Genomic DNA, 57,671 nt, shown 5'->3' with positions numbered 1-57,671 from the left:
AGCCACAACAGCGTATTACTGCCCTTCATCACCCACTCCGCATTTTTCTTATTGGGAATTTTGTCCAGCGCCGCACGCCGCTGGACAAGGAGCGAAAGGATGAAGCGCCGCGAAGGAAATCTCTGCCGGGCGGTTCTGAAGGATTTGCGTGAAAGCTAAACGTTGGCGTTGGGAAATTGCCTACAAAACGGTTGAAGGTCTGTTTTATTAGTGACGCAACAACTTGCGCAACGGCACCCCATCCTTCAACACCGGCGACTTGATGACGATGTAGCTGAAGTACTTCGAAATCCCGATGTTTTTGTCGAGCAGGCTTTCCACCACTTCCTGGTAGTGCTGGATGCTGCGGGTCATGAAGCGCACCAGGTAGTCGTAGCCGCCGCTAATGAGGTGGCATTCGAGGACTTCGTCCACCAGCCGGATGTTGGATTCGAACTTGGCGAAGTCTTCGCGCTTGTGGTCGCTGAGGGTGATTTCGGTGAAGACGGTGACCGAGTCAGTGATCTTGGCCAGGTTCAGATGCGCTTTGTAGCTGGAGATATAACCCGCCGATTCCAGCCGCTTGACCCGTTGCAGGCACGGGCTGGCGGACAGGCCGACGGCATCGGCGAGGCTGACATTGGTCATCCGGCCGTCCTTTTGCAGTTCGACCAGGATGCTGATGTCGATCCGATCCAGTTTCACGAGCCCTTCCATCACGTACCTCTTGACTGCCGTTGTAAGACAATCTTCTAGCAAAATCAGCGCCGTAAAGACAGCTGATGCTGCGCCACCAGGTCGGCCATGCTGTTGATGCAGTACTCCGCCGCGCAGGGGGAAGGCTGACGTGCCCGGTGGCGGCCGATCAGGCAGCGGTCCAACGCGGCGTAAGGGTCGACCGATGGCCGGGTCACGTGCAGGACCGGTTGCACCTGATCACCCTGATCCGTGAGCCATTGCGGACCTTCGGCTAGGGAAATGAAATCTTCCGGTGCAATTCCCAGCCGCTCACAGAGCACGCCGCGATCCTCGGCATCGCGGTCGCCGCGCACCAGCAATCGATAGAATTTGCGCAGGTACAGCATCGCCCCGGGCGCGTCTTCGAACAGCGACCAGTTGCCCGCCGAACGGGCGAAGCTCATGCCCTCCTCCCAACTGGCGTGCAGGCCCCACTTTTCCGCCAGTTGGCGATGGGCGAAACACAGCATGCCGCTGAAGCCCAGCTCGGCGAAGCGCGGATACAGGCTGGCGACGACCGCGTTGAATTCGGCCAGCACTTCGTCCCTGGCCGGTTGCCCGCCGCGGCTGTCAAGCAGCGGTTGCAGCGCTGCCCAGACGCCGGAATCGCGATCCACCAGCACTTCATCGCAATCGATCAGCAACGCTCTGTATTCAGTCAGCCCCAATTCTGTCAGCCCCATGTGGATCGAACCTCCTGGATGCATCTGGCCCGTTGCGGGCAAAGCGTCACTTCACATTCGAGTTCAAGACCCGTGCCAAGGCGGCGTCGAGGATCTGCACGGCTTCGTCGACCTGGGCTTCTGTCGTCACCAACGGCGCGAGGAAGCGCAGCACGTTGCGGTAAACGCCGCATTTGATGACCAGCAAGCCACCGGCGCGGGCTTCGTCGATCACCCGTGAGTTGAGGTCGGCATCCGGGGTGCGCGCCGCGTCATCCTTGATCAGTTCGATCGCCAGCATGAAACCGGTGCCGCGCACGTCGCCGATGCGCGGGTAACGCGCCTGCAGACCGATCAGGCCCCGGCGCAGGCGTTCGCCCAGGAGTTGGCTGCGCGCCAGCAGGTGTTCTTCCTCAAACGCATCGATCACCGCCAGCCCCGCCGCGCACGCCAGGGCGTTGCCGCCGTAGGTACCGCCGAGGCCGCCGGGCAGCGGCGCGTCCATGATGTGCGCCTTGCCGACCACGCCGGACAACGGCAAGCCACCGGCGAGGCTTTTGGCGACGGTGACCAGATCAGGCTGGATGCCAGAGTGCTGGTAGCCGAACCAGGTGCCGGTACGGCCAAAGCCGGTCTGGATTTCGTCGAGGATCAGCACAATGCCGTGCTTGTCGGCTAATGCCCGCAGCGCCTGAAGAAACTCCGGCGGCGCGGTGAGGAAACCGCCGTCGCCCTGCACCGGTTCAATAAGGATTGCGGCGACGCGGTCCGGTGCAACCTGGGTGGCGAGCAATTCGTTCAGCGCGGTGATTGCGTCAACACTGCTAACGCCGCGATACGCGTTCGGGTACGGCGTATGGAACACCTCCGGCGCAAACGGCCCGAAGTTCTGTTTGTAGGGTTGGCTCATGCCGGTGAGCGTGGTGCCGAGCAAGGTGCGTCCATGGAAGCCGCCACGGAAGGCGATGACTGCCGAACGGTTGGTGTGGGCACGGGCGATCTTCACGGCGTTCTCCACCGCTTCAGCGCCGGAGGTGAAGAACGCGGCCTTGTAGGCTTCCTTTCCGCCGATCATTTCACAGAGGCGCTGCGCCAGGTCGAGGTAAGGCGTGTAGGCCGCCACCTGAAAGCAGGCGTGGGAGACTTTCTGCAGTTGCGCCTGCACGGCGGCGACCACTTTCGGGTGGTTATGGCCGATGTTGAGCACGCCGATGCCGCCGACGAAATCCAGGTAGCGCTTGCCGTCCACGTCCCACAATTCGGTGCCCTGGGCGCGGTCGATCACCAGCGGGTGCGCAGTGACCAGACCACGGGGCACGAATTGCTCGCGCTGACGGAGCAAATGAGGGGTTTCGTCGACTTTGCTGTTCATGGCATTTCCCATCGTGAGTCGGGCAACCCGGAGGCGGTTGCGATGCTGATCAGGTTACGGCGTGCGGGCAACGCACTTAGCCGAACTTGGCCCGTGAGAAATTCGGATCGACTGTTTTGGCCCCGCCTTTCAACAGATCCTGCGTCGGGCTTGGAGGATGATGTGGGCTAGCTCCCTACCCCTTCCCTTCAGCCTCCCTTTAGCAGGAGAAGCCCATGGCCTTGCTCTACAAAGCCGACCCCGCGCGCGCGCCACACTGGCAGAGACTCTTCGCCGAACATGCACCGGACATCGAATGGCGCGCCTGGCCGGACATCGGCAATCCCGAAGAGGTCGAGTACCTGGCGGCCTGGCAGGCGCCGGATGACCTGACGCAGTTGCTGCCGAATCTGAAGGTGCTGTTCGCGCTGTCGGCCGGAGTGGATCAGCTGGATCTGTCGCGTTTGCCGGCGGATCTGCCGGTGGTGCGCCTGCTGGATCCGGGCATCACGCGGGGGATGTGTGAATACGCGACGTGGGCGGTGTTGAGTCTGCATCGGGATATGCTGCGGTATCGCGAGCAGCAGGCGGCACGCTGTTGGCAGGCCCATCTGTTGCAACCGGCGGAGAGACGGCGCGTGGGGGTGATGGGGTTGGGCACGCAGGCGCAGCAGATTCTGGCGACGCTGGCGCCGTTCGGGTTTGCCTTGTCGGGCTGGGCGCGCAGTGTTCATGAGGTTGAGGGGGTGGACTGTTTTGCGGGTCAGGCGCAGTTGTCGGCGTTTCTGGGGCAGTGCGATATTTTGCTGTGCGTACTGCCGTTGACGGAGCAGACGGAGGGGATTCTGGACCGGAACCTGTTTGCGTTGCTGCCACGGGGCGCAGGGCTGATCAATATGGGGCGCGGCGGGCATCTTGTTGAGGAGGATTTGCTGGAGGCGCTGGAGAGTGGGCAGTTGGGGGGCGCTGTGCTGGATGTCTTGCAGGTGGAGCCGGCAGCGGCTGATCATCCATTTTGGGAGCATCCGCAGGTGGTGTTAACGCCGCATGTGGCGGCGATGACGCAGCCGGCGAGTGCGTTTGGGGTGTTGCTGGAGAACATTCGGCGGTTTGAGCGGGGGGAGCGGATGGTGGGGCAGATAGATCGAAATCGGGGCTATTGAGTCCCGTTTTTAGATCACAAGCCAGGTCAAGATCACAAGCGTCTGCCTAGGGGCAGACCGTTTCGCCTTCGGCGAGTTACTTGGAAAAGCACCCCAAGTAACCAAGGGTGCCTGCTCTCGGTTTGGCCCGACTTCGTCGGGTTCCCTCACTTCGACGACGCTCCGTGGGCCCGCGCCGAACGGACATCCATGTCCGCAACGGCGCTCTCGCCGCATCCATGCGGCTCGACCCACTCCGCGTCGTCTACGTTCGGCCTGCACCAAAGTCGCGATTGGTGTCGTCTGGGCTATTTGCGTATGAAGATCAAAAGCAGATCAAAAGCAGATCAAGGGCTTCCCGGCTGAAGCCGGTCTTACGAGGATCGCCGCCGGTCCCACTGACACAGCGGATGCTTTCACGCTTATAGGGGACTGATTTATTTACAACGCTTCACCGTAAATTAATCTGTCCCCGGTCCGTTAGTGTGGCACCTGACGTCTTCCCGGCTAAAGCCGGTCCCACTGACACAGCGCATGCTTTTAGTGGGACCGGCTTTAGCCGGAAAGACGCCATTCCAGTCGCCAACAATTATGTGATGTTCAACACGACACCTTCTCTGGGAAAGCTAGCACCACTCACAGCGGAAACTGTCCGCCCCGCAACATCCCCTAACCCCCGTGCCGTTGACCACCCGTCGACCCGACCGCATCCTCCGCCGCCTCAAATTGGCAGGCATCAACAAGGTCATGTTCAAGGACGACAAAAAAGATCCCTTTGGGGACAACTCGATTTTCAAAGGGCTTTCCAACGGAGGTGCGTCGTGGGCCGCATGGAACTCGCCTCCCGAACCCGTGCGGGTGCCCACTCCGATGCCAGAGCGCTGGCCGGCCCCGAAGGAGCGCACCGACAAGGTCTTCGCCAAATCCTGTACCGGGGAATGGTGCAGCACTGACGCCGGCACTGAGGTAGAACCCGCCTCCAACTTCGGCGCGATCATGATGGCGGGCGCCATGCTCCTGCCCTCCGCCTCCGACGCTATTGCCGCCGCACTCGGCGCAGACATGGGATTGGGCCGCATGGCCGGCGGCGGCATCATGCAGCGCAGCCACACGTGGCTGCTTCGAGGAGCCGGCGGCCCGGCGAGTCTGTTCATCGTAGGCATGCTCCCGGCGAAGATGGGCGACGGCACGCTCTACACCGATGACGAATTGCGCAACCTGGCCCAAGCGACAACGCGGGTGCGTTTCCAGTTGCGCCGTGATGCAGAAGGCGAGTTACAGATCTACGGCATCCATTCCAAAGCATCCGGCGACGACTCGGTCCGCACCGTGCAAGCCCGCTGGAACGCCGACAAAAGCGCGATGGAAGCCCATCTCGACGGCATCACCATCCTCATGACGCCCCGCCGGGGCCGACACGGGACGCTGGAACCTCTGGTCTACCCTGAAAACAGCGACGCACGCCTAGGCACCATCCTCGTCCACCCGATCCCGGACGACACCGACAGTCAGCTCGAAGGACTCCCAGGCGACGACATCACCGCTGAAGACTGCATCCTCGTCTTCCCCGCTGACTCGGGGCTGAGGTCGATGTATGTGGTGTATGCAAGGCCGTTTAATGGGGATCATGGGTATCATCCGCCTCCGCTGGACCTCCCAGGCTTTCCAGACGCCAAGAAAGCAGACAGTAAAACAATGGTCCAGGGTGGTGGAGCGAAGCGACGACGCTGGAAAGATCCCAAAGGCCGAATATTTGAGTGGGATAGTCAGCACGGGACTGTCGAAATGTATGACAAACAAGGCAAGCACTTGGGGGAGTTTGATCCTCAGACCAGCGAGCGAACCAAGCCGGCCAAGCCCGGCCGTAAAATTGAAAAGTGAGAGTTCTATGTTCCTCTATATATTTGGATTTTTGCTCGACAGCACCGAAGACGACTCGCTGAAATTTGAAATGAAGATAGATCCGTCGTTGAATGACGAAATCGTAGCGCGGCTCGGCCATGCAAGCCTAAACGCGATGGCGGAAGGTGACTGGCCGCTGACAAGCGAGCAGGTCACAATGCTGTCTTCAATCACGGGACGCCAACTTCCGACCGATCTGAAGCTCCTGATAGGCGTCGTAGCGTGAGCACAGCACGGGGCCAACCACCCTCTGGATAACTTAATGATTGGTAAAGTCACCTCATATGGCATTCATGCTGATACAGGGCTTTTACCCTGAGCCGGACCCGGACAACTCGCTTCAGTACGAGAAGGTGGTACCACAAGCACTCGAAACAAACGTGCTTGCCGCGATGGGCTGGACGACAAAATCAGACGTACCCCCGGGCGTAACAGAGCTTAGCCAGGAGCAAGCAGTGATGGTGCTCAAAGCGTTAGATGAGCGAAAAAAGGCGCAATTGATTTACTGCATTGCGCTTTACAGAAATGAACCTGCCAGTTAGGCACTCAATGCGGGATTAATTTACGGTGCAGCGTTGTAAATAAATCAGTCCCCCTTAAGCCAGTCCCCCTTAAGCCCACGCCAGGTCAAGATCTAAGGCGTCTGCCTAGGGGCAGACTGTTTCGCCTTCGACGAGTTACTTGGAAAAGCACCCCAAGTAACCAAGGGTGCCTGCTCTCGGTTTGGCCCGACTTCGTCGGGTTCCCTCACTTCGACGACGCTCCGTGGGCCCGCGCCGAACGGACATCCATGTCCTGACGGCGCTCTCGCCGCATCCATGCGGCTCGGCCCACTGCGCGTCGTCTACGTTCGGCCTGCACCAAAGTCGCGATTGGTGCCGTCTGGGCTATTTGCGTATGAAGATCAAAAGCAGATCAAGGGCTTCCCGGCTAAAGCCGGTCTTACGAGGATCGCCGCCGGTCCCACTGACACCGCGCATGCTTTTAGTAGGACCGGCTTTAGCCGGGAAGCTTTTGATCTGATCGTTCCCCACGCTCCGCGTGGTAAAGCCGTCCGGGACGCTCTGCGTCCCTGTGGGACCGGCTTTAGCCGGGAAGAGGCCCGCGCAATCGATATTAATTTCTCAGTGTGGCATCCGACGCCTTCCCGGCTAAAGTTGGTCCCACAAACGTCAACAGCCAGTCCTGCAGAAACCCCGGCCCTAAACCAATCTCCCGGCAATCGCCGCCCCTACGTCTTGCGTCGACCCCTTGCCGCCCAGGTCCGGGGTGATCGGGCCTTGCGCAATCACGTCTTCAATCGCCTGCAAGATACCGTCATGGGCCGCGCGGTAGCGGTCGTCGCCGTTGCCGAGGAAGTCGAGCATCAGCGCGCCGGACCAGATCATCGCGATGGGGTTGGCGATGTTTTGCCCGTAGATGTCCGGCGCGGAGCCATGCACCGGTTCGAACAACGAGGGGAAGCGCCGTTCCGGGTCAAGGTTGGCCGAGGGGGCGATGCCGATGGTGCCGGCGCACGCCGGGCCGAGGTCGGACAGGATGTCGCCGAACAGGTTCGATGCCACGACGACGTCAAACCGGTCCGGCTGCAGCACGAACCTCGCACACAGGATGTCGATGTGCTGCTTGTCCCAACTCACTTCGGGGTAGTTCGCTGCCATCAGTGCCGTGCGTTCGTCCCAGTACGGCATGCTGATGGAGATGCCGTTGGATTTGGTCGCGGCCGTCAGCTTTTTACGCGGGCGGGTCTGGGCGAGTTCGAAGGCGAATTTGAGGATGCGGTCGACGCCACGGCGGGTGAATACCGATTCCTGCAGCACGAACTCGTGTTCGGTGCCTTCGAACATCTTGCCGCCCACCGAGGAATATTCGCCCTCGGTGTTTTCCCGGATCACCACGAAGTCGATGTCCCCCGGTTTGCGGCCGGCCAGCGGACAGGGCACACCGGGGAACAGGCGCACCGGGCGGATGTTCACGTATTGGTCGAAGTCACGGCGAAACTTGAGCAGCGAACCCCACAGGGAAATGTGGTCCGGCACCTTGTCGGGCCAGCCGACGGCGCCGAAGTAGATCGCGTCATAGCCCTTGAGCTGCTCGAACCAGTCGTCGGGCATCATCTTCCCGTGGGCGAGGTAGTAGTCGCAGTGGGCCCAGTCGAGCACGTCGATGCTCAGGTTCAGTTCCCATTTCCTGGCCGCCTGTTCCAGGACCCGCAGCCCTTCCGGCAGGACTTCCTTGCCGATGCCGTCGCCCGCCATCGCGGCGATTCTGAATGCCTTGCTCATGGTGCGCCCCTCGGGATGAATCAGTTCAAGCCGCCGATGTGGAAGGCTTTGACTTCAAGGTACTCGTCCAGGCCGTACTTGCTGCCCTCGCGGCCGAGGCCCGATTGTTTGATGCCGCCGAAGGGCGCGACTTCCATCGAGATGATCCCGGTGTTGAGCCCGACCATGCCGAATTCCAGCGCCTCGCCGAAGCGCCACGAGCGTTTCAGGTCCTGGGTGAAATAGTAGGCGCCCAAACCGAACGGGGTGGCATTGGCCAGGGCCAGCGCTTCGGCTTCATCAGTAAAGCGCATCAACGGCGCCACCGGGCCGAAGGTTTCCTCATTGGCCAGCAGCATGTCGGCGTGGGCGTCAGCCAGAACCGTGGGTTGCACGAACTGGCTGTCGCCCGTGGGAATCCCGCCGCAGAGCAGTCTGGCGCCCTGACTCAAGGCATCGTCGATGTGCCGGGCCACCTTGGCGACCGCCGCCGGGTTGATCAGCGGGCCGATGGTCACCCCCTCTTCCAGGCCGTTGCCGACCTTAAGTTTGCCCACCTCTTCCACCAACCGCGCGGCGAAACGGTCGTAGATGCCCGCCTGCACCAGGATGCGGTTGGCGCACACACAGGTTTGCCCGGCGTTGCGAAACTTGCTGATCATCACACCGGCCACGGCCTGTTCCAGGTCGGCGTCGTCGAATACCACAAATGGCGCGTTGCCGCCCAGTTCCAGGCTCAGGCGCTTGATGTGCTCGGCGCTCTGGCGCATCAGCAGGCGCCCGACGGCGGTGGAGCCGGTGAAGGAAATCTTGCGCACCGCCGGGTTACCGGTAAGTTCTTCGCCGATGCCGGCGGGCAATCCGGTGATGACATTGAACACGCCGGACGGAATACCGACGCGCTCGGCCAGCACCGCCAGGGCGAGGGCCGACAGCGGCGTGAGGTCCGAGGGTTTGACGATGATCGGGCAACCAGCCGCCAGGGCCGGCGCGCATTTGCGGGTGATCATCGCGTTGGGGAAATTCCATGGGGTAATCGCGGCGCAGACGCCCACGGGTTGCTTGAGGGTCAGCAGGCGGCGGTCGCCAGTGGGGGCCGGCATGGTTTCGCCGTAGACCCGGCGCGCTTCCTCGGCGAACCATTTGACGAAGCCGGCGCCATAGCGGATTTCGCCCTTGGCCTCGTTCAGCGGCTTGCCCTGCTCGCAGGTCATGATCAGCGCGAGGTCATCGAGGTTGTCGATCATCGCCTGAAACCAGCGTTCCAGCAGCGCCGCACGTTCTGCCGCCGGGCGCGCGCGCCATGCGGGCCAGGCACGTTCGGCGGCGTCGATGGCGCGGCGCGTGTCGACCGCGTCCATGGCCGGCACCTGGGCCAGCAGATCGCCGGTGGCGGGGTCGCGGACGTCGAGGGTGGCGCCGCTGTCGGCGGCGATCCACTCACCGTTCACGTAGGCGCGTTCAGCCAGCAGGCCGGGGTCTTGCAAGCGATTCTTGAGCATGGTCGAGTCCTGATCCGAGACAGATTCCAGTCTAGGGATCTGCCTCGAACGAGGATGCCGAAAGCGCCTTCAAACCAGCGTGCCGTGCTGAAATTCACGTCAGGACGGCAGGCTCTGCTACGCCTTCAACGAGCCCAGCAAGCCTTGCAAAAAGCGCTCGCCGGCGTCCATCTGGCTGACCTCGATAAACTCGTCCGGCTTGTGCGCCTGCTCGATGGAACCCGGGCCGCACACCACCACCGGCACATCCAGCCGCTGCTTGAACAGACCGCCCTCAGTGCCGAACGAGACCTTGGTCATGCCGGTGTCCGGCGCAGCGAATTGCTTGAGGAAGCTCACCGCTTCGACGGTCGGGTGGGTGTCGAGGCCGGGGTAGACGTTGATGGTTTCGATCTCGATGGCCGCGATGCTGGAAAGCTTCTGCGCCTCACGCACGATCACTTCGGCGCGCTCGCGCATCTGCTCGATGAACTGCTCGAGGTTGTCGGCGGGCAGGTTGCGCACCTCGAAATCCAGGGTGCACAGGTTCGGCACGATGTTCAGCGCCTTGCCGCCGCTGATCTGCCCGACGTGCACGGTGCTGTAGGGCACGTCGTAGTCGGTGTCTTGGGCGCCGTGTTGTTGCAAATGCTGCTGGCTCTCCCGCAGGGAGGCGATGAAGTCGCAGGCCACATGAATGGCGTTGACCGAGCGCGGCGCCAGGGACGAATGCGCCTCCTGGCCCCGGCAATAGGTCCGGTAGGAGCCCTTGCCCTTGTGGCCCAGCACGAATTGCATGTTGGTCGGCTCGCCGATCACGCAGAGAAACGGCCGCACCGGCGCCAGGTGCAGCACGTCGAGCAAGCGCCGCACGCCGACACAACCGATCTCCTCATCGTGGGACAGGGCCAGTTGCAGCGGGCGGTTGAGTGGGCGGTTGGCTGAGTACTCGGCCGCATCAAGCATGGCGTCGATGGCCAGCGCGATGAAGCCCTTCATGTCGCAGCTGCCACGGCCATAGATGCGCCCGTCCTGCACAGTGGCGGCGAAGGCCGGAAAGGTCCACGCCTGCCCCGCCGCCGGCACCACGTCGGTGTGCCCGGACAGCAACACGCCGGGCTGGTCTTTCGGCCCGGTGCTGGCAAACAGGTTGGCCTTCTTGCCACTCTCGTCCTTGACGATCAGCGACTCGATGCCCTTGCTCAGCAGCAGGTCGCGAACGTAGTCGATCAGGGCCATGTTGGACTCCGACGACACCGTTTCGAAGGCCATCAGCCGTTTCAGAATCTCGAGAACGCGGGGTTTCATGAGGCGTGGCTCCGTTGCGCAGCAGGAAAGGCAAAACGTCTGATGGAGAATGCCTCGATCGGGGTCGTGGTGCGACCGGTGTCGAGCAGTTCGGCCATCACGTCACCGACGCCGGGGCCGAGCTGAAAGCCGTGGCCGCAGAAGCCGAAGGCGTAGAACAAGCCGTCGACGGTGCCGCTGGGGCCCATGATCGGCAGCGAATCCGGCAGGTAGCCTTCGATGCCGCTCCACACGCGGATGATGTTCAGGTTTCCAACGCCCGGCAGCAGGCGGCGCATCTGTTCGGCCTGATTGAGGATGCTGCGCGGCTCGACAGCGGCGCGACGGTTGAGCATGTCCGGTTTGCTGCGAAAGCCGCCGCCGATGACGATGTTGCCACGGGGAATCTGGCGGAAGTAGATCACCTCTTCGGCGATCTTGGTGTACACGCCGATAACCGTCGGCAAGGCGTAGGGCACCGGCTCCGTAACCGCCATCTGCGGGCCGTGGGTGTCCAGCGGCACCGGCTCGCCAAACTGCGCCGAGAGCTTCTGGCCCCAGGCGCCGGCGGTAATCAACAGCTGCGCGGCGTGAAACTGACGACCGTCGGTGGTGGTGACGTGAAAGTCTCCGCCGACCTTCTCGACCTCGGCCACTTCCGTACGCTCTTCGATCTGGGCCCCCAGGCGGCGTGCGGCGCGGGCAAAGGCCGGGGCGGCGAGACGTGGGTTGGCGTGACCGTCGTGGGGGGCGTAGGAGCCGCCTTTGACGTCCGCGCCGAGAAAACCAAAGCGCTGATGCAGCTCGGCGCCTCGATACACTTTCAGGTCCAGTTGCTCGGCTTCCGGCGCGGCGGCGTAGGCCTCCAGCTCGGCGATTTCGTCTTCGCGGTAACACACGCGCATGTGCCCGCTGGGGATGAATTCGAGGTCGTCGTCGATCAGTTCCGGCAGGCGTTTCCACAGCGCCCACGAGCGGTTGGCCAGGGCCAGTTGGCCGAGAAAACGCCCTTGCCGGCGCACGTTGCCAAAGTTGACGCCGCTGGCGTACTGGCCGATCTGGTCGCGTTCCAGCAGGATCACCGACTGCCCGCGCCGACGCAGAAAAAACGCCGTGGCTGAGCCCATCAAGCCGCCACCGACAATCACCACATCTGCTTTTTGCACGCTCATGGCGACACCTCCTCGATGAGCATCGACAACGGTTTGACCGGCGCCTGCCCGCGCTGGCGACCGACTTCCTGCACCTGCACGCCGGCTTCTGCGGCGATCACTTCGGCACCCGCTTGCGAGCAATAACGCCCCTGGCAGCGGCCCATGCCGACCCGGCTGAAAGCCTTGGCGCGGTTGACTTCACAGGCGCCCTTCTCGTTGACCGTGCGGCGCAATTCGCCCGCCGTGATCATCTCGCAGCGGCAGACGATGGCGCTGTCGGGCAAGGCCTTCGCTTGTTCGCCGGGCCAGGGAAACGCTTCGGCCAGGCCCAGACGAAACTGGTCCATCACCGCCAGCGCCTGCTGCTGTTCATCGCGCAGCCCGGCATTGAACGGCTGCTTGAGGTCTTCGAGCACTGCCAGGGCCACTCGGCGCCCGGCGTGCTCGGCGGCATCGGCGCCACGAATCTTCGCACCATCACCGGCGGCATACACGCCGTTCACCGAGGTACGGCCGGCCTCGTCCGTCGCCAGCCACCATTGGCTGGAGGCGTCATCGAAGGCCATGGCGCAACCGGCCAGATCACCGAGCTGGGTTTCCGGGCGCAAGTGATAACCCAGCGCGACGGCGTCGGCCTGCACGGTCACGGCCTTGCCACTACCGGTGGTGAAGCGCACGCCTGCCACGCCATTGGCGCCATCGCCCAGTACCTCTAACGGCTTGACGCCGAAATGCACGGGCACTTTCGCCCGGTACAGCTGCGCCAGAAATTTCATGCCAGTCCACAGCAAACCCGGTCGCGCCAACAGTTTGGGCAGGGCTTTGAGGCGCAGGCTGAAGGGCGAGGTATCAAGAACCGCCGCCACAGTCGCGCCGGCTTTGACGTACTGGCTGGCGACCAGGTACAGCAAGGGCCCGCTGCCCATGAACACCACGCGATGGCCGATGGACACGGCCTGATTCTTTAACGCGATCTGCGCCCCTCCCAGGCTGTAGGTGCCTGCCAGTTGCCAGCCTTCGATGGGCATCAGGCGGTCGGTGGCGCCGGTGCAGAGGATCAGCGCGTCGTAGTCCAGCGTGCTGTGGCGGCCCTGATTGGCGCAGCACAATTGCCCCGGCGTGAGGTTCCAGACCAGGGTGTCGGGCCGGTAATCGATGGCGCCGCGCAGACGATCGAAGGTCTGGTGAAGGTCTTTGGCCTTGTCGGCTTCGCTGCCATACAAGGTGCTGTAATCGCGGGTGAAACCGTCCGGCTGGCGGCGGTAGATCTGCCCGCCGTCGCGGCGGTTTTCGTCCACCAGAATCGGTTTGATGCCGGCCGCCAGCAAGGTTTCGGCGCAGCGCACGCCGGCCGGGCCCGCACCGACGATGACGACGCGATGGGTGCTCAGCTGTGCAGTGGCCATGTCGCCTCCGGTTGTGTGGTGACGATGTCCAGGCCGTCGCGGACTTCGTTGGAGCAGGCGCGCAGGCGTTCACCGCTGCGGGTCCAGACCCAGCAGTCCTGGCACGCGCCCATCAGACAGAAACCGGCGCGGCGGCCGCTGTCGAATTCCGACTGGCGCAGCGCGGTGCCCTGGGTCAGCAACGCCACCATCAGCGTGTCGCCCTGCAACGCTTCGACCGGCGCGCCATCCACGGTCAGGTTGACCGTCGGCCGGCCTTGTTCGGCCAGCCTCAAAAAACGCCCTTTCATGCATACGCTCCAAAGCTTGTGGGGGTAACGCCGCGCTGGGTCGCCAGCAGATCGGCGGCGTCGCGGTGGCAGAGAATTTCGCTGCCGTTGTCCAGGGTGCGGCGGTTCGGCGCGGTGCGGTTGCACAGGCCGTCGACGCGCATCGGGCAGCGATTGAGAAAGGTGCACAGCTCCGGCAGGTTGGCCCGCTCGCCTATCGGCGGCAGCTCGCCATGGGTGGCGCCGCAGGTTTCCAGCCAGCCCTGGCGCAATTCGGGCACCGAATGAATCAACAGATCGGTGTAGGGGTGATACGGCGCTTCGGCAAAGGATTCGCGGCGACCGGCGTGGACTTTGTGGCCGCTGTACATCACCACGATGTCATCGCACAGCGCGCGCACGGTGGAGATGTCGTGGCTGATGAACAGGTAGGACACGCCCAGTTGCTGACGCAGGTCGCGGAGCAGTTCGAGGATCGCCGCGCCGACCACGGTGTCGAGGGCCGAGGTCACTTCATCGCAGAGAATCAAGTCCGGCTTGGCTGCCAGTGCACGGGCCAGATTGACCCGCTGTTTCTGGCCGCCCGACAGTTCGTTGGGGCGACGATCAGCCATGTCTCGCGGCAGGCGCACCAAGTCGAGCAGCTCACCGATGCGCGCCTGCAACGCTGCGCCCTTGAGGCCGAAGTACATCTTCAGCGGACGGCTGAGGATGGTCGCCACGCTGTGCATCGGATTGAGCGCGGTGTCGGCGTTCTGGAAGACCATCTGAATCCGGCGGAACTGCTCCGGCGTACGCTCCGACAAGCTGCCGCCCAAGGGCTGGCCGTCGAAGGTCAGGCCGCCGAGGGCCGGGGTCAACAGCCCCGCCACTACCCGCGCCAGGGTGGATTTGCCCGAGCCGGACTCACCGATCACGCCGATGGCCTGGCCGCGCCGCACGGTCAGGTCGATGTCTTCCAGCACGCGGATCGCCGGCATGCCGTGCAGGTTTTTGTTTCCGTAGCCGGCGGTCAGGCCGGTGATGGTCAGCAGCGGCGCTTCTTCGGCGATGCCGCACGGCGGACGAATCCGCGTGTCAGGGCGCGCGGCGGCGAGCAGGCTTCGGGTGTATTCGTGCGTCGGTGCCTTGAGCAGTGGCGCGGTGGCGCTTTTTTCGAGAATTTGCCCGCCGTTGAGCACGACGATCTGGTCGGCCATTTGCGCGACCACGGCGAGGTCGTGGGACACGTAGACCGCCGTGGCGCCGCGCTCACGCACCACACGCTTGAACGCCCGCAGCACGTCGATCTGGGTGGTGACGTCCAGGGCGGTGGTCGGTTCGTCGAGCACCACCAGCAGCGGGTCGCTGATCAGTGCCATGGCGGCCATCACTCGTTGCAGTTGCCCGCCAGAGACCTGGTGCGGGTAGCGACGCCCGATGCGTTCCGGGTTCGGCAGGGCCAGGTCGCGGAACAGGCCGATGGCCTTGGCTTCCAGTTCGGCGCGGGTGCCGAGGCCATGGATCAGCGGCCCTTCGACCACTTGGTCGAGAAGTTTTTTCGCCGGATTAAAGGCGGCCGCCGCGCTCTGGGCAACGTACGAAACGCGATTGCCGCGCAAACCCTGAAGCTGTGTTTCGTCAAGGGCGAGCATGTCGTGTTCGCCGACCTGCACCACGCCGCCGGACAAGCGGCAGCCCCGTCGCGCATACCCGAGCAAGGCCAGGGCGATCGTGGTCTTGCCGGAGCCGGACTCGCCGATCAGGGCCAGTACTTCGCCTTTCTCCAGGGCAAAACTCACGCCCTTGACGATCTCCACCTCGCTGCCCGGATCACCGGCCACCACGCGCAAGTCTTCGACGCGAATCAACTGGGTCATATCAATGGCCTCCTGCGCGTCGACCGCGTCGCGATGACAGGTAGTCGATCAGCAAATTGACGCCGATGGTCAGCGTGCCGATGGCCAGCGCCGGGATGATGATCGCCATCGCGCCCTGATTGAGGCCGCCGATGTTTTCCCGCACCAGCGAGCCGAGGTCGGCGTCCGGCGGCTGTACGCCCAGGCCCAGAAAACTCATGCCGCTGAGCAACAGCACGATGTAGCCGAAACGCAGGCCGAGGTCGGTCAGCACCGGGTTGAGCATGTTCGGCAGGATTTCCCGGCACGCGACGTACAGCTTGCCTTCGCCCCGGGTGCGCGCCACTTGCACGTATTCCAGCGCCTCGATATTGACCGCCATGCTGCGGGCCACCCGGAACGAACCGGGGATGTAGCTGATCACCGCCGTGCAGATCAGCAGCGTGACCGACGAGCCGAAGGCCGAGACCATGATCAGCGCGAGCATTTTGCTGGGGATCGAGATGAACGCGTCCATGATGCGGCTGATGATTTCGTCCAGCCATTTTGGCGAGACCACCGACAGCAGCGCGCAGCCGGTGCCGAAGAAGCTGGCCAACAGCGCCGCCACCAGCGACAGGCCGACGGTGAAGCGCGCGCCCACCAGCACCCGGCTGAGCATGTCGCGGCCCAGGTAATCGGTGCCAAAGGGATGCGCCAGGCTGAAGCCTTCGAAGATGTTGTCGGAGATCACTTCGCCGACCGGGTGCGGCGCCAGCCACGGGCCGAACAGCGCCACCAGCAGCCAGATCACACAGACGGCAGCGCCGACCAGTCCGAGCCAGGACGGGTTGCCGGAGACCTTGGCCAGTGCCAGGGCCGAAGACGCAGGCCTGGATTTCGCAATGAGCGGGTTCATTGGTTTCTCAGCCTCGGGTTGGAGAGGATGGCGCAGAGGTCGGCGAGCAACACCAACGCCAGATAGGCCGCGCAGAACAGCATGGTGCAGGCTTGCACCAGGGCCATGTCGCGGTTGGTCACGGCATCCACCATCAGGCTGGCAATGCCGGGGTAGTTGAAGATGGTTTCGACGATCACCACCCCGCCGAGCAGGTACGACAGGCTCAGGGCGATGGCATTGGCAATCGGCCCGATCGCGTTGGGCAAGGCGTGGCGCAGCACGATGCGGATCGGACTGACGCCTTTGAGGCGGGCCATTTCCACGTACGGGCTGTCGAGTTGGTCGATGACGGCGGCGCGGGTCATGCGCGCCATCTGCGCGACGATCACGCAGCACAGGGTCATCACCGGTAACGCGTAGGTGCGCAGAAATTGCAGCGGTGAAGTGATGTCGGTGGCGTAGGACAGCGCCGACAGCCAACCGAGGTTGACCGCGAAAATCAGCACCGCCAGGGTCGCCACCAGAAACTCAGGCACCGCGACCATGGCCAGGGTGATGAAGCTCAGGCAGCTGTCGATGCGCCCGCCCCGCCCCATCGCCGAACCGATGCCGAGGATCAGCGCCAGCGGCACCGACACCAGCGCCGTGGCGGCCGCCAGCATCAGCGTGTTGGGCACCCGCCCCGCCATCAATTCACCCACCGGCATGGCGTTGGACACCGACTGGCCCATGTCGCCGGTCAGCAGGCTCGTCAACCAGTGCAGATAGCGCAACACGCCGGGTTGATCGAGCCCCAGTTTCAGGCGAAGCGCCGCCACCTGTTCAGGGGTGGCGAACTGGCCGAGGGATTGCTGCGCCGCGTCGCCCGGCAGCACGGCCGTGATCGCGAACACGACCATGGACACGATCAACAGGGTCACGACCCCGGCACCGAGGCGCCGGCAGATCAACCACAGCGTATGGCTATTCATTGCACTGCCTCCTCAAGCGTCCAGCCACACCTGCTCGGCGAACATGTAGCCCATGAAGCCGCCCAACGGGTTGGAGTCGTAGCCCTTGATGCGCTGGTCGACGCCGTCGATGTTGCTGATGAACACCGGCACGCCGATGCCGCAGTGATCGTGCACCAGGGTCTGCATGTCGCCGTACATCTTGGCGCGCTTGGCGTCGTCGGTTTCGCCCCGGGCCAGCATCAGCAACTGGTCGAACTGATCGTTCTGCCAGCCGGACTCGTTCCACGGCGCCTTGGACTGGAAGAACTGCGAGAACATCACGTCGGCGTTCGGTCGCGGGTTGATGTTGCCGAAGCTCAACGGGTGCTTCATCCAGTGGTTGGACCAGTAGCCGTCGCTGGGCAGGCGGTTGACGTCCAGCTTGAGGCCGGCCTGTTTCGCCGATTGCTGCAGCAGAACGGCGATGTCCACGGAACCGGTCGCGGCAGGCGACGCCATGACGGGCATGGTGATGCTTTCCATGCCGGCTTTCTTCAGCAGGAACTTGGCTTTTTCCGGGTCGTAGACTGTCTGCGGCAGCTCGGTGTTGAAGTACCGCGAACCCGGCGCAATAGGGTGATCGTTGCCGACCACGGCGAAGCCACGGAAGACGGCGGACTTGACCTGTTCGCGGTCCAGCAGCAGTTTCATGGCCTGGGTGAATTCCGGGCTTTTGCCGGGGAGCTGGTCCTGGCGAATGATCAAGTCGGTGTAGTTACCCGACGGTGCGTCGACGACGCGGTGTTTCGGGCTGGCGGCAATGCGCGTGGTGGAGCGCGGGTTGACCTCGTTGATCATGTGCACGTCGCCCGACAACAGCGCGTTGACCCGCGACGGTTCGTCGGCGATGGCGATGAATTCGATCTCGTCGAGGTACGGCAGGCCCGGCTTCCAGTAGTTCTTGTTGCGCACCGCCACCGAACGCACACCCGGCTTGAACTCGCCGACGGTGAACGGACCGGTGCCGATGCCTTTGTTGAAGTCGGTGGTGCCCTCCGGAACGATTAGCAGGTGCGACACGGCGAGAATGGACGGCAGTTCGGCGTTCGCGGCGCTGAGGCGAATCTGCACTTCGTTCGGGCCGGAGGCCTTGATTTCGGCGAACTGTTCCATCAGCGGCATGACTTTGGAACCGGTGAGCGGGTCCTTGTGGCGGCTGAGGGAGAACACCACGTCGGCGGCGCTGAGGCTTTTGCCGTTGTGGAAGGTCACGTCCTTGCGCAGCGTAATGGTCCACAGCGTGGCGTCAACGTTGTCGATGCGCTCGGCCAGTTCCAGCTGCGGCACCAAGTGCTTATCAAAACGGGTCAGGCCGTTGTAGAACATGTAGTGACGGGCATAGTCGGTGGACAGCGCGCCCTTGGCCGGGTCGAGGGTGTCGGCGGTGGAACTGGACATGCCGGCCACACGAATCTTGCCGCCGGGCTTGCCCTTGCCGCCGGCGGTGGCTTCTTCGGCGAACAGTTTGCCGGCGCTGCCAAACAGGCTGCCCGCCCCCGCTGCGGCGACGCCGGCCAGGCCGAGCATCTGCAAGGCGTTGCGCCGCGACATGCCGCGATTGAGGCCTTCGAATACCCGCAGGCTGTCTGGGCCGGAGATAAGCTCGGGGGTGTCTTTGTGGTCAGTCATATCAAGGCTACCTGTCGATGATCGGGATATTCGAGTGCTCACGGATGTCCGGAGCGTCCTGGAAACGCAGACGACGGTGACGCTACAGCGGCGACTCAGTGCGGCTTCAGTGCAGATAGTCCTGCAAGCGGTAGTACGCGCCCACGAACGGCAGAAACCAGGGCTTGCCGAAGTGCCCGGGGATTGCCGGCCATTCCAGTTCACGCCACGGATTGGCCGCCGCGTTGCCGGCCATGACCTCGGCCATGACCTGGCCCATGTGCACGGACATCTGCACGCCATGGCCGCTGTAGCCCATGGAATGAAACACGCCGCCGTGCTGGCCGGCGCGGGGCAGACGGTCGGACGTCATGTCCACCAGGCCGCCCCAGCAGTAATCGATTTTCACGTTGGCCAACGCCGGGAACATGTTCAGCATCGCCGCCCGCAGCACCTTGCCGCTCTTGGCGTCGGACACGCCGTCGGACATGGCAAACCGTGCACGGCCGCCAAACAGCAAGCGGTTGTCCGGGGTCAGGCGGAAGTAATTGCCGATCATGCGGCTGGTCACGTACGCCCGGTGCTGCGGCAATAACTCGTCGATCAGCGCTTGGGGCAAGACTTCCGTGGCGATGACAAAACTGCCCACCGGCACGATTCGCCGGCGATACCAGCCGAGGTCACCGTGCTGGCAAGCGCCGGTCGCCAGCAACACTTGCCCGGCGTGCAGCGAGCCCTTGGCGGTGTTGACCTGATAACCGCCGGCCTCTGGCTTCCAGTCCTTGACCGGGGTGTGTTCGTAGACCATTGCGCCGCTCCGGGCAGCCGCTTCCGCCAGGCCGACACCAAAGCGGCCGACGTGCATCTGCACGCCATTGCGCTGCAACAACGCACCATGGAATTGCGTCGAGTTGACCTCGGCACGGGTTTGCTCGGCATTCAGCAGCTCGACATCGGCGTCCACCTCCCGGCGGATGAGCTCGCAGGTGCGTGCCAGGCCTTCGTAATGCAGGGGTTTGGCCGCCAGCTTGAGCTTGCCGTTGCGCACCAGGTCGCAGGCAATCTTTTCCTGCTCGACCAGCGACACCACTGTTTGCACCGCGCGTTCATAGGCCTGGTAATAGGCACGCGCCTTGGCCGCACCGAGACTGGCGTGCAGACCGGCGTAGTCCTGCGCCACGCCGGTGTTGCACTGCCCGCCGTTGCGCCCCGAGGCTTCGCCGATCACGCGACCGGCGTCCAGCACGACCACGCTGGCACCCTTGAGCGCCAACGCTCGCGCTGCGGACAGGCCGGTGAACCCGCCGCCGATCACCGCCACGTCGACCTGACCGGGCAAGCCGCCGAGTTGGGCACCGGTGAAGGCCGGTGCGGTGTCGAGCCAATAGGATTCACTGCCCATCTTTAACCCCTTATGTCTTAACCGGCATGCCGCAGCGTTTGAGTTACAGGCCCACCAGCGCCGGTAGCCCGCCGATGTCGGTGATCTGCTGGTACTCAAAGAACGCGTTCGCCGGCACTTCATGACCGCGGGCCACGAACGCCTTGTGCTTGATCTTCATGTCATGGGCCGACATCAGGTCGTAACGGAAGCTCGAAGACACATGCAAGATGTCTTCCGGGCCGCAGCCGAGGTTGTCGAGCATGAACTCGAACGCGGCCAGACGCGGCTTGTAGGCCTGGGCCTGTTCGGCGGTGAAGACCTTGTGGAACGGCGCGCCGAGCTTGTCGACGTTGGACATGATCTGGCTGTCGCTGGCGTTCGAGAAGATCACCAGGGGAATCTTGTCGGCGATCTTCGACAGACCCGCCGGCACGTCGGCATGGGGGCCCCAGGTCGGCACCGCGTCGTAATACAACTGGCCTTCATCGCGGTATTCGACGCCCCAACGTTTGCAGGTTCGGGCCAGGGCAGTCTTGAGGATGACGTCGTACGGCTGCCAGTCGCCCATGACTTGGTCGAGGCGATAGGCCGAAAAGTCTTTGACGAACTGGTCCATCTGTTGAGGCTTGACGCGGTCGGCGAAGAGCTCGCGGGTCATGGTGCCCATGTGAAAGTTGGTGAGCGTGCCGTAGCAGTCGAACGTGATGAATTTGGGACGAAGAAAGCTCATGGAGTGCGGTCCTGAAGTCAGTTGAGTGTGGCAAGCGTTCGCGGCCCTGACGGCGCGGCGGCCTCGTTGCAGCACAGCTTCATTACATCACTGTGAAATCAGCATATGCCGTCTAAAACGCCCCGTGCTCAATACAAACCACCGTTTTGGTGGCTGGCCTCAGCAGAGTTTGCGGTGCGCGCCAGCCTTGGGCAGGGCCAGTGTTTGTGCGCTTTTAGGGGGCTTTTGTGATGAGGAGGCTCAAGGATGCGGGGTTGAAGCGGCAGAAAGTATGGCGTGGGGATCTTGAGTGCACTGATCGTTCCCTCGCTCCGCGTGGGAACGATCATCGGGGCTGAAACGATAAAATCCACCCTTGGCATTTGCTGCCGCCCTCGCCCCGGATTTAAGTACGAAGTAGGGTCGCGTCCCTCGGCGCGGGACGAATCTGCCGAATATCCCGAGCCCTCTTGTCAGCCCTTTAATCAGGTGGGATACAGGGCGCCAGTGCCACTTGAATACTGCATAACGGAGCCTCGCCATGTCCGCCCTGCCACACCCTTCTTATACCTACCGCCCAATGACCGTGGCCGACCTGACCGCCGCCCATGACCTGTCGGTGCAACTGAAATGGCCCCATCGCCTGGACGACTGGGCGATGCTGCACCGGGTCAGCGACGGTTTCGTGGTCATGGATGGCAAACGCCTGATTGGCAGCGCCTTTGTCTGCCCTCAAGGTGATTTCGCCACCATCGGCCTGGTGATCGTCAGCAACGATTATCAGGGTCAGGGCATTGGCCGCCGCTTGATGGAGAGGGCCCTCGCCGCGTGCGAGCCGCGCACGCCGATTCTTAACGCCACAGTCGCCGGCAAGCCGTTGTATGCCAGCCAGGGTTTTGTTGAATTCGGTCGGGTCCAGCAGCATCAGGGCCAGGCGCAGGTGCCGGCGCTTGATGAGCTGGCCGCCGGCGAAATCTGCCGTGCGCTTACTGCTGACGATCACGCCGCCCTGCTCGCCCTCGCCAAAGCCGCCAGCGGCCTGGACCGCCGCGATGTGTTGCGCGACCTGCAAGTGGAGCACGCCGTGGGCATCGAGCGTGACGGTCAGCTGCGCGGTTTCGCGCTGCTGCGGCCATTCGGGCGCGGGCGCTGCATCGGGCCGGTGGTGGCGGAGAACATCAATCAGGCCAGACACTTGATCGCCGTCTTGCTGGCCCAGGTGCCGGACACTTTTGTGCGCATCGACATCCCCGTGGCCTGCGGCCTGAGCGACTGGCTGGAAACGGCGGGCCTGAAGAACGTCGACACCGTGGTGCAGATGGCGCGGGGCACCCCGCCCGAGGCCAGCCAGGGCGTCCAACCTTTTGCGCTGATCACTCAAGCGATCGGCTGACTTTTCTACGGAGCGTTAACCATGTCATCTCCCGGTATTTTGCTGTTGGCGCGCGCTGATGGCAGCGGCGTTTCTACGGCTTTCAACTCGGCGCCATTGGGCGCCCTCGATCCCTTTGCCGAGGCGCGACAGGTGGCGTGGCGTGGCGATGATGGGGTGTCGGCCGGGCTGGTGCGGTTCACCGGCGACGCGTTGATCGAGGACTTTCCGTACAGCGAGACGCTGGTGGTGCATGCGGGGCATGTGGTGTTGAGCAGCGCGGAGCAGACGCTGGAGTTGAGCGTCGGCGCGAGTGCGGTGATTGGCCGTGGCAGTCGGGTGGCGGTGCATGCGAGCAGTGGCAGTGAATGGGCGTTTTGTGCGGTGGATGTGGAGAACGCCCCTGCGCGCCCTGGGTTGACGTTGTTGCCGGCGCATCTGTGGCTGGAGCCGTCTGCGACGCTGGAGCCGCCGATTTTGATCGGGCCTGCGCCGCAGTGTCGGGCGTTGAGTCTGTTCGAGGATGAGGTGACGGCGCTGAAGGTGGGGATTTGGGATTCGACGCCTTATCAGCGCCATGGTCGTGCGCATCGGTTGCATGAGTTGATGCATCTGTTGGAGGGGAGCGTGACGCTGGCCGATGATGAGGGGGGCGAGGTGGCGGTTCATCCGGGGGACACGGTGTTCGTGGTGAAGGGGGCGTTTTGTGCGTGGACGAGTACGGTTTACGTTCGCAAGGTCTATGCGGTGAAGTGAGCTTTTAAGGTCAAGATCAAGGGCGTCTGCCTGGGGGCAGACTGTTTCGCCTTCGGCGAGTTACTTGGAAAAGCACCCCAAGTAACCAAGGGTGCTTGCTCCTGGTTTGGCTCCTCCTGCGTCGGAGTACCCTCACTCCGACGACGCTCCGTGGGCCCGCGCCGAACGGACATCCATGTCCTGACGGCGCTCTCGCCGCATCCATGCGGCTCGGCCCACTCCGCATCGTCTACGTTCAGCCTGCACCCAAGTCGCGATTGGTGTCGTCTGGGCTTTTTGCGTATGAAGATCAAAAGCGCGCTTACGCTTGGTAGGACCGGCTTTAGCCGGGAAGCCTTTGATCTTGATCGTTCCCACGCTCTGCGTGGGAATGCATCCCATGACGCTCCGCGTCACCGCTCTGGCTGAAAGAACGCCCACTCATTGTTGACCGGCTTCAGCCGGGAAGAGGCCAGTCTGGACGCCATCAATTGTGCGGTGTAACGCCTGACGCCTTCCCGGCTGAAGCCGGTCCTACTGCGCGCAGTGTGTTTTGTGTGGGACCGGCTTTAGCCGGGAAGAGGCCAGTCCCAGCGCCGAGGATGTTGCGGCATGACGCCTGATCCCCGATCAAACCGACGCTCACACCTTCAACGCATCTTCCAGAAACGCCACCAACGCTTGCACTCTGGGGCTGCGGAGTTTGCGGGAGGGTACGAGGAGGTTGACGGGGGCGCTGTCGAAGTTCCAGTCGGCGAGGACGCGGACGAGGTTGCCGCTGGCGATGGCGTCGCTGACGTCCCATTGCGAGCGCAGCACCAGGCCCAGGCCTTGTTCGGCCCAGCGGCGGGCGACGCTGCCGTCGTTGGTGAGCAGGGCCGGTTCGACGCGCAGGGTTTTTCGGGCGGGGCCTTTGCGCAGGTGCCAGAGGGTGACGTCTTCGTCGTTTTCACGGATGCAGATGCAGCGATGGGCGCTGAGCTGGTCCGGCGCGGTCGGCTCGCCGTGTTCGTGCAGGTAGGCCGGGCTTGCGCACAGCCAGCGTTCGTTCGGTGAGAGTGGCCGCGCGGTCCAGAGGCTGTCGTTGAGGTGGCCGATGTGGATCACGGCGTCGCTGTCGTGCCGATCCGGCCAAGGGGTTTCGCGCAGGTCGAGGTGCAGGCACAGCTGCGGATGCAGCCGGATAAAGCGCGCCAGCAGCGGTGCCAGTCGCTGTCGTCCGAAACCGAAGGGCGCCGCCAGCCGCAGCGTGCCCACCAGTCTCTCGTCCTTTTGCCGGAAGGATTCCGGGAGCGCTTCCAGCTGTTCCAGCAACAGCGCGCTTTCCTGGGAGAAGCGTTCGCCATCGGCGGTCAGGCTCAGGCGGCGGGCGTCGCGGTTGGCCAGGGTCAGGCCCAGCAGGGTCTCCAGTTTCCGCAGGCGCATGGACAGCGCCGGCGGCGAAACATTGAGCGCTCTGGCTGCCGCACTCAGGGATTCGGCGCGGCTCAATGCGACCGCCAGGCGCAAGTCTTCGATGGAGATCATTCACTTATACTTAATGATTGATGAGACTGGATTGAACCACACCTTAACGACAGCTGAGTAGAGTCCACCCTGTCCCTCGCCACCCGAGTTCCGTCATGTCTACGCCGATTGCCTCTCTCGACACGCCCGCCGCGCTGGTAGACGTCCCGCGCATGCAGCGCAACATCCAGCGCATGCAGCAACGCATGGACAGCCTCGGCGTGCGTTTGCGTCCCCACGTCAAGACCAGTAAATGCCTGCCGGTGATTCAGGCGCAGATGGCGGCCGGTGCGAGGGGCGTGACGGTGTCCACGCTGAAAGAAGCCGAACACTGTTTTAACCAAGGCATAAACGACGTGTTGTATGGGGTCGCCATCGCCCCCGGCAAATTGGTTCAGGCACTGGCGTTGCGGCGCGCCGGCTGCAACCTGAGTGTGCTGACCGACAGCGTTCAGGGCGCCCATGCCATCGTCGCCTTCGCGAGCGAGCACGACGAACGTTTCCCTGTCTGGATTGAGGTTGACTGCGACGGCCATCGCTCGGGCCTCGCCGCCGAAGACCCGGCACTCATCGATGTGGCGCGCATCCTCACCGACGGCGGTCTGCCACTGCGCGGCGTGATGACCCACGCCGGTTCCAGCTACGAACTCGACAACCCCGAAGCCCTGCAGGCCCTCGCCGAGCAGGAGCGCGCCCTCTGCGTTCGCGCCGCTCAACGCATTCGTGAAGCCGGGATCGACTGCCCGGACGTCAGCATCGGCTCCACGCCCACCGCGCTGTCAGCTCTGCGCTTGGACGGCGTGACCGAGGTGCGTGCCGGCGTGTATGTGTTCTTCGATCTGGTCATGCACAACATCGGCGTCTGCCAGGCCGACGAGTTGGCCCTGAGCGTGCTGACCACGGTGATCGGCCATCAGCAGGACAAGGGCTGGATCATCACCGACGCCGGCTGGATGGCCATGAGTCGTGATCGCGGCACCCAGCGTCAGCGCCACGATTTCGGTTACGGCCAGGTGTGCACCGAAACGGGCGAATGGATCGATGGGGCGTTGGTTACCGGCGCCAATCAGGAGCACGGGATTATCACCCTGGGCGACGCCAGCCATGCCGACCTGGCCGCCCGCTTCCCCATCGGCCGCCGTCTGCGCATTCTGCCCAACCACGCCTGCGCCACCGGCGCGCAGTTTCCGGACTATCACGCCCTCGACGCGGACGGCGCGGTGCACACCTGGGGTCGTCTGCATGGCTGGTGATCTCGACATTATTCACACGCCCGACGCAGCAGCGCCGGGCGGGCACTATTCCCAGGCCGTGGCCTACGGCGGCGTGGTCTACGTGTCCGGGCAGTTGCCGGTGCGCGCCAATGGCGAGCACAGCGCGGACCAACCGTTCGAGGTGCAGGCCTTGATTGCCCTCGACAACCTGGTCGCGATCCTCCGGGAAGCGGGCGTGGGCCCAAACGATTTGCTGAAAGTCACGGTCTACGTGGTGGGCATTGAACACTGGCCGGCCTTTGACCGACTCTACGCGCAGTACCTGGGTGAGCATCGGCCCGCCCGCGCCGTGGTGCCGGTCCCGGTCTTGCATCACGGTTACCTGATCGAAATCGACGCCGTGGCGCGCAACCTGCAACCCCGTGGCCTGCAACCCCATAACCTGCGAGAGGACCCTTAATGAACCCGCAAAAAAGCGATGTGCTGGTGATCGGCGGCGGCGTCATGGGCGCCTCGTCGACGTTTTTCCTGCAGCGGCGCGGCCGCTCGGTGACGCTGCTGGAGCGCGACCAAATCGGTCAGTACGCCAGCGGCGTGAACTTCGGCAATGTGCGGCGGCAAGGGCGCTATCTGGGCCAGCTCGAACTGGCGAACCGGTCGTGGGGTTTGTGGAAACGCTTGCCGGAGCTGATCGACGATGACCTGGAGTTCATCCCCAGTGGGCACATGCGTGTGTGTTACCGCGAGGATGAAATTGCCGAGCTGGAGGCCTACGCCGCCGCGCCGGAAGCCGAGCAACTGGACCTGAAAATCTATCGCGGCGCCGAGTTGCACACGCGATTTCCTTTTCTTGGCGCAGAGGTCAAGGGCGGCTCTTACGCGCCTCACGACGGTCACGCCAACCCGCGTCTGGCGGCACCGGCCTTTGCCCGCGCAGCCCGTCGGCTTGGCGCACGCATCGAAGAACGCACCGAAGTCGCCGACGTGCAAAAGGTCGGCGGACAGTTCCACGTCACCACCACCGACGGGCAATTGTTCGTCGCCGAGCAGCTGTTGATCACCGCCGGCGCGTGGGCGACCAAGCTGTCTCAACAGTTCGACGAACCCGTGCCCCTGGAGCCGAACGGCCCGCAGATGTCGGTGACGGAGCCTGTGCCCTACGCGTTGCCGACGGTGATCGGCGTGTTCACCAAGATCAAGGAAGAGGTGATCTACTTCCGGCAGATTCCCCGCGGCAACATCATCATCGGTGGCGGCGCCCGCTGCGCGCCGGACATGGTCAACCGTCGGGCATTTTTCAAGCCTGAAAGCCTGATCAATCAGATGCGCCAGATGAAGCGGCTGGTGCCCGGCGCCGAGAAACTCAACATCATCCGCACCTGGAGCGGCATCGAAAGCTACACGCCGGACTCGCTGCCGGTGATGGGCCCCAGCGGCATGGTGGACGGGCTGTTTTACGCCTTCGGCTTCTGCGGCCATGGCTTTCAGCTCGGCCCCGGGGTCGGCGACGTGATGGCCGAACTGATCAGCACCGGCAGCACCAGCACGTCCATCAGCCCCTTCGACATCCGCCGGTTTACCCAACCATCGCTGGTGCCGCAACTGGCAACAAGCCTTCTCAGCACAGGAAAACTCATATGAGCCACCCTTACGTTTATCGCACAGCTACGGCGGCCGACATGCCGGCTGCCCACGCGCTTTCGGTGCATTTGAAGTGGCCCCATCGCGAGGAAGACTGGGCGATGGTGCAGCGCACGTCCGAGGGTTTTGTCGCTGAACACGAGGGTCAGTTGGTGGGCGTGGCGTTCGCTTGCCATCAGGGGGCTTATTCTTCCATCGGGTTGGTGATCGTCAGTGATCAGCACCAGAGCAAAGGCATTGGCCGGCAGTTGATGAACCTGTGCCTGCACGCCGCCGCGCCGCGCACGCCGATCCTCAACGCGACTGAATCAGGGGCGCCGCTGTACGTGAGCATGGGCTTCGTCGAATACGCGCGCATTCAGCAACATCAAGGCGTGCCGCACATGCCGCCGGTTCTGGCTGCGACGGGAGACGCGTTGTGTCGTGAAGTGACCGAGGCCGAGTACCCGCAGGTGATCGAACTGGCCAATGCAGGCAGCGGGCTGGACCGCACGGCGGTGCTCAACGATCTGCTGCCGATGGCGGAGTGCGTGGTGGGCGTTGAGGTGCAAGGGCAACTGAAGGGATGCGCCCTGCTCCGCCAGTTTGGTCGCGGGCATCTCATTGGGCCGGTGGTCGCGCAGGATCTGGCGCAGGCAAAACAGATGATCACGCACCTGCTGGGCCTGATCCCCGGCGCGTTTGTGCGCTTCGACATTTTGGCTGATTGCGGGCTGGTGGACTGGCTGGAGGGGATGGGACTGCCGTGCGTCGATCGCGCGCCCCGCATGGTGCTGGGTGAGCCGCCGGAGTCACGGGATGGCATTGCCCAGTTTGCGATGGTGACCCAGGCGATTGGGTGAACGTTGCCAGGCATGCCGCGATGTGTAGGACCGGCTTCAGCCGGGAAAACGTCAGGCGGCACGCCGCAAAATTGAGGGTGCTCATACCGGCCTCTTCCCGGCTAAAGCCAGTCCTACAAAAACAGACCGCATGCATCCCGCCAATCAGGCGGCGTACGCAATCCCCTGTAGGACCGGCTTCAGCCGGGAAAGCGTCAGGCGCCACACCGCGAAATTGTGGGTGCTCATGCGGGCCTCTTCCCGGCTGAAGCCGGTCCTACAAAAACATATCGCGTGCATTCAGGGTATCCGGCATGACCTCGACTGTAGGACTGGCTTTAGCCGGGAAGACGTCAGGTGTCACACCGCAAAACGGATGGCGTGGACCCCGGCGGATTCAGCAGATTCTCCCTTGCAGACCGCAACAACGGCATCTTTTGCCTGGGCCGGTTTGTTAGCGTATCGAGACGTCAGGACTCGCTGTTCGCAGCCCTTATCACCGCTCCAGGGAGCTAGCTGGATGACCTCACACTCTTCAAATACCCACGGCATCGAGCTGCAAAACGCCGGAGCTTTCTACATCAACGGCGAGTGGATATCCCCCAAGGTCCCCGCCAGCTTGCCGGTGGTCAATCCCGCCACCGAAGAAGTGGTAGCCGAGGTCGCGCGGGGGTCGGCGGAGGACGTTGATCGGGCCGTCGCAGCAGCGCGCGCTGCCTTCCCTGGCTGGTCGGTAACGCCGGTCGTAGAACGCGCAGCGATCCTGAGCAAAATCCACGCATTGATCCTTGAGCGCAAAGAGCCCCTCGCCCAGGCCCTGTCGCTGGAAATGGGCGCGGCCATCAGTTTCTCCCGCGCCATGCAGGTGCCACTGGCCGCCGAACACGTGCGGGTCGCTCGCGATCTGCTGTCCACCTACCGCTTCCAAACCGTCGAAGGCACCACAGCCATCGAGCGCGAGGCCATCGGCGTCTGCGGCCTGATCACCCCGTGGAACTGGCCGCTGTACCAGATCACCGCCAAAGTCGCGCCGGCCCTCGCCGCCGGCTGCACCGTGGTCCTGAAACCCAGCGAGCTGTCGCCGTTGAGCGCCCTGCTGTTCGCCCAACTGGTCCACGACGCCGGCCTGCCGCCCGGGGTGTTCAATCTGGTCAACGGCAGCGGCGCGGACGTCGGTGCCGCCATCGCGGCCCACACCGACATCGACATGATTTCCATCACCGGCTCGAACCGTGCCGGAGCCCTCGTCGCACAAGCGGCGGCGGTCACGGTGAAGCGCGTGACCCAGGAACTGGGCGGCAAGTCGCCGAACGTCATGCTGCCTGACGCCGACTTTGCCAAAGTCGTGCCCTTGGGGGTGATGTCGGCCTTGCGCAACGTCGGCCAGTCGTGCAGCGCGCCGACCCGCATGATCGTGCCCCGCGCCCGCCTCGCCGAAGTCGAAGCGCTGGCCGCCGCCACCGCCAACGCGTTGATCGTCGGCGACCCGCAATCCCCCGACACCCAGCTCGGCCCGATTGCCAACGAAGCCCAGTTCAGCCGCGTCCAGGCGATGATTGAAGCCGGTATCAGTGAAGGCGCGAAACTGCTGTGCGGCGGGCTCGGCCGCGTGCCGGGGTTTGAAAAAGGCTATTACACACGGCCAACGGTGTTCTCCGAAGTCGGCTCAGCGATGCGCATCGCCCAGGAGGAAATCTTCGGACCGGTGCTGTGCATCCTGGCCTATGACTCCATCGACGAAGCCGTGGCCATCGCCAACGACACGGTCTATGGCCTGGGCGCCCACGTGCAGGCCCAGGACCTGGAACTGGGCCGCGCCGTCGCCTCGCGCATTCGCGCCGGGCAAGTCCACCTGAACCACCCGGCGTGGAATCCCATGGCGCCCTTCGGCGGCTACAAACGCTCGGGCAATGGCCGGGAATACGGCGTGATGGGGTTTGAGGAGTACCTGGAGACCAAGGCAATTATCGGTTTCAACGCCTGATCGCCGGCTCGCCGGAATCATTGGACATCTCGACGTGTGGGACTGGCTTCAGCCGGGAAGGCGTCATTCGTCACACCGCAAAATGGATGGCGGACAAACCGGCCTCTTCCCGGCTAAAGCCAGTCCTAGCAAGGTGTCGCGTACAAGACAGCATCCGCAGCCGCTGAAACCATAAATCAGCATCCACAAAAAAAGGGCTGTCCGCGCAAACGGACAGCCCTTTTCAACAACCGCCCGATTTACGCCAGGCTTTTGCTCACCACTTCATACACGTCCGGCGACAGCGGGCCGGAGGCGAGGATGCGCTCCAGTTCCGCTTTCATCAGCGCTTGGCGCGCGCTGTCGTACTTGCGCCAGCGGGTCAGTGGCTCCAGTTGACGGGAGGCGATCTGCGGGTTGAAGCCGTTCAGCTCGATAACCAGATCGGCCAGGAAGCGATAGCCCGAACCGTCCGCCGCGTGGAAGTTGATCAGGTTCTGCCCGGCAAAGGCGCCGATCAGGGCACGCACCTTGTTCGGGTTCTTCATGGTGAACGCCGGGTGCTGCATCAGCGCTTTCACACGCTCCAGCCCGCCCGGCAAGGTGCTGCCGGCCTGCACGCTGAACCACTGATCCATGACCAGCGCGTTGTCCTTGAAGTTCTCGGCAAACACTTCCAGCGCCTTGGCCTTCTCGGCCTCGAACGGCGAGTTCACCAGCACGGCCAGCGCGGTCAGGCGCTCGGTCATGTTGTCGGCGGTGTCGAACTGATCGATGGCGGCGGCCAGGACTTCCGGCTTGCCGGTCTGCATCAGGTACGACAGCGCGATGTTCTGCAGCGCACGGCGAGCGAAGTGCTCGGACGCGGCCACGTACGGCGTCTGCTTCGACAGCTCGCGATTGGTCTGATAACGCTGCCACAGCGCGTCGCTTAGGCTGTCGGCCAATTGCTGGCGGGCAAACTCCCGCGCGGCGTGGATGGCATCGACGTCAGCCACTTCGCTGATCTCGATCAGATACGCCTCGCCCGGCAGCGAGAGCATTTCAGCGACCATGGCCTGATCCAGACTCTCGTCCGTCAGCACTGTGTGCAGCGCGGTGATCAGACGCTGATCCATGACCAGCGATTCGCCTTTCTGGTGCTGGCCGATCAGGTCCTGCAGCACTTGCACGGACAGTTGCTGACCGGCATCCCAACGGTTGAAGCCATCGCTGTCGTGCTGCATCAGGAACATCAACTGATCGCGGTTGTACGGGAAGCTCAGTTTCACCGGCGCCGAGAACCCGCGCAGCAGCGACGGCAGCGGCTGTTCGTCGATGTCGATGAAGGTGAAGGTCTGCTCGGCTTCAGTCACCGAGAGCACGCGGGAGGTGTTCACCGCCGGTGCCTCGCCGTGCAGGCGCAGAGGGAGTTCCTGACCCTGGGCGTCCAGCAGACCCATGGCAACCGGAATCACGAACGGCAGCTTCTGATCGCCCGGCTGGCCCGGCGTGGTCGGCGCGCTCTGACGGAAGGTCAGGCTGTAGGTCTTCGCGGCAGCGTCATAAGACTCGCTGACCACAAGGCGCGGCGTGCCGGCCTGGGAGTACCAGCGCTTGAACTGCGTGAAGTCGACACCGTTGGCGTCTTCCATGGCCTTGACGAAGTCGTCGCAGGTCACGGCTTGGCCGTCATGGCGCTCGAAGAACAGGTCGCTGCCCTTGCGGAATCCTTCCACGCCCAACAGCGTGTGGATCATGCCGACCACTTCCGCGCCCTTCTCGTACACGGTCAGGGTGTAGAAGTTGGAAATCTCGATGAAGCTGTCCGGGCGCACGGCGTGGGCCATGGGGCCGGCGTCTTCGGCGAACTGGTGGGTGCGCAGGTAGGCGACGTCCTGGATGCGCTTGACCGTGGCCGAGTTCATGTCGGCGGAGAAGCCGGAATCCCGGAACACCGTGAAGCCTTCCTTCAACGACAGCTGGAACCAGTCGCGGCAGGTGACGCGGTTGCCGGTCCAGTTGTGGAAGTATTCGTGGGCGACGATGGCTTCGACGCGCTGGTGGGCGGCGTCGGTCGCAGTTTCGGCGCGGGCCAGCACGGCGCTGGAGTTGAAGATGTTGAGGCCCTTGTTCTCCATGGCGCCCATGTTGAAGTCGTTGACGGCGACGATCATGAAGATGTCCAGATCGTATTCGCGGCCGTAGACCTCTTCGTCCCAGCGCATGGACTTCTTCAGGCTGTCCATGGCGTGCTGGCATTTGTCGACGTTTTCCGGCTCGACGAAGATGCGCAGCGTGACCTTGCGCTGGCTCATGGTGATGAAGGTGTCTTCGATGCACCACAAGTCACCGGCCACCAGCGCGAACAGGTAGGCCGGCTTCTTGAACGGGTCTTCCCACGTTGCCCAGTGACGCTGGGTGTCGTCGGAAGGGCCGGCGGCGATCAAATTGCCGTTGGACAGCAGGATCGGGAAGGCCTGCTTGTTGGCGCTGACGGTCGTGGTGAACGTGCTCATCACGTCCGGGCGGTCGAGGTAATAGGTGATCTTGCGGAAGCCCTCGGCCTCGCACTGGGTGCAGAACATGCCGCTGGATTTGTACAGGCCTTCCAGCGCGGTGTTGGTTTCCGGGTGGATCTTCACGGTAGTGTCGAGGGTGAAGGTCTCGGACGTCGGCTGCACGGTCAGGCTGTCGGAGGTCAGCTGGTAGCCGTTCTGTGCAAGGTCGCCCTCGGACAGGTCGACATCCGCCAGCTTCACCGACAGCAGCTCAAGCTGCTGGCCGTCGAGTTCCAGCGGTGGCAATGCCGCGCCTTGAGCGAGCGCGGCGCGGTCCGGGTTGCGGCGCATCACCAACTGCGCGTGGACCAGCGAGTGGTCGTCGAACAATTCGAACGTCAGGTGGGTCTCGTCAATGAGGTACTCAGGCGCCTGATAATCCTTCAGGTAAATCATTTTCGGCTGGTCTGTGCGCATGCTGTTGTCCCTTCTTCTGCTAATACGGGCTACTGATGCACGGCGAGTTGATACGCCGTGTATTTGCGAATATTGATCACGCCGGTGTCGAAGATCAGGTACTGCCCTTTGACGCCCAACAGGGTGCCTTCGGCGACCGGATTCTTGTCCAGGTTGAAGCTGACGATCTTGGTCGGATAGGCCTCTACCGGGTATCGGATCTCGATGGGCTCGACATCGTTCATCACCTGAATGGCCTGCAGGCCAAAGCGCATCTGCAGCGCGACCAGGCCTTCGGCGCAGGACTCGAACAGTTGCTGACGAATCGCCGCCAGATCAACCGCCGGTGCGTCGCCCTTGAGCAGCGCGCGCCAGTTGGTGCGGTCTGCCACCTGGCTGCGGAACAGGTCTTCCACAAAGCCGGACTGCTGCCGGGTGGCGCAACGCACGATCGGCAACGCCTGGCTGGCGCCCTGGTCCAGCCAGCGCGTTGGCAGCTGGGTGGCGCGGGTGATGCCGACTTTGACGCCCGACGAGTTGGCCAGATAGACCACGTGATCGGTCATGCAGAACTGCTCGCCCCAGGCCGGATCGCGGCAGGTGCCATGCTCGTGATGGCAGCGCTCCGGGCTCATGATGCACAGGTCGCACTGCGCCAGCTTGAGCATGCACGGGTAGCAATAACCCTGGCTGTAGCTGGTTTTGGTGCGCTTGCCGCAATGGCTGCAATGAATCGCACCCAGAAACTCCAGGCGCACGGTCTTGCCGATCAGCGGGTTGACCGGGATCTGTGAATCACCCAGCCGGAACGCATATTCCACCCGCGAAGCCTCAAGCCGCGCGGACATTTTGTTGACGGAGCCTCTGCCGATTTCAATCAATGAATGGAGTCCGATTTGAACAGGATATTGGGCACCGGCGCCGACTTCGACGCACACTCTTGCGGGCCCATGTAGCCGATGCGCTGGTCCTCGGGGACGTTGCGCACTTCCCAAGCAATCAACGCCTGCAGCGACAGCTCACGTTGTTCCTGGGTCAGCTTGCGGCCGTCGGACCATTTGCCGATTTCCACCGCCAGCTTCAGGCTTTCGTAGACGTCCGGGGTGATGTTTTCGATCATTTCGACAAAAGAGGACATTGGGTTCTCCCAGAATTAAGCGGGCGATTTTAATGTTTGCGGCGGGCCAGTGCACCGCCCACAAGACCTGTAGCACAACCGATGATCAGGCCGCCGACGTGGGCGCCGTTGGCGATTTCGCCAAACCCGAGCACTCCGACGACGCCGGACAGGCACACCACCAGCCAGATCAGCATCATCCCCAGAACACCGCGTGGTAAACGATACATGGGGTTGGGGGCGAGCAATTGAAAGATCCAGCAGTGACCGAGCAGGCCATACAGTACGCCGGACAGGCCGCCGAACAGGCTCGGGCCGCTCCAGAAATACTGGCCGTAGTTGGAAAACGCGCTGAACGCCAGGGTCAGGCCAAGCAACTGCCAACTGCCCTGGCGCATTTCGATGCGTCGGCCCAGCTCCCAGAACCACAGCGCGTTCATCACCAGGTGCAGCACACCGAAGTGAATCAGCATTGGCGTGACGACGCGCCACCACTGCCCCGCTGCCAGGGACGTTTCCACCGGCAGAAAGCTGATGTACTCGCCGTTGACGCGGAAGTCGTTGAAGGTCAGTGAGCTCAGGGCCTCGAAGTTATCGCCGAGCAAGGTCACGCCGGCGACGATCAGGCACAGCAGCAAGATCACGCTGGTGACCGGGCTGTTGCGCACCTGGACCAGCGGACTCGGCCGGCTCACGGCCACCACCTCGCGTCCCGGCGGCAACTGCGCGGTCGGGTCGCCTTCAGGGTATTGCTGATACAACTGACGGACGTCATCGGCCAGTTGCGGTGCGTCGGGGACCCACAGCACTTGCTCGCCGGCCTCCTCGCTGACCCGATGGGGCACGTTGAGGCGCCGCAGCAACTCGACGAAACCACTCAGGTCGGTTTGGAGGGGCAAACGCAATACAGCAACCGGACTCATTGACCCATCTCCGGTCGGGTGACGTCGACCCAGACGAACTTGTCCGGGTCGATCTGGGTTTCCTGATCCAGCCGGTACGCAACCAGCTTGCCATAGAGCACGGCGCTGTAGTCGAGGCAGGCCAGATTGGGGCGGATCGGGGCGGGAATGCCGCTGCGCCAGTAGTGGCCGACGAACAACAGCGGTTCATCGGCGCCGTACCGCAGCAGCGCGTTTTTCTCGCTGGGGGACAGCGGCCGCCGCGCCACAGGCTCGGGCAGCGCGTCAGGCTGAAACACCACGTCGCCGTAGGTCTGCGGGTCGTCTTCCCAGAACTTGGTGCGGAACGAGCCGCGGGTCAGGCCGTCGCCCCCGGTCAGGGTCATGCCGTGGGGCAGGCGCATGTCGGTGCCGCGCAGCAGGCGATCAAACACCGCGCAGGCAAAACTGCCCGGCTCCGCCGACGCCTGCACAAAGGCCTGGTCGATGCGACCGTCGCCGTGAACGCTGCGCAACGGCTCGATCAGGCTGGCATCCCAGCAAGCGTGGACCACGCGGAAGCGCTCGGCGTCGATGAACAGCGGCAATTGGTAAAACCATTTGAGGAAGTCGTTCCAGTCACCGGGATGCTGCTCGAACTGCGCCAGGGTTTCGCCCAGCAGACGGGCATGGCGCGGCGTGTGCTCGCGCACCCATTCATGGCCGCTCTCAGGCGGTGCCGGCGTGCTCCAGCCCAGCGCGTTGAATTCATGGTTGCCCATGATGCAGAACGCCTGGCCGGCTTCGACCATGTCACGAACGATGTGCAGCGCTTCGCGAATGCGAGGGCCGCGGTCGATGATGTCGCCGAGGAACACGGCGATGCGTTCAGGGTGGCGCCACACGCCGGCCTGAAAGCGGTAACCAAGGGTGTCGAGCAAGTGCTCAAGGGTCTGGGCACAACCATGCACGTCACCGATCAGATCGTAGCCACGCGCGGGATCGAGCATCAGTCGCTCCCGCCGCCAAGCCGACTGCCCCAACCGAGTTTGGTCCGGCAGACTTCGTAGTAGTTGTGGTCGAGGGGGTGAATGAGTCGCAGCTTCTGCGGCTTCTTTTTCACGGTCACGGTGTCACCCGGCGCGCAGGTGAAGTGGTTCTGGCCATCGCAGGAAACCTGTGGGTAGATCGTCATGTCCTTTGAGACAACGATTTTCAGCTCACTGTTTCCGTCGACGACAATCGGCCGGCCGGACAGCGTGTGCGGGTACATCGGCACGATGACAATGGCGTCGAGTTTGGGGTGCATGATCGGGCCGCCCGCCGACAGCGCGTAGGCCGTGGAGCCGGTGGGCGTGGCGACGATCAGGCCGTCGGCCTTCTGGCTGCAGACGAACTGGCCGTCGATGTAGATTTCGAACTCGATCATCCGCGTGGACTTGCCGGGGTGCAGCACGACATCGTTAAGGGCGTCGCCCTGCCCGATCGCTTCACCGTGACGGCGCACTTCGGCCTGCAACAGGAAGCGGTTTTCCACCAAATAGTGGCCGTCGAGCACTTCCGCGACTTTGACTTCCAGCTCGTCGGGGCGGATATCGGTCAGGAAGCCCAGGCTGCCGCGGTTGATGCCCAGCACCGGCACGTTGTGCTTGGCCAGCGCACGGGCGGCGCCGAGCAGGCTGCCGTCGCCGCCGACGACGATGACCATGTCGCAGACTTCACCGAGCATCTTGCGCGAAGAGGTCTGCAAACCATGCCCCGGCAGGACCTCGGCGATGGCGTCTTCGAGGATCACATGCAGGTGCCGCGATATCAGAAATTTCTTGAGTCGGCGAACGGTCTCCACCACCTGGGTACTGCCCAGGCGACCAATGATGCCGATATTTCGAAATTGCTCCATGGGGCTCCCGCAGGCTTGATGCGTGTAAAGAACGCGATTATGGGCGAAGGGGTCGGGGGCGGCAAATGGGCTCTTTAAGCGCACCCTTCAAGCAGCGCCTTTCAGGCATGCCTGAGCTGACCTGTCGCATCCGACGGCGACGATGAAGCGGTGGCTACAACCGCCCATCACCCGCTATCCTGCCTTGATGAATAACCCTTTCCCGACCCTGACCGCCCTGCCCCGTCAGCTGCGTACGCACACCGCACGTGATCTGGCGTGGGTGATCCTGTCGCCGCCCCTGCTGGCGAAAACCCAGTGGCCCCAGCGACACCCCCTCAGCGGCAGCGACTGGGTGCAGCACCCCGAAGCGCTTGAAGCTTTTTTAACGCAGCTGGACAGAGACGACACCGCCCTCAGCGACTGGCTGGCGAGCAGCTCGACGCGCCGGCTCGGTCTGTATTACGAGCGGCTCTGGCAATTCGCAATCCAGCACGCGCCCGGCGTCGAGCTGCTCGCGGCAAACCTGCCGATTCAGGGCGAAGGCCGCACGCTGGGCGAGCTGGACATGCTGCTGAGGGATAAGGGTGGCGTTCACCATATTGAATTGGCGATCAAGCTGTACCTGGGGCAGCAGGATCAGGACGGCGAAAACCCGGCCCACTGGCTCGGCCCCGGCGCCCTCGACCGGCTGGATTTGAAGCTCGCGCACCTGAATCAGCATCAACTGCCCATGTCAGCGCGCCCCGAGAGCAGCGCCGTTCTTGCTGCGCGGGGCGTGGACACCTTTAGCGCTTCGCTCTGGCTGGGGGGTTATCTGTTTTATCCATGGCCCGGTGCGGGCGCGTCGCCACAAGGGGCACACCCTGAGAATCTGCGGGGAAAGTGGCTGCATCAAAAGGACTGGCCGGGCTACGCAGAACAAACTCTGGAGGGCCGCTGGCAATGGCTGCCGCGGCCTGCCTGGCTGGCGCCTTCGCGCTGTGAGGCGCCATGGACCCCTCGCCAGTTTCAGGACTGGCTGGACGCCCTGGACCCGCTGGCGCCGGCGCAACTGCTGGTGCGCCTGACCCGCCACGCCGACGGCCACTGGGAAGAGGCCGAGCGGCTGTTTCTGGTGCCCGACCTGTGGCCGAACCTGCCGGACTCTCGCCGCGTTATAGGCTCAGTCGCAGCACCAGCGCCGCGAGGGTGACCAACAGCACCGGCACGGTCAGCACGATGCCGACGCGGAAGTAATAGCCCCAGCCGATGGTCACGCCCTTCTTCGCCAGCACGTGCAGCCACAACAACGTCGCGAGGCTGCCGATCGGGGTGATTTTCGGGCCCAGGTCGCTGCCGATCACGTTGGCGTAGATCATCGCTTCCTGCAGCAAACCGTGGGCCTGACTGGCCTCGATGGACAACAGGCCGATCAGCACCGTCGGCAGGTTGTTCATCACCGACGACAGCAGCGCCGTCAGCACGCCCGTGCCCATGGCCGCGCCCCACAAACCATGTTCGGCGAAACGATCCAGCCAGGTCGCGAGGTAGTCGGTCAGTCCCTGGTTTCGCAGGCCATACACCACCAAGTACATGCCCAGGGAGAAAATCACGATCTGCCACGGCGCGTCTTTCAGCACCTTGCGCGTGGAAATGCGGTGGCCTTTGGCGGCAATGCCCAACAGGATCACGGCGCACACAGCGGAGATCGCACTGATAGGAATTCCCAGCGGCTCCAGGGCAAAACAGCCCACCAGCAAGATCCCCAGCACCCACCAGCCGGTCATGAAGGTCGCGCGGTCCTTGATCGCCGAAGACGGCTCGTCCAGTTGCGAGGCGTCGAAGGTCTTCGGGATGTCGCGGCGAAAGAACAGCATCAGCACCGCCAGGGTGGCGGCAACGCTGACCAGATTCACCGGCACCATCACCGACGCGTAGCGGTTGAAGCCGATGCCGAAATAGTCGGCAGAGACGATGTTGACCAAGTTGGAGACCACCAGCGGCAGGCTCGCGGTGTCGGCGATGAACCCTGCCGCCATCACGAAAGCCAGGGTGGTCGCCGGCGAAAAGCGCAGCGCCAGCAGCATCGACATGACGATGGGGGTGAGAATCAGCGCTGCGCCGTCATTGGCGAACAACGCCGACACCAACGCGCCGAGCAGCACGATAAACGCGAACAGCCGCCGGCCCTTGCCGTTGCCCCAACGCGCCACGTGCAGCGCGGCCCAGTTGAAAAACCCGGCCTCGTCGAGCAGCAGGCTGATGATGATCAGCGCAATGAACGTCCCGGTTGCGTTCCAGATAATGTGCCAGACCTGAGGGATGTCACTCAGGTGCACCACCCCGAAAAGCAGCGCGAGCACGGCGCCAAACGTTGCACTCCAGCCGACACCAAGGCCCTTGGGTTGCCAGATCACCAGGGTGATGGTGACCAGAAAAATCGCGACGGCTATCAACATCTTTTTGAAGTTCTCGGAAGCAGGATGGCGAGGATGCCGAACAGCGGCAGGTAGGAACACAGAGTGTAGACATAGACGATGACGTGAAGATCCGCGAGGTGACCCAATAAAGCGGCGCCGATGCCGCCGAAGCCGAACATCAGGCCGAAAAAGATGCCAGCGATCATGCCGACGTTGCCCGGCACCAGTTCCTGGGCGTAGACGACGATGGCGGAGAACGCCGAGGCCAGAATGAAACCGATGATCACGCTGAGCACGCTGGTCCAAAACAAGTCAGCGTAAGGCAGCGCGATGGTGAACGGCGTCACGCCCAGAATCGAGAACCAGATTACCGCTTTACGGCCAATGCGATCGCCAATCGGCCCGCCAAAGAACGTGCCCGCCGCCACCGCCGCCAGAAACATGAACAAATGCAGCTGAGAGCTGGCCACAGACAGCTGGAATTTGTCGATGAGGTAAAAGGTGAAGTAGCTGGTGAAGCTGGCCATGTAGAAATATTTGGAGAACACCAGCAGCGCCAGCACCACCAGCGCGCTGGTCACCCGACGTTTCGACAGCCCGTGGGTCGCTGCTTGCCCGGCCTTGATCTTGAACAGCGCCAGGTGCGCCTTGTACCAGCGGCTGATGGCGTACAGCAGCCCTACGGAAAACAGCGCCACCAGCCCGAACCAGGCGATGTGGCCCTGACCGAACGGAATGATGATCGCCGCCGCCAGCAGCGGTCCGATGGCGGAACCGCTGTTGCCGCCCACCTGAAAGGTCGATTGCGCCAGGCCAAAGCGCCCGCCGGAGGCCAGCCGGGCAATGCGCGAGGCTTCGGGGTGGAATGTCGACGAGCCGATGCCGATCAGGCCCGCGGCGAGCAGGATCAGCGGAAAACTGCCCACGGTCGCGAGCATCATGACGCCGCCCAAAATGCACAACGAACCGACCGGCAGCACCAACGGGTTGGGATGGCGATCGGTGTAATAACCGACCCAGGGTTGCAGCAGCGACGCCGTGACCTGAAACGTCAGCGTGATCAAGCCGACCTGGGTAAAGCTCAGGCCGTAAGCGGCCTTCAGCATCGGGTAGATCGAAGGCAGGATCGACTGGATCAGGTCATTGAGCAGGTGCGCCAATGCCACCGCACCAATGATGCGCATGACCAAGGGGCTTGATTGCGTAGATTGCGGGGCGGGAACGGGTTGGGTATCGGTCGCGGGCACGGTTGCAGGGCTGGTAACGGCCATCGGGTTCATCCATCGAACGTTGGTGCGCCGTGGGACTCGTTACAGAACATGTCAGCGGCACAAGGGGCCGCCAATGTGCCATTTTTTGGGGCGCCGCTGCCATATTTTGTTGCTGATTTGTCTGATGGGTGACGTAGTGTCAGGACACCTGAAGCTTTTGACACCACTCTCCTGTCAAGCAAACGCAAATCCTGTGGGAGTGAGCTTGCTCACGAAGACGGCCTGCAATCCGCCCAACATCCAGCAGGCACACCGCCTCCTTGGCAAGCAAGGTGGAGCCACCAGTCAAACCGCCGTCTGCAATCTCCCCCGCGCCGTCAACGAACCTTCCACCTCATGCAGCGACACTTTGGACGTCTCCGGCAAGGCCAGCCCTCCCGCCAGCGCCAGCAGCGCGATGACGATCAGGTAAAACGCCGGCGCCAGGTTGCTGCCCGTCGCGCCAATCAGCCAGGTCGCCATCAGCGGCGCCGTTCCGCCGAAGATGGTGTACGCCATGTTGTAGGTGATCGCCGAAGCGGTGTAACGGGTACGCGTGGGAAAGGTCTCCGACAACAAAGCCGCCGTCACCACGCCGCACAGGACGGCGCCGATCGCCAGCAACATCACACCGACGATCGAGGCCACAAACGAACCCGAACTGGCCATCAAAAACGACGGATACACCACCACGATCAGCAGGACGCAGGTGCTGAGCACCGTCTTGCGTCGCCCGACCTTGTCGGAAAACGCCCCGGCCACCGGGCAGATCGCCGCCGCGAACAGCAACGCAATTAACGACACCAGCAGCGCGGTCGCACGACTCAGCCCACCCGCCACCTGCAAGTACGTCGCGAAATAGGTGGTGAACATGTAGAACGACAGCGCCGTCAGCGACACGAACGCGCCGAGGCAGCAGATCGCCGCGCCATGGTTGAGCAGGGTTTCCTTGAGCGGCGAATGGGCTACCGCGTGTTCCTGCTTGACCGCCTGAAAGGCCGGTGTTTCGTCCAGTTTCCAGCGCAGGTACAGCCCGACCAGCCCCAACGGCGCGGCGATCAGGAACGGCAGCCGCCAGCCCCAACTGCCCATGGCTTCGGTGCTCAAAGAGGCCTCCAGCGCGTAGGCAATGATCGCCGCCGCCGCGAAGGCCGAAAAGGTCGACACCGGCACGAAACTGCCGTACCACGCCCGTTGCGTGCGCGGGGCGTGCTCCATCAAGTAGGCACACGCCCCCGCGTATTCACCCCCAGCGGAGAAGCCCTGGGCACAGCGGATGAGGGTAAGCAAGACGGGCGCCATGACGCCGATTGCGGCGTAGGTCGGCAGCAGACCGATGATGGTCGTCGCCCCGGCCATCAACAGAATGGTGAACGCCAGCGTGCGCTTGCGGCCAATGCGGTCGCCCAGCATGCCGAAGAACACCCCGCCGAGGGGCCGAAACGCGAAGGCCACGGCGAACACCGCGAAGGTTTTCAAGAGCGCGGCGCTGGCGTCGCCGCTGGGGAAGAACTGCTGGGCAATGGTCGTGGCCAGAAAGCCATACACCGCGAAGTCGAACCATTCGACGAAATTACCGATGGCGGCCGCCACGATGACTTTTCTCAGGGTGGCAGGATCGACCTGCTCAAGGACGGGAGTGGTCATGGAAACCTCGGCGCGCGTGGGAAAGATCCGATTATCGGCACAGCGCCCTGCCCGCCCGACTCCAGAAATGCCGCCGACGTACTCAGGACCGACCTGTCGGGGGTGTGGGCCGCAGGATTCGTGCCAGTGCCCGGATGCGCGCTCCGGCGTCAGGGATGTGCGTGCGCAGCATCGAAGGTTCGCTTGCCCTGCAGTCCGCCGGTGTGCAGGAAAATCAGCCGCGTGCCCTTGGCGATCCGGCCCGAGATCACTTCTCCGTGCAGCGCCAGCAATGCCTTTCCGGTGTACAGCGGTTCGAGGGGGATGCCGGATTCGGCTTCGTGCCGCGCAATGAAATCCAGCAACGCGGGATCGGTCTTCGCAAAGCCGCCACGACTGGCGTCGAGCAAGCGGTAACCCTGGGGCTTTTTGCGGTCTATCCCCACGTCCGAGCCTGTCGGTCGCGGACTCATTCTGCCCAAGGGCGCCACAGTCCCTGTGGGAGCGAGCTTGCTCGCGAAAGCTTCAACGATCCCCTCCACATTGCCCTCAACCCCATGAGCTTCGGGCACCGCCATCGCGCCTATCACCTCATGCTGCCCCGCCTCCGCCAGCACTGTTCCCGCCAACGTTGTGCCGGTGCCACACGCCAGCCACCAGCAATCGTAATCATCCCAACCCACATGGCCGAGCTGGCTGCGCGCCTGATCGACGATTTCAGCGCAGCCCATCGCGCCGTCTAGCCCGCCTCCGCCCTCGGGCACCGGAAACAGATGCGGATAACGCTCGCGCCACGGATCCCAGAAATCCGCCTCATGGCGCGCGCGATACCCGGCGTAACCCAGCCAGTGCAACTCCATGCCGAACGCCTGCAGATCCAGCACCGTCGGCGTCTCGACCGCATGCCCCCGCACCAGCCCGACCGTGGCAAAACCAAAGCGCTTGCCCGCCGCCGCCAGCGCATGCAGGTGATTGGAATGCGCGCCGCCCAGGCTGATAACACCCCGTGCACCGGCTCGCTCAGCCGCCGCCAGATGGTGCTTGAGCTTGAACCATTTATTGCCGCTGATCAGGGGATCGACGAGGTCCAGCCGCAGGATCGCCGCCTCCACGCCCGCTGCCTGGAGCCAGTCAAAATTGAGCGGTTGCAGCGGTGCGGGAGGCAGCGGTGATGAGAGAGGAAACATGAAATCGGTCGGGCAATGGACGGTGCGGGAGTCTAGCACTCGTCGGGCGGGGGTCTCGATTTGGGGGGCTGTGTAGGGGGATTCTTGTTCTTCATTAGGACGCGTCCGGATCGTGTTTTCGCTATGGAATGACGCTTTGAAAAGCGTCATCTTCGCCCGCCTCAGCCCTCTCTCATGGACGAGTTGATCCGGTCTTCTTCGGACTGGTCAGGGGCGTTTTTCCTGCCAGGGACGCTCGCTCATGTTCAACGTATTGCCGCCTTTTTTCGATCACAGTCGCCATAAACTGGTTGTTTACAGCCTGCCTATCGCCCTCGACGTTTTAGCCTTTGAAGGTGAAGAACAGCTGAGCCGGCCGTTTCTTTATCGCGTGGAATTTACTTCGGTCGAGCAGGACATCGGCGCCGAGCAGATGCTGGGCAAGACAGTTCAGTTCAGTCTGCATGCAGCTGCACATACGTTGGCTGTTCCGATTCGTGGCTTGCCGGTGCCTCGTGTTGAAGCCTTGCGAACGCTGCATGGAGTGATTACCGGGTTCAAGCGGTTGTCCGGTTCTGCTGACGAGGCCCGGTACGAAATCACGTTACAGCCACGCTGGGCATTGCTGGATCGGGGTCAGCAGTTTCGGATTTATCAGCACCAGTCCGTGCCGCAGATTGTCGAGAGCATCCTGCGGACGCGGCATGATTTTGAGGGGCAGGATTTCTTGTTCTCGCTGGTGCGGGAGTATCCGAAGCGTGAGCAGGTGATGCAGTACGGCGAGAGCGATCTGGCGTTTATTTCGCGGCTGCTGGCCGAGGTGGGGATCTGGTACCGCTTTAGCAACAATGAGCGATTGGGTATTGAGGTCGTCGAGTTTCACGATGATCAGCGGCATTACGTTCGACCGCGTGTGAGCTTGCCGTTTCGGCCGCAGTCGGGGTTGGGCAGCAGCGGCCAGGATGGGGTTTGGGGGCTGCAGGTCAGTCATGAGGTGGTGGAGCAGAGCGTTCACTTTCGGGCCTATCACCATCGGGATGCGAACGCATGGCTGGATGCGGATGTCGATCAGACGCGAGGTGACACCACGACCTATGGCGAGGCGTATCTCTATGCGGAGCCGTACAAGGTGCTCGGCGACAAGGTTGATCAGGATGAAGATTTAGAGAGTGAAAGCGGGTTTTTCTATGGACGGTTGCGGCATGAGCGGTATCTCAATAACCAGACGCGGCTGACCGGGATTAGCAGCAGCGCCTCGTTGGGATTGGCGCAGGTGCTGGCGACTTCCGGTGGTGCGCCTCAGGCGTTTGAGCCGGGTGCTGTGATCACGCGATTGCAATTGCGTGCAGCGCGGGATCGAAGCTTTGAACTGAGTTTTGAGGCGATTCCGTACTCCGAAAGCGTGTGTTTTCGACCGCCTTTGCTGGCAAAGCCTGCGATAGCCGGCACCGTTCCGGCCTGTGTCACCAGCTCGCTGGCCAATGATCCCTATAGCCACATCGACAGCGAAGGCCGCTACAAGGTCAGCTTTCTGTTCGACCGCGACAGCTGGAAACTGGGTGAGGAAAGCCTGTGGTTGCGCCTCGCCCGCCCCTATGCCGGGGATACCCACGGACTGCACCTGCCGCTGATCTGCGGGACCGAGGTGGCGATTGCCTTCGAGCAAGGCGACCCGGACCGGCCCTACATCGCCCATGCCCTGCATGACAGTAGACATCCTGACCATGTGACCCTGCTGCGCAGCGATTACAAACGCAACGTCCTGCGCACGCCCGCCAACAACAAGCTGCGCATGGAAGACGATCGCGGCAAGGAACACATCAAACTCAGCACCGAGCAGAGCGGCAAGAGCCAGCTCAACCTTGGGCATCTGGTCGACAACGATAAGGATAAGCGCGGCGAAGGGTTTGAGTTGCGCATGGATGGCTGGGGCGCGATTTGGGCGGGGCGCGGGCTGTTTATCAGTGCGGATGAACAGACCAAAGCTCACGGTCAGCAGCTCGACATGGACGCTGCGATCGACCAGCTTGAAACCGCGCTTTCCTTGGCCCGCACCATGGCCCAGGCCGCGCGAAGTGCGGGCGCTATCGCCGCAGACACCCGCAGCCATTCGCAACTAAACGACGCGCTGACTCACCTCACCGAACCCGGGCTTCTGCTGCACGCACCGGCCGGCATTGGAGTGGTCACCCCTGAAGCAATCTGCCTGTCCTCCGGTCGCGAAAGTGTCGCCATCACCTCGTCACGCTCAACCGACCTGAGCGCCGGACGCAACATCACCGGCACCGCCGAAGGTGCGATCAGCCTGTGTGCTGTGACCAAGGGGCTGCAACTCAAAGCGGTTCAGGGCGACGTTCAGCTTCACGCGCAAACCGGCGCGTTGCACTCACTGGCTAACAATGACATCAAGATCGAAAGCCTGGCTGGCCGGATCGAAATCAGCGCCCCGGAAGAGCTCCTCCTGAATTGCGGCGGCGCCTTCATCCGCATCAAAGATGGCGAGATCGAGCTGGGCGCGCCGGGGAACATCTATCACCGTGCCGTTTACGTGCTAAAGGGCGGTGCCACCACGCTGACCACCCCGGTGACGCCAATACCTTATGGCTATGGGGCAGGGTACACCCTGGTCGATGCGCAACAGGCCGCCGCCCGTTTCGTCCGTTACCGGATCACCACGCAGGCTGGCGAAGTGTTCAACGGCGTGACCGACAAGGACGGCAGAACCATGCCCATCCACACGATGCTGCCCGGACGCGTGGCGATCGACTTTCCGCAACCCGAAGAATGGCTGAAGCCGCGCCCCACACCTGAACCTGAGGAGGAAGAAGAGGAAGAGGAAATCACCGAAGGCATCACCTTGCGAATCGGGTTGTTCTTTGACGGGACGGGAAATAACCAGAGCAATGCTGCGGCGACCGCACAGTGCCGACGGCAGGATCTTGAGAGCTTTAGCAGCGAAGAGCTTGAAAGCATTGCGGCGACGTGCAAGCAGTACGGGTTTGGAGAGTTTGACGGTAGTGCGTTTAACAGCGCGCCGAATAACAGTTATGGGAATGCGCCGAGTAATGTGGCGTATTTGTATCAGCTGTATCCGGACAACGCGGTGGATGGTATTTCGGCTGAAGCCAAAACCGCCTACATCAAAGCGTACGTAGAAGGTATCGGTACTCGCAGCGGTGGTAAGGATGCAACGGTCATTGGGCAGGGTCTTGGCCAGGGTGAGACGGGGGTAGTAGCGCGGGTCAAGCAGGCGCCAGCCTTAGTTAAAACACAGCTACTCTTTTTTGTACAAACCAACCCCGGCATTTCGATTAAAAAGATCGAGATCGATTTCTTCGGCTTCAGTCGTGGTGCAGCGGCCGCGCGTCACTGCGCAAATGAGTTTCTCAAACCCCAGTGCGGCGTATTTAGAGAACTCCTCACCGCCAGAAGTCTAGGTCTGCAACAAAGCTTCGACGCATCGACGGACGTATCCATCAACTTGATCGGGCTGTTCGATACCGTTGCAGCCATCTCAGATCCTGCGCACGGGGACTTCAGTCCTGGCGACGACGTTAATCGTGGCGTCAATCTCTATCTGCCACCCGACTGCGCGCGGCAGGTCATTCAGCTTCAGGCGCTCGACGAGTATAGAGCCGACTTTTCTCTAAATAACGTGCACCACACGCACCTCCAGATCGGACTGCCGGGCGCCCACTCCGATGTCGGCGGGGGCTACCTGCCACGCGCGCGAGAAAAGTTGTGGATGACGCAGCCTTGCAAGGCGAGCGTTCCGGACGGTCAAAGGGTTGAATCCCATGCCGCCTGGGTCCGCGCCGAGACGGACGCCAAGGTATTCCGCGAATCAGGCGTGGCCCGCGATGGCTACGTTGCGGTGAAAGCCTGGCCTGCAGCAACTAATCCTCGCGGCAAAGCCAATCAAGCGATGCAGGACTACTGGATAACCGTAATCCTTGAGCGCCCGGTGCATGGCGAACTTAGCCTGATTGCATTGCGTGTCATGCGTGAGATGGGTGTGCGTCATGGGGTGCCATTCGACGTTATCACCGAGACGGATAAACGCTTCAAGTTACCGGATGAGCTCCTGCCTATCGCCAAGCGAATCTTGCAGCGGGTAATGACAGACCGGCTGGTACGGCTTGAACCTGCGGAAGAGGCGCTATTACGAGCGAGGTACATCCACCTATCCGCGCACTGGACCCCACGAGGCCCCTTCTTGCTTAGCAAGCCGGCACCGATGAATCGCAGGAACGTGCACCTCAATAGTCCGCAAGAAGGTTATCCGGAATGAGGTGCCTGGGTTTTGCAGTCGGATTCCTACTCAGCTTGAGTGCCTGTGCCACGGGTGGCTCAGTACCACCACCTGTCAAGCTGCCATATCCGGCGTGGTATATCGGCTTCGCCGCGCCCAAACACATGGAAGTATGGGTTGAAAGCGTCGATGTGCTCGATCAGCGGGGATACGTTTTTTTTAACGTACACGCCGGAGTCGCCGGTTACACGCGAAAGCCCGAGGGCTGGCACAAGGGCACATCTGGCGGAAAACCCATCAACAACGTTGACTTACCAGACCAACTTCTTCTGCGCTGGCAGTCACTAGTGGAGCCTCAGGCTTACAAAATCAGCATCCGGATACCGCAGTGGGTACGCGATGAGATGGTGACGCCACAGCGCGTGTATTGCCGCAGTTCAAAAGAATGGATGAACGACTACCGTTTCGCGATTACGTTGGGAATGGCTCCGGGAGGTATCGTCAAAGTGTGGGTCGGTGGGCCATGCCTGGGCTTCAAAGAAGTTGGCCGCTACCAAGCCAAAGTCGAGTCCCTCGGACCCAACCAGGACGGAAAAGGGTTGTTTTACCGAGCACCCAATCCAGCGGCGCAAGCCTGGATAGACCAGCACGGCATTCCCTATGGCAGTTGGTAATGCTGCTGCGGATTCGCAACCATCACGCCACCGCACAAATGACTATCCCAGAACCCAGTGCGGCGCCCACTCAGATGTCGGCGGGGGCTATCTGCCACGCGCGCAAGAAAAATTGTGGATTACAAAACCCTGCATAGCCAGCGTTCCGACCGGTCAAAGGGTTGAATCTGATGCTGCCTGGGCCCGTGCAGAGGCGGACGCCAAAGCATTGCGCGAATCAGGCGTGGCCCGCGATGGATACGTTGCGGTGAAAGCCTGGCCTTCAGCAACTAACCCTCGCGACAAAGCTGCGTCGGTCATGGAGGACTACTGGATAACCCTGCTGCTCGAACGCCCCGTGCATGGCGAACTGAGCCTAATTGCACTACGGGTCATGCATAAGCTTGGGATACGTCACGGCGTTCCATTCGACGTCATAACCGATACGGATAAACGCTTCGAGTTACCAGATGAACTCGTGCCAATCTCCAAGCGAATCTTGCAGCAGGTAATGACAGACCGGCTTGTACGACTTGAACCTGCGCAACAGGAATTACTCCGAGCGCGTTACATCCACCTGTCCGCGCACTGGACCCCTGAGGGTCCCTTCCTATTCAGCAAACCGGCACCACTCAATCGTAGGAATGTGCATCTCAACCGTCCGCAAGAAGGTTACCCCGAATGAGGCATCTGATATTTGCGGTTGGTTTCTTGATCAATCTCAGCGCCTGCGCGAGTGGGCCAAGATTACCACCAGCCCCCAAGCTGCCGTATCCGGCCTGGTACATAGGTTTCGCTGCACCCAAGCACATGGAAGTCTGGGTGGAAACCGTCGATGTTCTGGATACGCGTGGACTCGCTTTCTTCAGGGTGCACGGCGGCGTCGCGAGTTATACAGGGAAAGTCGAGGGCTGGCACCAAGGGGTGTCGGGAGGAAAACCTATAAATAACGTCGATCTACCCGACCAGATTTTCCTGCGTTGGCAGTCACTGGTAGAGCCTCAGGCTTACAAGATCAAAATACAAATACCCCAGTGGGTACGCGAAGAGATGATTCGGCCAGAGCGAGCGTTTTGTCGATGGGCAGCCGAGTGGAAGGAAGACTATCGAGAGACGATCACGCTAGGCATGGCACCCGGCGGAATCGTCAAAGTGTGGGTAGGGGGATCTTGTTTGGATTTCAAGGAAGTCGGCCGTTACCAAGCTAAGGTCGAGCCGCTCGGCCCATACCTTGGCGCAAGCAAGGGCAAGTACATCCCGCTCGAACCTGAAAACCGCGCCTACGTAGACCAGCACGGAATCCCCTACGGCAGCTGGTAATCCCCCTCAAGCGCCAGAGCCCTCACAGACCCTGGCGGTACGCGATCCAACCCCGTCAAACCCACCCGCAACATCGCCCGTCAGAAACCAGCTCCTTACAACCCCGCCGCCAACCGCGACCCCTGCTCAATCGCCCGCTTGGCATCCAGCTCAGTCGCCACATCAGCCCCGCCAATCAGATGAACGCTCTGCCCCGCTGCCTGTAACCCGTCATACAGTTCACGCAGCGGATCCTGCCCCGCGCAGATCACCACGTTGTCCACCGGCAGCAGTTTCTCCTCGCCCTCCGCGCCAATCCGGATATGCAAACCGGCGTCGTCGATCTTCAAATATTCCACGCTGTTGAGCATCTGCACCTGTTTGTTCTTGAGCCCCGTGCGATGAATCCAGCCCGTGGTTTTGCCGAGGCCGTCGCCGACTTTGGTGGCCTTGCGCTGCAGCAGAAACACCTGACGCGCTGGCGCATGGGGATGAGGCTTGATCCCGGCCACGCCGCCCCGCGCTTGCAGCTGGGTGTCGATGCCCCACTCGTCCCAGAACGCGTCGCGATCCAGGCTGGTATAGACGCCCTGGTGCACAAGGTATTCCGACACGTCAAAGCCAATGCCGCCCGCGCCGATCACGGCGACGGACTTGCCAACCGGTTTGCGGCCGAGGATCACGTCGAGGTAGCTCAACACTTTGGGGTTGTCGACACCGGGGATGGCGGGCGTGCGGGGCGCGATCCCGGTGGCCAGAATCACTTCGTCAAAGCCCTTGCCAAGCAGGTCATCGACAGTGACGCGGGTGTTCAGGCGCAGGTCGACGCCGGTGGTCTGCAGCTTGCGGCCGAAGTAGCGCAGGGTTTCGAAGAACTCTTCCTTGCCCGGAATGCGCTTGGCGATGTTGAACTGCCCGCCGATTTCGCTGGCCGAGTCGAACAGCGTCACCTCATGCCCGCGCTGGGCCGCAACAGTCGCGGCAGCGAGGCCCGCAGGACCGGCACCGATGACGGCGATTTTCCGGACCTGGGTGACCGGCAGGTAATTGAGCTCGGTTTCATGACAGGCGCGAGGGTTGACCAGGCAGCTGGTGAGCTTGCCGCCGAAGGTGTGGTCGAGGCACGCCTGGTTGCAGCCGATGCAGGTGTTGATCTCGTCGCTGCGACCAGCCGCGGCCTTGTTGACGAATTCCGGGTCGGCGAGAAACGGGCGCGCCATGGAGACCATGTCGGCGTCCCCTTCGGCCAGCACCTGCTCGGCGACCTCGGGGGTGTTGATGCGGTTGGTGGTGATCAGCGGGATCGACACCGAGCCGCGCATTTTTGCGGTCACTTTGGCAAACGCCGCACGAGGCACCTTGGTGGCGATGGTCGGAATGCGCGCCTCGTGCCAGCCGATGCCGGTGTTGATCAGCGTGGCGCCCGAACGCTCGATGGCCTGGGCCAGTTGCACCACTTCTTCCCAAGTGCTGCCACCCTCGATCAGGTCGAGCATCGACAGGCGATAAATGATGATGAAATTCGGGCCGACGGCTTCACGCACACGGCGCACGATCTCCACCGGCAGGCGCATGCGGTTTTCGTAGCTGCCGCCCCAACGGTCGGTGCGATGGTTGGTGTGAGCAACGAGAAACTGGTTAATGAAATAGCCTTCGGAGCCCATGATTTCGACGCCGTCGTACTCGGCGGTCTGCGCCAGGGTCGCACAGGTGACGAAATCCTGAATCTGCTTCTCGATGCCCTCTTCGTCCAGAGCTTTGGGTGTGAACGGGTTGATCGGCGCCTGAATGGCGCTGGGTGCCACCTGCTTGGGGCTGTAGGCGTAACGCCCGGCGTGAAGGATCTGCATGCAGATCTTGCCGCCTGCTTCGTGCACGGCTTTGGTGACAACCTGATGATTGGCCGCCTCCTCCGGCGTCGACAGCTTGGCCGCCCCCGAATACACCCCGCCTTCAGCGTTCGGTGCGATACCGCCGGTGACCATCAGGCCGACCCCGCCCCGTGCGCGCTCGGCGAAATACACCGCCATGCGCTCGAATCCGCCCGGCTTCTCTTCAAGCCCGGTATGCATGGAGCCCATCAGTGTGCGGTTGCGCAGCGTGGTGAAACCCAGGTCCAGGGGAGCGAGCAGGTGCGGGTAGTGGGGGGCGGCCATAAAAACTCCATCGAGCATTATCACGGGGTGCGGGCGCTCTGTGGCGCCCGTCGAATCAGTCAGGGCCTTGGACAAGCGCCTTGTACATGACGCAAACAGTAAACAGCCGCCTGGCCATGCTCAATGACTGGAAGTGACAAATCGATGATCAAGCAGTGCACCACATCGTTCATCGGGCCCTCCAGACTTGCACTTCGCCGCCGATAGCACCATGACGACCTTGCCGTACTTCCCCGATGTCTGAGCAATGTCCTTCTTCTCAACACCTCGGCAGGACGATCAATGAGCTGGATCAATGATGCAAAAATTTCGACCAAGTTGGTCACAGCCTTTGTGCTGTGCGCTTTCATTACCCTGGGCGTGGGTGTGCTCGGAAGCCGTGGCGTGTCCGACCTGTCGGAAAGCCTGAAACTGGTGTTCAGCAATAACCTGGTGTCCGTCGCAAAAACCGGCGGGGCCAGAACCAACGCCGTAGGGCAAAGCCGCGATCTGTATCGGTTATACACGGCCACTGCCGCCGGCATGCCCCAGGGCGTGAGGGACGAAGTGATTGCCTCAATGAACGCCAATCAGCAGCAGAGCGAAAAAGCGTTCGCCGAATACCGCAAGACCCCGCTCGCCGACGATGAGCGCGCGGCGGGCGATCAAATGGAAAAGGACTGGCCGATCTACCAGGCGCTGGTCCAGAAATACCTTGGCCTCATGAAGGCCGGCGACCTTGATAGCGGCCGCGCGTTGTTGTTCGGCGATCTTCAGACGGCCTACAACGTGGTGCTCGATGAGCTGATCCTCATAGTTAACTCCAATAACCGGCAGATTGGCGAAGGCGCCGAGGATGCCGCCCGCATGGAGTCCTCCGCCAAGACCGCGCTGTACATCGGCATCGGCATTGCCTTTCTGGCGGCGATTCTGCTGGGCATGTTCATCAGTCGTCTGATCAGCCGTCCTATTGCTTATGCGGTCGCAAGCGCGCGGAGCATCGCCGGCGGTGACCTGACGCAACCCGTTGTCAGCACCGGCCGCGATGAAGCCGGGCAATTGCTGACGGCGCTGGGCGAAATGCAGGGCAGCCTGAAAAGCACCATTCAGCAGATTGCCGATGCGTCCAATCAACTGGCCTCCGCCGCAGAAGAGCTGACCACCGTCAGCGATAACGGCAGCAGAGGGTTGGTCCGCCAGAACGACGAAATCCAGCAGGCCGCGACCGCTGTGACGGAAATGACTTCCGCGGTGGAAGAAGTGGCGCGCAACGCCGTGTCCACGTCCGACGCGTCCCGAACCACCAGCAAACAGGCCAGCGACGGCCGTGACCAGGCCCGTGGCGCGGTCGAAGCCATTAACAGCGCGACCACCGAAATCGCCACCTCGACCAACATGGTCCGCGACCTCGCCGTGCAGGTGCGGGACATCGGCAAAGTCCTGGACGTGATTCGCGGCATTGCCGAACAAACCAACCTGCTGGCCTTGAACGCCGCCATCGAAGCCGCCCGTGCCGGTGAACAGGGCCGAGGCTTTGCCGTGGTTGCCGACGAAGTCCGGGCATTGGCTGCACGCACCCAGGCCTCAACCGGTGAAATCGAAGGCATGATCAACAGCGTCCAGGCCAGCGCCGATCAGGCGGTGGGGGCGATGGGCAAAAGTCAGGCGCTGGTGACCGACACCCAGGCGCTGGCCCAGGCAACGGGCCGCGCACTGGAGCAGATCGCCGACGGCATCGCCCAGATCAACGAACGCAACATGGTCATCGCCACGGCCTCCGAAGAGCAGGCGAATGTCGCGCGTGAGGTGGACCGCAATCTGGTGAACATCCAGGACCTGTCTACCCAGACGGCGGCCGGTGCGCACCAGACCAACGCATCGACTCAGGATCTTTCCCGCCTGGCCGTTTCGTTCAACACGCTGGTCAGCCGCTTCCGCCTGTAAAACGCATCGCCCGTGATGCCTGCAAATCGCAGGCATCACGGTTGATCCATACAGCGCAGGCGGCCGCCGATGCCGCCTCGCTTGAACCCATTCGCCGAATGGCCGCTCTGGCCGTTGGCAAACCTTCTCCAAAGCAGCGTTTTGCCGTAGCCTTCCGGCAACGTCATCGCGCCCTGCGCGCTTTCTTCCCAGAGGCAGCTCTCCTTTCTTCATGCGCAAAGTTCTCGGCTCACTTACCGCTGCAGTGCTGGTGATTCTTCTCGTCAGCTACGGGCTGTGGACGGGCAAGCGTCATGTCGGGCATTACCTGACAGACCTGCGCATTCAGCTGGTGATCAACGACGGGCAACCCGGTGAACGCGGCAACCTGCTGGGCATTCAGCCCGAGTTGTTCCCTTCCGATTATTCGAGTGCCAAACGCCTGCATCGCAAGCTGGCGTCGTACCTGGTCCAGGCCCGCGACCATGGGCTGCTCAACGATAAAACCATTGTGGTGCTGCCCGAGCACATCGGCACCTGGTTGTTGGCGGTGGACGAAAAAGCCCAGTTCTACCAGGCCACCACCTTCGACGAGGCGATGAACTGGCTGGCGTTCAGTAATCCGCTGCTGTTCATCGACGCAGTGATTCACGCGCGGGGCAGCAGCCGCTTCGAGGACGCACGCCTGCGCATGAAAGCGCACAGCATGGCGCAGGATTATCAGAACGTGTTCGGCGGGCTGGCGAAGGAATTCGGCGTGACGCTGGTGGCCGGCTCGATCGTGCTGCCCAGCCCGTACGTGGAAAACGGCGAACTGCACATCGGCCGCGGCGCGCTCTATAACAGCAGCCTGGTGTTCGGCCCCGACGGCCTGCCCTTGGGGCAACCGCAGCGTCAGTTGTTCCCGGGCTGGAACCAGCGGGGTTACATCCGTCCTGGCAAGGACGCGCCGCTCAACGTGATCGACACCCCGGCCGGCCGTTTGGCGACATTGATCGGCAGCGACAGCTGGTACCCCGACAATTACGCGCGACTCAACGCGAGCGGCGCCGAGCTGATTGCAGTACCGGCCTACGTCGCCGGCACGTACGGCTGGACGCAACCCTGGCGCAGCGACAAGCATGACGCGCTGGCGGCCCATTTGAATCTGGGAGCCAAACCGATCACCCAGGGTGAAGCCTGGCGCCGACTGGCCCTGACACCGGCCAGCACGGCGAAGGCCGGCGTCAGCGTGTTCATGCGCGGCCAGTTCTGGGACCAGGGCAGCGCCGGCCACAGTTTCGCCAGTCGCGGCGGGCAAAGCGTCGCCGAGCAGTCCATCAGCGCTGCTCCGAAAGGCGTTCGCCCCGGGCATGGCGCCCGCCTGATCAATCTGTGGTTGTAATCGATGACCTCCCCTCGTGTGCGTCTGGGCGATCTGTCCGTGGGGTTCGTCCACAGCCTCGCCGACGCTGTTCGCAACGAAGGCCAGGACCCGCAACCGCTGCTGCAGCAATACGGCCTGGATGCCGCACGACTCGGTGAGGCCGGCGCCCGGCTGTCGATCCCGCGCTACATGCGCCTGGGCCATGGGGCCATCGAGCTGACCGGCGTGGCTGCCTTGGGCCTGCGGATGGGCCAATCCAGCCGTCTGAGCCACGCCGGTCTGGCGGGCATCACGGCCGCGCAGGCGCCGACCGTGCGCGAAGCGGCGCGCACGCTGATTCGTTTTGAACCGCTGTACGGCTCGAATTATCGCGGCCAGTCGAGCCTGCACGAAGACAGCGACGGCGCCTGGCTGCGCTTCTATTCCATCAGCCCGTACAACGGCTACAACCGCTTCGTGGTGGATTCTATCCTCAGCGGCTGGCTGCACCAGCTGTCGACGCTGAGCGGGACGACGCTGATAGCCGAACGTCTGGAAATCGAGTTCGATGCCCCCGCCTACGCCGCTGAATACGCCGCGCTCTGCGAGCAGCCGGTCGGTTTCGCGGCGGGCGTCAATCAGCTGCGCCTCAACCAGCGTCAGCTGGGCCTGCGCAACCCCGACCACGTGCCGAGTACCTGGCGGCATCTGCTGCAGGTGTGTGAACGGGAACTCGAACAACTCACCCGAACCCGCAGCCTGCGCGAGCGCATCACCCAATTGCTGGGGCCGTTGTTGAATGGGGGGCGGGAGCCGGATCTCGAAGAAGTGGCCGCGCGACTGAAGCTGCCGACCTGGACCCTGCGCCGCAAGCTGGCGGACGAGGGCACACAGTTCCGTGCGATCCTCAATGACACCCGGCGCGACCTCGCCATGACCTACATCCGGGACACCGAACTGGCCTTTGGCGAAATCGCCTACTTATTGGGATTTGCGTCAGCAGAAGCCTTTCAGCGGGCCTTCAAACGCTGGACCGAACAGACGCCCGGTGCGTTTCGTCGCAGCCGGCGCCAGTCGCTCTGACTGGCAGGCGTGGGTTTTCCTACAACTCGGTGGCGTCTTCTGCGGGTTCCAGCGGGTCCATCTCGTACGCCTGGTATTCCAGCAGTTCTTCTTGGTACTCGTCCATTTTTGCGCCCTCGTGGCGGGTTCTTGTGATCGATGGTGTTCTTGTGTCGCTGAGTCATTCAGCTGCAGATTCACTGACTACGAACCCAACCCTAAAGTGCCCTCATGAACAAAAAATGAAGGCCCGTTAAACAGTAGACGCGCGCGGATAAACGGCGACGGCCCAAGGGATTGTTAGCCTTGCCTGGGTCTGGCATTTGTTTTTCCTGACTGTCAGTTTTTGAGCGATGACGGCGTCGCCCACTTGACGACTGCGCCGTGTTCGCCATAGTCTCGACGCCATGAACGCATCCCAGCATTTCTTTGGCCCGATAATTATTACCGCCATTCCAGTCATGGCGGGTTAGCCGACGTTTGCACCCAACCCGCCCTAGAGGCGGGTTTTTTCTCTCTGTCTCCCGGGCTAAAAACCACATCAGGAGCCAGACATGATCATTCGCCCTTCCCTCGCCTGCTTCGCCGCCCGCCTGATCATCCCAAGCCTTCCGACGAGGCCCTCACGATGAGTCAGCCACCGGCCTACCCGCTCGTTCAGGGCGACCTGCTCAATCACTACGTCAAAAAGATCCTCAACTCCCGCGTGTACGACGTTGCCGTGGAAACCCCGCTGCACGCCGCCCGCCAACTGTCCGAGCGCCTGGGCAACAACGTGCTGCTCAAACGCGAAGATTTGCAGCCGGTGTACTCTTTCAAGATTCGTGGCGCCTACAACAAGCTGGCGCAGTTGAGTCCGGAAGACTTGGCGCGGGGCGTGGTGACGGCGTCGGCGGGTAACCATGCCCAAGGCCTGGCGCTGGCGGCGAAGACCTTGGGCGTGTCGGCCACCATCGTGATGCCGAAGACCACGCCGGAGATCAAGGTCGAAGGCGTGCGCTCCCGGGGCGGAAAGGTCGTACTGCACGGCGACTCGTTTCCCGAAGCATTGGCGTATTCGCTGAAGCTGGTCGAGGAACACGGCTACGTCTACGTCCACCCCTACGACGACCCCGACACCATTGCCGGGCAAGGCACCGTGGCGATGGAAATCCTGCGCCAACATCAGGGGCCACTGGACGCGATCTTCGTGCCGGTGGGCGGCGGCGGGCTGATCGCCGGCATTGCGGCGTACGTGAAATACCTGCGCCCGGAAATCAAGGTGATCGGCGTCGAGCCCGACGATTCCAACTGCCTGCAACAGGCCATGGCCTACGGCGAGCGCGTGGTGCTGCAGCAGGTCGGGCTGTTTGCCGATGGCGTCGCGGTGGCGCAGATCGGGCAGTACACCTTCGACATCTGCAAGGATTACGTCGACGAAGTCATCACCGTCAGCACCGATGAAATC

The 57,671-nt window shown here is 62.7% G+C and carries 48 protein-coding genes and 1 pseudogene (1 of these 49 running past the window's edge); 21 read left to right on the top strand and 28 right to left on the bottom strand.

Annotated features, from left to right (window positions below; genetic code table 11):
• The 4 genes from SLW75_RS05685 to gabT form a co-directional block, all read right to left on the bottom strand.
• Positions 1 to 29: the 5' end (the start) of an omptin family outer membrane protease gene (locus SLW75_RS05685; protein ID WP_410933863.1), read on the bottom strand. Its footprint begins 928 nt before the window's first position; the window shows 29 of its 957 coding nt (coding positions 1-29); the start codon lies at positions 27 to 29; the stop codon falls past the left edge of the window.
• A 178-nt stretch (positions 30 to 207) separates the two neighbouring features.
• Positions 208 to 696: an Lrp/AsnC family transcriptional regulator gene (locus tag SLW75_RS05680; RefSeq protein WP_003174918.1), complete on the bottom strand. Its 489-nt coding sequence runs from the start codon at positions 694 to 696 to the stop codon at positions 208 to 210.
• A gap of 44 nt (positions 697 to 740) precedes the next feature.
• A complete protein-coding gene (locus SLW75_RS05675; RefSeq protein WP_065987331.1) occupies positions 741 to 1,385 on the bottom strand; it encodes a 2-haloalkanoic acid dehalogenase in 645 nt (214 codons plus the stop codon).
• A gap of 61 nt (positions 1,386 to 1,446) precedes the next feature.
• On the bottom strand, positions 1,447 to 2,751 hold the full coding sequence (gabT, locus tag SLW75_RS05670; RefSeq protein ID WP_065987234.1) for a 4-aminobutyrate--2-oxoglutarate transaminase: 1,305 nt from the start codon (positions 2,749 to 2,751) through the stop codon (positions 1,447 to 1,449).
• Positions 2,752 to 2,966: 215 nt separating this feature from the next.
• Between gabT and SLW75_RS05665 the strand changes: the two genes are divergently transcribed.
• The 4 genes from SLW75_RS05665 to SLW75_RS05650 all read left to right on the top strand — a co-directional run bounded on the left by SLW75_RS05665 (position 2,967) and on the right by SLW75_RS05650 (position 6,316).
• Positions 2,967 to 3,893, top strand: a complete 927-nt coding sequence (locus SLW75_RS05665) for a 2-hydroxyacid dehydrogenase (protein WP_410933862.1) — start codon at positions 2,967 to 2,969, stop codon at positions 3,891 to 3,893.
• A 726-nt stretch (positions 3,894 to 4,619) separates the two neighbouring features.
• A complete protein-coding gene (locus SLW75_RS05660) occupies positions 4,620 to 5,753 on the top strand; it encodes a colicin E3/pyocin S6 family cytotoxin (RefSeq protein ID WP_410933861.1) in 1,134 nt (377 codons plus the stop codon).
• Positions 5,754 to 5,760: 7 nt separating this feature from the next.
• The gene (locus SLW75_RS05655; RefSeq protein ID WP_410933860.1) at positions 5,761 to 6,000 is read left to right on the top strand and encodes a pyocin S6 family toxin immunity protein; all 240 of its coding nucleotides are present in this window, start codon (positions 5,761 to 5,763) and stop codon (positions 5,998 to 6,000) included.
• Positions 6,001 to 6,058: 58 nt separating this feature from the next.
• Entirely contained in the window at positions 6,059 to 6,316 is a 258-nt protein-coding gene (locus SLW75_RS05650) for a pyocin S6 family toxin immunity protein (protein ID WP_065987230.1), read from the top strand.
• 660 nt (positions 6,317 to 6,976) lie between these two features.
• Here the strand turns inward: SLW75_RS05650 and SLW75_RS05645 are convergent.
• From SLW75_RS05645 to SLW75_RS05590, 12 genes are all read right to left on the bottom strand, one after another.
• Positions 6,977 to 8,059: a tartrate dehydrogenase gene (locus SLW75_RS05645; RefSeq protein WP_410933859.1), complete on the bottom strand. Its 1,083-nt coding sequence runs from the start codon at positions 8,057 to 8,059 to the stop codon at positions 6,977 to 6,979.
• Between the two features lie 20 nt (positions 8,060 to 8,079).
• Positions 8,080 to 9,540, bottom strand: a complete 1,461-nt coding sequence (locus SLW75_RS05640) for an NAD-dependent succinate-semialdehyde dehydrogenase (RefSeq protein WP_410933858.1) — start codon at positions 9,538 to 9,540, stop codon at positions 8,080 to 8,082.
• Positions 9,541 to 9,657: 117 nt separating this feature from the next.
• Positions 9,658 to 10,827, bottom strand: a complete 1,170-nt coding sequence (gene argE, locus SLW75_RS05635) for an acetylornithine deacetylase (protein WP_410933857.1) — start codon at positions 10,825 to 10,827, stop codon at positions 9,658 to 9,660.
• Positions 10,824 to 11,978: an NAD(P)/FAD-dependent oxidoreductase gene (locus SLW75_RS05630; protein WP_410933856.1), complete on the bottom strand. Its 1,155-nt coding sequence runs from the start codon at positions 11,976 to 11,978 to the stop codon at positions 10,824 to 10,826. Before SLW75_RS05630 ends, argE begins: the two co-directional genes overlap by 4 nt.
• Positions 11,975 to 13,366 carry an NAD(P)/FAD-dependent oxidoreductase gene (locus SLW75_RS05625; protein ID WP_296309982.1) on the bottom strand — a complete coding sequence of 464 codons (1,392 nt, stop codon included), beginning with the start codon at positions 13,364 to 13,366 and terminating at the stop codon, positions 11,975 to 11,977. Before SLW75_RS05625 ends, SLW75_RS05630 begins: the two co-directional genes overlap by 4 nt.
• Positions 13,348 to 13,656, bottom strand: a complete 309-nt coding sequence (locus tag SLW75_RS05620) for a (2Fe-2S)-binding protein (protein WP_065987223.1) — start codon at positions 13,654 to 13,656, stop codon at positions 13,348 to 13,350. Before SLW75_RS05620 ends, SLW75_RS05625 begins: the two co-directional genes overlap by 19 nt.
• Positions 13,653 to 15,494, bottom strand: coding sequence for an ABC transporter ATP-binding protein (locus tag SLW75_RS05615; RefSeq protein WP_410933855.1), 1,842 nt, complete (start codon positions 15,492 to 15,494; stop codon positions 13,653 to 13,655). Before SLW75_RS05615 ends, SLW75_RS05620 begins: the two co-directional genes overlap by 4 nt.
• 1 nt (position 15,495) lies before the next feature.
• Entirely contained in the window at positions 15,496 to 16,371 is an 876-nt protein-coding gene (locus tag SLW75_RS05610; RefSeq protein ID WP_065987221.1) for an ABC transporter permease, read from the bottom strand.
• Complete coding sequence (locus SLW75_RS05605; RefSeq protein ID WP_410933854.1) at positions 16,368 to 17,324, bottom strand: ABC transporter permease; 957 nt, start codon at positions 17,322 to 17,324, stop codon at positions 16,368 to 16,370. The genes SLW75_RS05610 and SLW75_RS05605 overlap by 4 nt, the downstream gene beginning before the upstream one ends.
• A gap of 12 nt (positions 17,325 to 17,336) precedes the next feature.
• Positions 17,337 to 18,974: an ABC transporter substrate-binding protein gene (locus SLW75_RS05600; RefSeq protein ID WP_410933853.1), complete on the bottom strand. Its 1,638-nt coding sequence runs from the start codon at positions 18,972 to 18,974 to the stop codon at positions 17,337 to 17,339.
• A 106-nt stretch (positions 18,975 to 19,080) separates the two neighbouring features.
• Entirely contained in the window at positions 19,081 to 20,355 is a 1,275-nt protein-coding gene (locus tag SLW75_RS05595; protein ID WP_410933852.1) for an NAD(P)/FAD-dependent oxidoreductase, read from the bottom strand.
• Between the two features lie 43 nt (positions 20,356 to 20,398).
• Positions 20,399 to 21,067: a haloacid dehalogenase type II gene (locus SLW75_RS05590; RefSeq protein ID WP_410933851.1), complete on the bottom strand. Its 669-nt coding sequence runs from the start codon at positions 21,065 to 21,067 to the stop codon at positions 20,399 to 20,401.
• A gap of 520 nt (positions 21,068 to 21,587) precedes the next feature.
• Between SLW75_RS05590 and SLW75_RS05585 the strand changes: the two genes are divergently transcribed.
• Together SLW75_RS05585 and SLW75_RS05580 are read left to right on the top strand one after the other, a co-directional pair.
• Positions 21,588 to 22,439, top strand: a complete 852-nt coding sequence (locus SLW75_RS05585; RefSeq protein WP_410933850.1) for a GNAT family N-acetyltransferase — start codon at positions 21,588 to 21,590, stop codon at positions 22,437 to 22,439.
• 21 nt (positions 22,440 to 22,460) lie between these two features.
• The gene (locus SLW75_RS05580; protein WP_410933849.1) at positions 22,461 to 23,174 is read left to right on the top strand and encodes a cupin domain-containing protein; all 714 of its coding nucleotides are present in this window, start codon (positions 22,461 to 22,463) and stop codon (positions 23,172 to 23,174) included.
• Positions 23,175 to 23,795: 621 nt separating this feature from the next.
• Here SLW75_RS05580 and SLW75_RS05575 read toward each other — a convergent pair.
• Positions 23,796 to 24,680: a LysR family transcriptional regulator gene (locus tag SLW75_RS05575; RefSeq protein WP_410933848.1), complete on the bottom strand. Its 885-nt coding sequence runs from the start codon at positions 24,678 to 24,680 to the stop codon at positions 23,796 to 23,798.
• A 95-nt stretch (positions 24,681 to 24,775) separates the two neighbouring features.
• On the opposite strand from SLW75_RS05575, the gene SLW75_RS05570 reads away from it, so the two are divergent.
• The 5 genes from SLW75_RS05570 (at position 24,776) to SLW75_RS05550 (ending at position 30,319) form a co-directional block, all read left to right on the top strand.
• Positions 24,776 to 25,912 carry a DSD1 family PLP-dependent enzyme gene (locus SLW75_RS05570; protein ID WP_410933847.1) on the top strand — a complete coding sequence of 379 codons (1,137 nt, stop codon included), beginning with the start codon at positions 24,776 to 24,778 and terminating at the stop codon, positions 25,910 to 25,912.
• Positions 25,902 to 26,333 (top strand): RidA family protein, encoded by a 432-nt coding sequence (locus SLW75_RS05565; RefSeq protein WP_410933846.1) that lies wholly within the window; start codon positions 25,902 to 25,904, stop codon positions 26,331 to 26,333. Before SLW75_RS05570 ends, SLW75_RS05565 begins: the two co-directional genes overlap by 11 nt.
• A complete protein-coding gene (locus SLW75_RS05560) occupies positions 26,333 to 27,514 on the top strand; it encodes an NAD(P)/FAD-dependent oxidoreductase (protein WP_410933845.1) in 1,182 nt (393 codons plus the stop codon). The genes SLW75_RS05565 and SLW75_RS05560 overlap by 1 nt, the downstream gene beginning before the upstream one ends.
• The gene (locus SLW75_RS05555; RefSeq protein WP_410933844.1) at positions 27,511 to 28,356 is read left to right on the top strand and encodes a GNAT family N-acetyltransferase; all 846 of its coding nucleotides are present in this window, start codon (positions 27,511 to 27,513) and stop codon (positions 28,354 to 28,356) included. Before SLW75_RS05560 ends, SLW75_RS05555 begins: the two co-directional genes overlap by 4 nt.
• 499 nt (positions 28,357 to 28,855) lie before the next feature.
• Positions 28,856 to 30,319 (top strand): aldehyde dehydrogenase family protein, encoded by a 1,464-nt coding sequence (locus SLW75_RS05550; RefSeq protein ID WP_410933843.1) that lies wholly within the window; start codon positions 28,856 to 28,858, stop codon positions 30,317 to 30,319.
• Between the two features lie 239 nt (positions 30,320 to 30,558).
• On the opposite strand, the gene pepN is transcribed toward SLW75_RS05550, so the two are convergent.
• From pepN to SLW75_RS05520, 6 genes are read right to left on the bottom strand one after another with little or no spacing between them, the layout of a single operon-like run.
• A complete protein-coding gene (gene pepN / locus SLW75_RS05545; protein ID WP_410933842.1) occupies positions 30,559 to 33,255 on the bottom strand; it encodes an aminopeptidase N in 2,697 nt (898 codons plus the stop codon).
• 29 nt (positions 33,256 to 33,284) lie between these two features.
• Complete coding sequence (locus SLW75_RS05540; protein WP_192135784.1) at positions 33,285 to 34,115, bottom strand: DUF2797 domain-containing protein; 831 nt, start codon at positions 34,113 to 34,115, stop codon at positions 33,285 to 33,287.
• On the bottom strand, positions 34,112 to 34,372 hold the full coding sequence (locus SLW75_RS05535; RefSeq protein WP_074888021.1) for a YeaC family protein: 261 nt from the start codon (positions 34,370 to 34,372) through the stop codon (positions 34,112 to 34,114). Before SLW75_RS05535 ends, SLW75_RS05540 begins: the two co-directional genes overlap by 4 nt.
• A 29-nt stretch (positions 34,373 to 34,401) precedes the next feature.
• A complete protein-coding gene (locus SLW75_RS05530; RefSeq protein WP_410933841.1) occupies positions 34,402 to 35,274 on the bottom strand; it encodes a rhomboid family intramembrane serine protease in 873 nt (290 codons plus the stop codon).
• Positions 35,271 to 36,242, bottom strand: coding sequence for a metallophosphoesterase (locus SLW75_RS05525; RefSeq protein ID WP_192135774.1), 972 nt, complete (start codon positions 36,240 to 36,242; stop codon positions 35,271 to 35,273). Before SLW75_RS05525 ends, SLW75_RS05530 begins: the two co-directional genes overlap by 4 nt.
• A complete protein-coding gene (locus tag SLW75_RS05520) occupies positions 36,242 to 37,132 on the bottom strand; it encodes an NAD(+) kinase (protein ID WP_037011709.1) in 891 nt (296 codons plus the stop codon). Before SLW75_RS05520 ends, SLW75_RS05525 begins: the two co-directional genes overlap by 1 nt.
• Before the next feature lie 142 nt (positions 37,133 to 37,274).
• Between SLW75_RS05520 and SLW75_RS05515 the strand changes: the two genes are divergently transcribed.
• On the top strand, positions 37,275 to 38,306 hold the full coding sequence (locus SLW75_RS05515) for a DUF1853 family protein (protein ID WP_410933840.1): 1,032 nt from the start codon (positions 37,275 to 37,277) through the stop codon (positions 38,304 to 38,306).
• On the opposite strand, the gene SLW75_RS05510 is transcribed toward SLW75_RS05515, so the two are convergent.
• The 4 genes from SLW75_RS05510 to SLW75_RS05495 form a co-directional block, all read right to left on the bottom strand.
• Positions 38,269 to 39,552, bottom strand: coding sequence for an arsenical efflux pump membrane protein ArsB (locus tag SLW75_RS05510; protein ID WP_192135770.1), 1,284 nt, complete (start codon positions 39,550 to 39,552; stop codon positions 38,269 to 38,271). The genes SLW75_RS05515 and SLW75_RS05510 overlap by 38 nt on opposite strands.
• Entirely contained in the window at positions 39,546 to 40,784 is a 1,239-nt protein-coding gene (locus SLW75_RS05505; RefSeq protein WP_410933839.1) for an MFS transporter, read from the bottom strand. Before SLW75_RS05505 ends, SLW75_RS05510 begins: the two co-directional genes overlap by 7 nt.
• Before the next feature lie 285 nt (positions 40,785 to 41,069).
• The gene (locus SLW75_RS05500) at positions 41,070 to 42,410 is read right to left on the bottom strand and encodes an MFS transporter (protein WP_410933838.1); all 1,341 of its coding nucleotides are present in this window, start codon (positions 42,408 to 42,410) and stop codon (positions 41,070 to 41,072) included.
• Positions 42,411 to 42,559: 149 nt separating this feature from the next.
• Complete coding sequence (locus tag SLW75_RS05495; RefSeq protein WP_410933837.1) at positions 42,560 to 43,576, bottom strand: 1-aminocyclopropane-1-carboxylate deaminase/D-cysteine desulfhydrase; 1,017 nt, start codon at positions 43,574 to 43,576, stop codon at positions 42,560 to 42,562.
• A gap of 241 nt (positions 43,577 to 43,817) precedes the next feature.
• On the opposite strand from SLW75_RS05495, the pseudogene SLW75_RS05490 reads away from it, so the two are divergent.
• The 5 genes and pseudogenes from SLW75_RS05490 to SLW75_RS05470 form a co-directional block, all read left to right on the top strand.
• A pseudogene (locus SLW75_RS05490) lies at positions 43,818 to 46,070 on the top strand (type VI secretion system Vgr family protein); the annotation flags it as partial.
• Positions 46,071 to 46,280: 210 nt separating this feature from the next.
• Complete coding sequence (locus SLW75_RS05485) at positions 46,281 to 47,846, top strand: T6SS phospholipase effector Tle1-like catalytic domain-containing protein (protein WP_410934357.1); 1,566 nt, start codon at positions 46,281 to 46,283, stop codon at positions 47,844 to 47,846.
• Between the two features lie 125 nt (positions 47,847 to 47,971).
• Positions 47,972 to 48,481, top strand: coding sequence for a DUF2931 family protein (locus SLW75_RS05480; RefSeq protein WP_410928723.1), 510 nt, complete (start codon positions 47,972 to 47,974; stop codon positions 48,479 to 48,481).
• Positions 48,468 to 49,145: a hypothetical protein gene (locus SLW75_RS05475; RefSeq protein WP_410928722.1), complete on the top strand. Its 678-nt coding sequence runs from the start codon at positions 48,468 to 48,470 to the stop codon at positions 49,143 to 49,145. Before SLW75_RS05480 ends, SLW75_RS05475 begins: the two co-directional genes overlap by 14 nt.
• Positions 49,142 to 49,780, top strand: a complete 639-nt coding sequence (locus SLW75_RS05470; RefSeq protein ID WP_410933836.1) for a DUF2931 family protein — start codon at positions 49,142 to 49,144, stop codon at positions 49,778 to 49,780. Before SLW75_RS05475 ends, SLW75_RS05470 begins: the two co-directional genes overlap by 4 nt.
• 95 nt (positions 49,781 to 49,875) lie before the next feature.
• Here SLW75_RS05470 and SLW75_RS05465 read toward each other — a convergent pair whose 3' ends face one another.
• Complete coding sequence (locus tag SLW75_RS05465; protein ID WP_410933835.1) at positions 49,876 to 51,915, bottom strand: FAD-dependent oxidoreductase; 2,040 nt, start codon at positions 51,913 to 51,915, stop codon at positions 49,876 to 49,878.
• Positions 51,916 to 52,197: 282 nt separating this feature from the next.
• Between SLW75_RS05465 and SLW75_RS05460 the strand changes: the two genes are divergently transcribed.
• The 4 genes from SLW75_RS05460 to ilvA form a co-directional block, all read left to right on the top strand.
• Positions 52,198 to 53,838, top strand: coding sequence for a methyl-accepting chemotaxis protein (locus SLW75_RS05460; protein ID WP_410933834.1), 1,641 nt, complete (start codon positions 52,198 to 52,200; stop codon positions 53,836 to 53,838).
• Between the two features lie 211 nt (positions 53,839 to 54,049).
• Positions 54,050 to 55,201 (top strand): carbon-nitrogen hydrolase family protein, encoded by a 1,152-nt coding sequence (locus tag SLW75_RS05455; protein ID WP_410933833.1) that lies wholly within the window; start codon positions 54,050 to 54,052, stop codon positions 55,199 to 55,201.
• Positions 55,202 to 55,204: 3 nt separating this feature from the next.
• Complete coding sequence (locus SLW75_RS05450) at positions 55,205 to 56,245, top strand: AraC family transcriptional regulator (RefSeq protein WP_410933832.1); 1,041 nt, start codon at positions 55,205 to 55,207, stop codon at positions 56,243 to 56,245.
• Between the two features lie 646 nt (positions 56,246 to 56,891).
• On the top strand, positions 56,892 to 57,671 hold a 780-nt coding region (gene ilvA, locus SLW75_RS05445; RefSeq protein ID WP_410934356.1), incomplete at its 3' end, for a threonine ammonia-lyase, biosynthetic.

The organism is Pseudomonas sp. W5-01 (genome assembly GCF_046540435.1).
Lineage (GTDB): Bacteria > Pseudomonadota > Gammaproteobacteria > Pseudomonadales > Pseudomonadaceae > Aquipseudomonas > Aquipseudomonas graminis_B.
The sequence above is the reverse complement of the archived record's forward strand: the minus strand, read 5'-3'. Positions and strand labels throughout refer to the sequence as shown.

Excerpts from the sequence above, each read along its gene's own strand:
- SLW75_RS05680 (WP_003174918.1), bottom strand. The coding sequence starts at position 696 with ATGGAAGGGCTCGTGAAACTGGATCGGATCGACATCAGCATCCTGGTC.
- gabT (WP_065987234.1), bottom strand. The coding sequence starts at position 2,751 with ATGAACAGCAAAGTCGACGAAACCCCTCATTTGCTCCGTCAGCGCGAG.
- SLW75_RS05665 (WP_410933862.1), top strand. The coding sequence starts at position 2,967 with ATGGCCTTGCTCTACAAAGCCGACCCCGCGCGCGCGCCACACTGGCAG.
- SLW75_RS05660 (WP_410933861.1), top strand. The coding sequence starts at position 4,620 with ATGTTCAAGGACGACAAAAAAGATCCCTTTGGGGACAACTCGATTTTC.
- SLW75_RS05655 (WP_410933860.1), top strand. The coding sequence starts at position 5,761 with ATGTTCCTCTATATATTTGGATTTTTGCTCGACAGCACCGAAGACGAC.
- SLW75_RS05650 (WP_065987230.1), top strand. The coding sequence starts at position 6,059 with ATGGCATTCATGCTGATACAGGGCTTTTACCCTGAGCCGGACCCGGAC.
- SLW75_RS05645 (WP_410933859.1), bottom strand. The coding sequence starts at position 8,059 with ATGAGCAAGGCATTCAGAATCGCCGCGATGGCGGGCGACGGCATCGGC.
- SLW75_RS05640 (WP_410933858.1), bottom strand. The coding sequence starts at position 9,540 with ATGCTCAAGAATCGCTTGCAAGACCCCGGCCTGCTGGCTGAACGCGCC.
- argE (WP_410933857.1), bottom strand. The coding sequence starts at position 10,827 with ATGAAACCCCGCGTTCTCGAGATTCTGAAACGGCTGATGGCCTTCGAA.
- SLW75_RS05630 (WP_410933856.1), bottom strand. The coding sequence starts at position 11,978 with ATGAGCGTGCAAAAAGCAGATGTGGTGATTGTCGGTGGCGGCTTGATG.
- SLW75_RS05625 (WP_296309982.1), bottom strand. The coding sequence starts at position 13,366 with ATGGCCACTGCACAGCTGAGCACCCATCGCGTCGTCATCGTCGGTGCG.
- SLW75_RS05620 (WP_065987223.1), bottom strand. The coding sequence starts at position 13,656 with ATGAAAGGGCGTTTTTTGAGGCTGGCCGAACAAGGCCGGCCGACGGTC.
- SLW75_RS05615 (WP_410933855.1), bottom strand. The coding sequence starts at position 15,494 with ATGACCCAGTTGATTCGCGTCGAAGACTTGCGCGTGGTGGCCGGTGAT.
- SLW75_RS05610 (WP_065987221.1), bottom strand. The coding sequence starts at position 16,371 with ATGAACCCGCTCATTGCGAAATCCAGGCCTGCGTCTTCGGCCCTGGCA.
- SLW75_RS05605 (WP_410933854.1), bottom strand. The coding sequence starts at position 17,324 with ATGAATAGCCATACGCTGTGGTTGATCTGCCGGCGCCTCGGTGCCGGG.
- SLW75_RS05600 (WP_410933853.1), bottom strand. The coding sequence starts at position 18,974 with ATGACTGACCACAAAGACACCCCCGAGCTTATCTCCGGCCCAGACAGC.
- SLW75_RS05595 (WP_410933852.1), bottom strand. The coding sequence starts at position 20,355 with ATGGGCAGTGAATCCTATTGGCTCGACACCGCACCGGCCTTCACCGGT.
- SLW75_RS05590 (WP_410933851.1), bottom strand. The coding sequence starts at position 21,067 with ATGAGCTTTCTTCGTCCCAAATTCATCACGTTCGACTGCTACGGCACG.
- SLW75_RS05585 (WP_410933850.1), top strand. The coding sequence starts at position 21,588 with ATGTCCGCCCTGCCACACCCTTCTTATACCTACCGCCCAATGACCGTG.
- SLW75_RS05580 (WP_410933849.1), top strand. The coding sequence starts at position 22,461 with ATGTCATCTCCCGGTATTTTGCTGTTGGCGCGCGCTGATGGCAGCGGC.
- SLW75_RS05575 (WP_410933848.1), bottom strand. The coding sequence starts at position 24,680 with ATGATCTCCATCGAAGACTTGCGCCTGGCGGTCGCATTGAGCCGCGCC.
- SLW75_RS05570 (WP_410933847.1), top strand. The coding sequence starts at position 24,776 with ATGTCTACGCCGATTGCCTCTCTCGACACGCCCGCCGCGCTGGTAGAC.
- SLW75_RS05565 (WP_410933846.1), top strand. The coding sequence starts at position 25,902 with ATGGCTGGTGATCTCGACATTATTCACACGCCCGACGCAGCAGCGCCG.
- SLW75_RS05560 (WP_410933845.1), top strand. The coding sequence starts at position 26,333 with ATGAACCCGCAAAAAAGCGATGTGCTGGTGATCGGCGGCGGCGTCATG.
- SLW75_RS05555 (WP_410933844.1), top strand. The coding sequence starts at position 27,511 with ATGAGCCACCCTTACGTTTATCGCACAGCTACGGCGGCCGACATGCCG.
- SLW75_RS05550 (WP_410933843.1), top strand. The coding sequence starts at position 28,856 with ATGACCTCACACTCTTCAAATACCCACGGCATCGAGCTGCAAAACGCC.
- pepN (WP_410933842.1), bottom strand. The coding sequence starts at position 33,255 with ATGCGCACAGACCAGCCGAAAATGATTTACCTGAAGGATTATCAGGCG.
- SLW75_RS05535 (WP_074888021.1), bottom strand. The coding sequence starts at position 34,372 with ATGTCCTCTTTTGTCGAAATGATCGAAAACATCACCCCGGACGTCTAC.
- SLW75_RS05530 (WP_410933841.1), bottom strand. The coding sequence starts at position 35,274 with ATGAGTCCGGTTGCTGTATTGCGTTTGCCCCTCCAAACCGACCTGAGT.
- SLW75_RS05525 (WP_192135774.1), bottom strand. The coding sequence starts at position 36,242 with ATGCTCGATCCCGCGCGTGGCTACGATCTGATCGGTGACGTGCATGGT.
- SLW75_RS05520 (WP_037011709.1), bottom strand. The coding sequence starts at position 37,132 with ATGGAGCAATTTCGAAATATCGGCATCATTGGTCGCCTGGGCAGTACC.
- SLW75_RS05515 (WP_410933840.1), top strand. The coding sequence starts at position 37,275 with ATGAAGCGGTGGCTACAACCGCCCATCACCCGCTATCCTGCCTTGATG.
- SLW75_RS05510 (WP_192135770.1), bottom strand. The coding sequence starts at position 39,552 with ATGTTGATAGCCGTCGCGATTTTTCTGGTCACCATCACCCTGGTGATC.
- SLW75_RS05505 (WP_410933839.1), bottom strand. The coding sequence starts at position 40,784 with ATGGCCGTTACCAGCCCTGCAACCGTGCCCGCGACCGATACCCAACCC.
- SLW75_RS05500 (WP_410933838.1), bottom strand. The coding sequence starts at position 42,410 with ATGACCACTCCCGTCCTTGAGCAGGTCGATCCTGCCACCCTGAGAAAA.
- SLW75_RS05495 (WP_410933837.1), bottom strand. The coding sequence starts at position 43,576 with ATGTTTCCTCTCTCATCACCGCTGCCTCCCGCACCGCTGCAACCGCTC.
- SLW75_RS05485 (WP_410934357.1), top strand. The coding sequence starts at position 46,281 with ATGCCCATCCACACGATGCTGCCCGGACGCGTGGCGATCGACTTTCCG.
- SLW75_RS05480 (WP_410928723.1), top strand. The coding sequence starts at position 47,972 with ATGGAAGTATGGGTTGAAAGCGTCGATGTGCTCGATCAGCGGGGATAC.
- SLW75_RS05475 (WP_410928722.1), top strand. The coding sequence starts at position 48,468 with ATGGCAGTTGGTAATGCTGCTGCGGATTCGCAACCATCACGCCACCGC.
- SLW75_RS05470 (WP_410933836.1), top strand. The coding sequence starts at position 49,142 with ATGAGGCATCTGATATTTGCGGTTGGTTTCTTGATCAATCTCAGCGCC.
- SLW75_RS05465 (WP_410933835.1), bottom strand. The coding sequence starts at position 51,915 with ATGGCCGCCCCCCACTACCCGCACCTGCTCGCTCCCCTGGACCTGGGT.
- SLW75_RS05460 (WP_410933834.1), top strand. The coding sequence starts at position 52,198 with ATGAGCTGGATCAATGATGCAAAAATTTCGACCAAGTTGGTCACAGCC.
- SLW75_RS05455 (WP_410933833.1), top strand. The coding sequence starts at position 54,050 with ATGCGCAAAGTTCTCGGCTCACTTACCGCTGCAGTGCTGGTGATTCTT.
- SLW75_RS05450 (WP_410933832.1), top strand. The coding sequence starts at position 55,205 with ATGACCTCCCCTCGTGTGCGTCTGGGCGATCTGTCCGTGGGGTTCGTC.